General features: G+C 59.0%; 49 protein-coding genes and 3 pseudogenes (1 of these 52 cut by a window edge). 14 read left to right on the forward strand and 38 right to left on the reverse strand.

Going from position 1 to position 48289, the window contains the following annotated elements:
- Positions 1–385, reverse strand: partial view of a winged helix-turn-helix transcriptional regulator gene (locus ACYVGC_RS20955; protein ID WP_460585818.1) — the 5' portion only. It extends 23 nt beyond the left edge of the window; only the first 385 of its 408 coding nucleotides appear in the window; it begins with the start codon at positions 383–385; its stop codon lies beyond the left edge, outside the window.
- A 118-nt stretch (positions 386–503) separates the two neighbouring features.
- Here ACYVGC_RS20955 and ACYVGC_RS20960 point away from each other — a divergent pair, with 118 nt between their 5' ends.
- Positions 504–1376 (forward strand): SDR family oxidoreductase, encoded by an 873-nt coding sequence (locus ACYVGC_RS20960; RefSeq protein WP_460585819.1) that lies wholly within the window; start codon positions 504–506, stop codon positions 1374–1376.
- A 73-nt stretch (positions 1377–1449) separates the two neighbouring features.
- On the opposite strand, the gene ACYVGC_RS20965 is transcribed toward ACYVGC_RS20960, so the two are convergent.
- Complete coding sequence (locus ACYVGC_RS20965; RefSeq protein WP_460585820.1) at positions 1450–1920, reverse strand: type I restriction enzyme HsdR N-terminal domain-containing protein; 471 nt, start codon at positions 1918–1920, stop codon at positions 1450–1452.
- Between the two features lie 233 nt (positions 1921–2153).
- Here ACYVGC_RS20965 and ACYVGC_RS20970 point away from each other — a divergent pair, with 233 nt between their 5' ends.
- Positions 2154–2924: an AMP nucleosidase gene (locus ACYVGC_RS20970; protein ID WP_460585821.1), complete on the forward strand. Its 771-nt coding sequence runs from the start codon at positions 2154–2156 to the stop codon at positions 2922–2924.
- Positions 2925–3256: 332 nt separating this feature from the next.
- Positions 3257–4795, forward strand: a complete 1539-nt coding sequence (locus ACYVGC_RS20975; protein ID WP_460585822.1) for an amidohydrolase — start codon at positions 3257–3259, stop codon at positions 4793–4795.
- A gap of 126 nt (positions 4796–4921) precedes the next feature.
- Here the strand turns inward: ACYVGC_RS20975 and ACYVGC_RS20980 are convergent, their stop codons facing one another.
- Both ACYVGC_RS20980 and ACYVGC_RS20985 read right to left on the reverse strand, forming a co-directional pair.
- Entirely contained in the window at positions 4922–5440 is a 519-nt protein-coding gene (locus ACYVGC_RS20980; protein ID WP_460585823.1) for a DinB family protein, read from the reverse strand.
- A gap of 32 nt (positions 5441–5472) precedes the next feature.
- Positions 5473–6900 (reverse strand): MFS transporter, encoded by a 1428-nt coding sequence (locus tag ACYVGC_RS20985; RefSeq protein WP_460585824.1) that lies wholly within the window; start codon positions 6898–6900, stop codon positions 5473–5475.
- Between the two features lie 410 nt (positions 6901–7310).
- On the opposite strand from ACYVGC_RS20985, the gene ACYVGC_RS20990 reads away from it, so the two are divergent.
- Complete coding sequence (locus ACYVGC_RS20990; RefSeq protein ID WP_460585825.1) at positions 7311–8201, forward strand: NAD(P)/FAD-dependent oxidoreductase; 891 nt, start codon at positions 7311–7313, stop codon at positions 8199–8201.
- On the forward strand, positions 8201–8725 hold the full coding sequence (locus tag ACYVGC_RS20995) for a hypothetical protein (protein WP_460585826.1): 525 nt from the start codon (positions 8201–8203) through the stop codon (positions 8723–8725). Before ACYVGC_RS20990 ends, ACYVGC_RS20995 begins: the two co-directional genes overlap by 1 nt.
- Here ACYVGC_RS20995 and ACYVGC_RS21000 read toward each other — a convergent pair.
- The 15 genes and pseudogenes from ACYVGC_RS21000 to ACYVGC_RS21070 all read right to left on the reverse strand — a co-directional run bounded on the left by ACYVGC_RS21000 (position 8697) and on the right by ACYVGC_RS21070 (position 27469).
- Positions 8697–9518 carry an HNH endonuclease family protein gene (locus ACYVGC_RS21000; protein WP_460585827.1) on the reverse strand — a complete coding sequence of 274 codons (822 nt, stop codon included), beginning with the start codon at positions 9516–9518 and terminating at the stop codon, positions 8697–8699. The two genes, ACYVGC_RS20995 and ACYVGC_RS21000, sit on opposite strands and share 29 nt — an antisense overlap.
- Positions 9515–10267: an AAA family ATPase gene (locus tag ACYVGC_RS21005; protein ID WP_460585866.1), complete on the reverse strand. Its 753-nt coding sequence runs from the start codon at positions 10265–10267 to the stop codon at positions 9515–9517. Before ACYVGC_RS21005 ends, ACYVGC_RS21000 begins: the two co-directional genes overlap by 4 nt.
- Before the next feature lie 219 nt (positions 10268–10486).
- Positions 10487–10873: pseudogene (locus ACYVGC_RS21010) on the reverse strand (AAA family ATPase); the annotation flags it as partial.
- Positions 10874–10983: 110 nt separating this feature from the next.
- Complete coding sequence (locus ACYVGC_RS21015) at positions 10984–11589, reverse strand: nucleotidyltransferase family protein (protein WP_460585828.1); 606 nt, start codon at positions 11587–11589, stop codon at positions 10984–10986.
- Between the two features lie 157 nt (positions 11590–11746).
- Complete coding sequence (locus ACYVGC_RS21020) at positions 11747–14074, reverse strand: xanthine dehydrogenase family protein molybdopterin-binding subunit (RefSeq protein WP_460585829.1); 2328 nt, start codon at positions 14072–14074, stop codon at positions 11747–11749.
- A 10-nt stretch (positions 14075–14084) separates the two neighbouring features.
- Positions 14085–15065, reverse strand: a complete 981-nt coding sequence (locus ACYVGC_RS21025) for an FAD binding domain-containing protein (RefSeq protein ID WP_460585830.1) — start codon at positions 15063–15065, stop codon at positions 14085–14087.
- A 5-nt stretch (positions 15066–15070) separates the two neighbouring features.
- Entirely contained in the window at positions 15071–15721 is a 651-nt protein-coding gene (locus ACYVGC_RS21030; RefSeq protein ID WP_460585831.1) for a (2Fe-2S)-binding protein, read from the reverse strand.
- Positions 15722–15948: 227 nt separating this feature from the next.
- A complete protein-coding gene (locus ACYVGC_RS21035; RefSeq protein ID WP_460585832.1) occupies positions 15949–16365 on the reverse strand; it encodes a DUF983 domain-containing protein in 417 nt (138 codons plus the stop codon).
- 87 nt (positions 16366–16452) lie between these two features.
- Entirely contained in the window at positions 16453–17325 is an 873-nt protein-coding gene (locus ACYVGC_RS21040; RefSeq protein ID WP_460585833.1) for an AraC family transcriptional regulator, read from the reverse strand.
- Between the two features lie 49 nt (positions 17326–17374).
- Positions 17375–18190, reverse strand: a complete 816-nt coding sequence (locus ACYVGC_RS21045; RefSeq protein ID WP_460585834.1) for an HNH endonuclease family protein — start codon at positions 18188–18190, stop codon at positions 17375–17377.
- A 7-nt stretch (positions 18191–18197) separates the two neighbouring features.
- Positions 18198–19589, reverse strand: coding sequence for an AAA family ATPase (locus tag ACYVGC_RS21050; RefSeq protein WP_460585835.1), 1392 nt, complete (start codon positions 19587–19589; stop codon positions 18198–18200).
- Positions 19590–19668: 79 nt separating this feature from the next.
- A complete protein-coding gene (locus ACYVGC_RS21055) occupies positions 19669–22035 on the reverse strand; it encodes a M1 family metallopeptidase (protein WP_460585836.1) in 2367 nt (788 codons plus the stop codon).
- 249 nt (positions 22036–22284) lie between these two features.
- Positions 22285–22890: a HupE/UreJ family protein gene (locus ACYVGC_RS21060; protein WP_460585837.1), complete on the reverse strand. Its 606-nt coding sequence runs from the start codon at positions 22888–22890 to the stop codon at positions 22285–22287.
- Between the two features lie 102 nt (positions 22891–22992).
- A complete protein-coding gene (locus ACYVGC_RS21065; protein ID WP_460585838.1) occupies positions 22993–24300 on the reverse strand; it encodes a flavin monoamine oxidase family protein in 1308 nt (435 codons plus the stop codon).
- Between the two features lie 493 nt (positions 24301–24793).
- Complete coding sequence (locus ACYVGC_RS21070; protein WP_460585839.1) at positions 24794–27469, reverse strand: pectinesterase family protein; 2676 nt, start codon at positions 27467–27469, stop codon at positions 24794–24796.
- A gap of 350 nt (positions 27470–27819) precedes the next feature.
- Here ACYVGC_RS21070 and ACYVGC_RS21075 point away from each other — a divergent pair, with 350 nt between their 5' ends.
- Positions 27820–29580, forward strand: a complete 1761-nt coding sequence (locus ACYVGC_RS21075; protein ID WP_460585840.1) for a T9SS type A sorting domain-containing protein — start codon at positions 27820–27822, stop codon at positions 29578–29580.
- Between the two features lie 142 nt (positions 29581–29722).
- Here the strand turns inward: ACYVGC_RS21075 and ACYVGC_RS21080 are convergent, their stop codons facing one another.
- From ACYVGC_RS21080 to ACYVGC_RS21105, 6 genes and pseudogenes are all read right to left on the reverse strand, one after another.
- Entirely contained in the window at positions 29723–29923 is a 201-nt protein-coding gene (locus ACYVGC_RS21080) for a hypothetical protein (protein WP_460585841.1), read from the reverse strand.
- 327 nt (positions 29924–30250) lie between these two features.
- Positions 30251–30592, reverse strand: a complete 342-nt coding sequence (locus tag ACYVGC_RS21085) for a DUF5615 family PIN-like protein (RefSeq protein WP_460585842.1) — start codon at positions 30590–30592, stop codon at positions 30251–30253.
- A 5-nt stretch (positions 30593–30597) separates the two neighbouring features.
- Positions 30598–30786: a DUF433 domain-containing protein gene (locus ACYVGC_RS21090; protein ID WP_460585843.1), complete on the reverse strand. Its 189-nt coding sequence runs from the start codon at positions 30784–30786 to the stop codon at positions 30598–30600.
- A gap of 351 nt (positions 30787–31137) precedes the next feature.
- Positions 31138–31776 carry a hypothetical protein gene (locus tag ACYVGC_RS21095; protein ID WP_460585844.1) on the reverse strand — a complete coding sequence of 213 codons (639 nt, stop codon included), beginning with the start codon at positions 31774–31776 and terminating at the stop codon, positions 31138–31140.
- Positions 31760–31996 (reverse strand): hypothetical protein, encoded by a 237-nt coding sequence (locus ACYVGC_RS21100; RefSeq protein WP_460585845.1) that lies wholly within the window; start codon positions 31994–31996, stop codon positions 31760–31762. The genes ACYVGC_RS21095 and ACYVGC_RS21100 overlap by 17 nt, the downstream gene beginning before the upstream one ends.
- Positions 31997–32083: 87 nt before the next feature.
- Positions 32084–32347 (reverse strand): annotated as a pseudogene (locus ACYVGC_RS21105) (hypothetical protein); the annotation flags it as partial.
- A 73-nt stretch (positions 32348–32420) separates the two neighbouring features.
- Here ACYVGC_RS21105 and ACYVGC_RS21110 point away from each other — a divergent pair.
- Both ACYVGC_RS21110 and ACYVGC_RS21115 read left to right on the forward strand, forming a co-directional pair.
- Entirely contained in the window at positions 32421–32642 is a 222-nt protein-coding gene (locus tag ACYVGC_RS21110) for a hypothetical protein (RefSeq protein WP_460585846.1), read from the forward strand.
- Complete coding sequence (locus ACYVGC_RS21115; RefSeq protein WP_460585847.1) at positions 32642–33103, forward strand: PIN domain-containing protein; 462 nt, start codon at positions 32642–32644, stop codon at positions 33101–33103. The genes ACYVGC_RS21110 and ACYVGC_RS21115 overlap by 1 nt, the downstream gene beginning before the upstream one ends.
- Positions 33104–33113: 10 nt before the next feature.
- On the opposite strand, the pseudogene ACYVGC_RS21120 reads toward ACYVGC_RS21115, so the two are convergent.
- Positions 33114–33389 (reverse strand): annotated as a pseudogene (locus tag ACYVGC_RS21120) (type VI secretion system ATPase TssH); the annotation flags it as partial.
- Positions 33390–33452: 63 nt separating this feature from the next.
- Between ACYVGC_RS21120 and ACYVGC_RS21125 the strand changes: the two are divergent.
- Both ACYVGC_RS21125 and ACYVGC_RS21130 read left to right on the forward strand, forming a co-directional pair.
- Positions 33453–33677 (forward strand): hypothetical protein, encoded by a 225-nt coding sequence (locus tag ACYVGC_RS21125; protein WP_460585848.1) that lies wholly within the window; start codon positions 33453–33455, stop codon positions 33675–33677.
- A gap of 5 nt (positions 33678–33682) precedes the next feature.
- On the forward strand, positions 33683–34276 hold the full coding sequence (locus tag ACYVGC_RS21130; protein ID WP_460585849.1) for a zeta toxin family protein: 594 nt from the start codon (positions 33683–33685) through the stop codon (positions 34274–34276).
- Between the two features lie 53 nt (positions 34277–34329).
- Here ACYVGC_RS21130 and clpB read toward each other — a convergent pair whose 3' ends face one another.
- The 6 genes from clpB to ACYVGC_RS21160 form a co-directional block, all read right to left on the reverse strand.
- A complete protein-coding gene (gene clpB / locus ACYVGC_RS21135; protein ID WP_460585850.1) occupies positions 34330–36936 on the reverse strand; it encodes an ATP-dependent Clp protease ATP-binding subunit in 2607 nt (868 codons plus the stop codon).
- 136 nt (positions 36937–37072) lie between these two features.
- Complete coding sequence (locus ACYVGC_RS21140) at positions 37073–37648, reverse strand: hypothetical protein (RefSeq protein ID WP_460585851.1); 576 nt, start codon at positions 37646–37648, stop codon at positions 37073–37075.
- Complete coding sequence (locus ACYVGC_RS21145; protein ID WP_460585852.1) at positions 37638–37805, reverse strand: hypothetical protein; 168 nt, start codon at positions 37803–37805, stop codon at positions 37638–37640. Before ACYVGC_RS21145 ends, ACYVGC_RS21140 begins: the two co-directional genes overlap by 11 nt.
- Positions 37806–38110: 305 nt before the next feature.
- On the reverse strand, positions 38111–39409 hold the full coding sequence (locus ACYVGC_RS21150) for a hypothetical protein (RefSeq protein WP_460585853.1): 1299 nt from the start codon (positions 39407–39409) through the stop codon (positions 38111–38113).
- Between the two features lie 541 nt (positions 39410–39950).
- Positions 39951–40073, reverse strand: coding sequence for a type II toxin-antitoxin system YoeB family toxin (locus ACYVGC_RS21155; protein ID WP_460585854.1), 123 nt, complete (start codon positions 40071–40073; stop codon positions 39951–39953).
- Between the two features lie 86 nt (positions 40074–40159).
- Positions 40160–40381: a type II toxin-antitoxin system Phd/YefM family antitoxin gene (locus ACYVGC_RS21160; protein WP_460585855.1), complete on the reverse strand. Its 222-nt coding sequence runs from the start codon at positions 40379–40381 to the stop codon at positions 40160–40162.
- 83 nt (positions 40382–40464) lie between these two features.
- On the opposite strand from ACYVGC_RS21160, the gene ACYVGC_RS21165 reads away from it, so the two are divergent.
- The gene (locus ACYVGC_RS21165) at positions 40465–41400 is read left to right on the forward strand and encodes a helix-turn-helix domain-containing protein (protein ID WP_460585856.1); all 936 of its coding nucleotides are present in this window, start codon (positions 40465–40467) and stop codon (positions 41398–41400) included.
- A gap of 279 nt (positions 41401–41679) precedes the next feature.
- The gene (locus ACYVGC_RS21170; protein WP_460585857.1) at positions 41680–42390 is read left to right on the forward strand and encodes an SDR family oxidoreductase; all 711 of its coding nucleotides are present in this window, start codon (positions 41680–41682) and stop codon (positions 42388–42390) included.
- Positions 42391–42412: 22 nt separating this feature from the next.
- On the opposite strand, the gene ACYVGC_RS21175 is transcribed toward ACYVGC_RS21170, so the two are convergent.
- Positions 42413–42727 carry a hypothetical protein gene (locus tag ACYVGC_RS21175; protein WP_460585858.1) on the reverse strand — a complete coding sequence of 105 codons (315 nt, stop codon included), beginning with the start codon at positions 42725–42727 and terminating at the stop codon, positions 42413–42415.
- A gap of 301 nt (positions 42728–43028) precedes the next feature.
- On the opposite strand from ACYVGC_RS21175, the gene ACYVGC_RS21180 reads away from it, so the two are divergent.
- Positions 43029–43463 (forward strand): nuclear transport factor 2 family protein, encoded by a 435-nt coding sequence (locus ACYVGC_RS21180; protein WP_460585859.1) that lies wholly within the window; start codon positions 43029–43031, stop codon positions 43461–43463.
- 98 nt (positions 43464–43561) lie between these two features.
- On the opposite strand, the gene ACYVGC_RS21185 is transcribed toward ACYVGC_RS21180, so the two are convergent.
- The 4 genes from ACYVGC_RS21185 to ACYVGC_RS21200 all read right to left on the reverse strand — a co-directional run bounded on the left by ACYVGC_RS21185 (position 43562) and on the right by ACYVGC_RS21200 (position 45804).
- A complete protein-coding gene (locus ACYVGC_RS21185; protein WP_460585860.1) occupies positions 43562–43816 on the reverse strand; it encodes a hypothetical protein in 255 nt (84 codons plus the stop codon).
- Positions 43817–43905: 89 nt separating this feature from the next.
- Positions 43906–44835: an NmrA family NAD(P)-binding protein gene (locus ACYVGC_RS21190; protein WP_460585861.1), complete on the reverse strand. Its 930-nt coding sequence runs from the start codon at positions 44833–44835 to the stop codon at positions 43906–43908.
- A 65-nt stretch (positions 44836–44900) separates the two neighbouring features.
- Positions 44901–45407: a hypothetical protein gene (locus ACYVGC_RS21195; RefSeq protein WP_460585862.1), complete on the reverse strand. Its 507-nt coding sequence runs from the start codon at positions 45405–45407 to the stop codon at positions 44901–44903.
- Positions 45408–45537: 130 nt separating this feature from the next.
- Positions 45538–45804 (reverse strand): hypothetical protein, encoded by a 267-nt coding sequence (locus ACYVGC_RS21200; protein WP_460585863.1) that lies wholly within the window; start codon positions 45802–45804, stop codon positions 45538–45540.
- A gap of 182 nt (positions 45805–45986) precedes the next feature.
- Here ACYVGC_RS21200 and ACYVGC_RS21205 point away from each other — a divergent pair, with 182 nt between their 5' ends.
- Positions 45987–46664: a hypothetical protein gene (locus ACYVGC_RS21205; protein WP_460585864.1), complete on the forward strand. Its 678-nt coding sequence runs from the start codon at positions 45987–45989 to the stop codon at positions 46662–46664.
- Positions 46665–46797: 133 nt separating this feature from the next.
- On the opposite strand, the gene ACYVGC_RS21210 is transcribed toward ACYVGC_RS21205, so the two are convergent.
- Positions 46798–48204: an amidohydrolase family protein gene (locus ACYVGC_RS21210; RefSeq protein WP_460585865.1), complete on the reverse strand. Its 1407-nt coding sequence runs from the start codon at positions 48202–48204 to the stop codon at positions 46798–46800.
- Between the last annotated feature and the right edge of the window lie 85 nt (positions 48205–48289).

The following is a 48289-nucleotide window of genomic DNA, read 5'->3' on the forward strand; positions in this document are numbered from 1 at the left end:
TAATCTTTTGACGGTGTTTCAATCCCCAGTCGCGCAGGGCGAAGATGACGGGGTCGAGGGTATCGGCGTAGGGCAGCACCTCGTAGGTGACCAGCACGGGCGGGCCCTCCTGCACGGTGCGCCGGATGAGCTGGTGCATCTCCAGGTCTTTCAGCTCCTTGGCCAGTACCTTGGAGGAAATGCCGGGCACGCTGCGCTCTATTTCGCGAAAGCGTTGATTACCAGTGGCTAGCGCCACCAGTATTAGGAGTTTCCATTTACCGTTTACCACTTCGAGGGCGTCGCGCAGGGAAGGCAGGGTGGTGAGGCAGTGCCCCATGCTGATGGGTGGCATAAGCAGTGTAGTTACGTGGAGGTAAGCGCTTACCTGAAGGTAGCTGCTCACTTTTGGTAAGCAAAGATAACGACCTTTGCATCATCAATCGGCCACCGCCACGCGGGTTCGTACCGGCTGCTTTCTTAACCACGCCAAGGGCTTATATCCTGCCTTTCAACTAATTAGCATGAGTAAAATTCTCGTAACCGGCGCCACGGGCGGCCTGGGCCGCGCCGTAGTCGAAAACCTTCTCAAAACCGTGAGTCCCGACCAGATTTCCGTGCTGGCCCGCGACCCCGCCAAAGCCGCCGACCTGCAAGCGCAGGGCGTAACGGTGCAGCAGGGCGACTACAACGACTACCCCTGCCTGGTGGCCGCCTTCGCGGGTATCGACAAGCTGTTTCTGGTGTCCAGCAACGACATTCCCAACCGCGTGGCGCAGCACACTAACGCCGTCAACGCGGCTAAGGAAGCGGGCGTAAAGCACGTAGTATACACCAGCTTTCAGCGCAAAACGGAGGACGGCTCGTCGGCCGCGGCGGGCATTGCCGAGGCGCATTTGGCCACCGAGAAGCTGCTGCAAGAGTCGGGCCTCACTTACACCATCCTGCGCAATGCGCTGTATTTTGAGGTACTGCCGCTGTTTATGGGCCCCGTACTCGAAACCGGCACCATTTACCTGCCCGCCGGCGCGGGCAAAAGCGCTTACGCCAGCCGCGCCGACCTGGCGGCGGCCGGCGCAGCCGTGCTCACCGGCTCCGGCCACGAAAACCAGTCGTACGAGTTGAGCACTAACCCAGCCTTCTCCTTTGCTGATATCGCCAACATTCTGAGTGACTTATCGGGCAAGAAAATTCAGTACGTGTCGCCTTCGGCCGAAGAGTTTGGCACCCAGCTGGCCGCGGCCGGTGTGCCCGCCGGTGCCATCCAAATGACCGCCGCCTTCTCAGTAGCCATCGGCCAGGGCGAGTTCGATTTTCCCAGCTCCACGCTGGAAAAACTACTCGGCCATAAGCCCAATTCGGTTACCGAGTTTTTGAAAGCGGCTTACAAACTGTAAGTATTCCCCGTTGAATAAGGCAAAAGCCTGCGTGCCAGCAACTAACTGCTGGTACGCAGGCTTTTTTTGGTAATTATCTTTCAGTCAATACCTTAGCAGTAACGTAGTCAGGTATTTCGGCCAGCCGCTCATTGGCGCCGCGCTCAAAATCCACCTGCCAGCAGTAGTGTACTAAGCCATTGGTAATCAATAGTAACGGCGCGCGCATGGTCTGGTTGTAGGTGGCTACCTGGCTGGCCACGGCCGGCGTAATGGCCACCGTGGGGCGCTTACACTCTACCAGCAGCAGGGGGCGGCCATCGGGGCCGAGGGCCACGAGGTCGGTGCGCTTCTGGCGCTGGTTGTAGCGGTGGCCGCGCTCCAGGCTCAGCAGGCCGCGGGGGTAGCCCAGGTGCCGCATTAAATACTGCGCTACGTGCTGCCGCACCCACTCTTCGGGGGTCAGCACCACGTACTTGCGGCGCAGCTCATCCCATATCTCCGGGATATTCGCCAAATTTTGCCTAATTTTGTGGTCGAAAGGCGGCAGGTCTAACGCTTGCATCACCTCCAAAGGTATGGGTTTGGCAGTCGCATTTCGCCTGGGTTTCGTACCCGCCGCGCCGCCGTACCCAGTTGGGTAGGCGGCTTTTTTCGTTTATCCCGGCCGATTGTTTTAGCTGTTATTGCGAGCACAGCGAAGCAACCGCACCGAAACGACACCCGAACGACTCGTTCTGGTGCGCTTGCTTCGCAGGCTCGCAATGACCAACGTATTTTTCACATAATCAACACCTTATGAAGACCAAAGAAGACATTGTAAACAACTGGCTGCCCCGCTATACCGGCGTTCCGCTGGGTGATTTTGGGCAGTACATTCTGCTCACCAATTTCAGCAACTACGTGTACATGTTTGCCGAGCAGTTTGGAGTGGAGGTGCGCGGCACCGACAAGCCCATGCAGTCGGCTACCTCGGGCGGCATCACCATCATCAACTTCGGCATGGGCTCACCGATGGCGGCCACGGTCATGGATTTGCTGTCGGCCATCAAGCCCAAGGCGGCCCTCTTTCTGGGCAAATGCGGTGGCTTGAAAAAGACCAAGCTCGGCGACCTCGTGCTGCCCATCGCGGCCATTCGGGGCGATGGTACTTCCGACGACTACCTGCCAAAAGAGATTCCGGCGCTACCGTCGTTCCGGCTGCAACGGGCTGTTTCTTCGATGATTAAGAAGCACGAGCTCGACTACTACACCGGCACCGTGTACACCACCAACCGCCGCGTGTGGGAGCACGACCAGGATTTTAAGGACTACCTCAAGCGCGTGCGCGCCCTGGCCGTGGACATGGAAACGGCCACCATCTTCGTGGTGGGCTTCATGAACGACATTCCGCACGGTGCGCTGCTGCTGGTGAGCGACAACCCCATGACGCCCGAGGGCGTGAAAACTGCCGAGTCGGACTCCAAGGTGACCGTCGATTTTGTGAAACGCCACCTCGCCATCGGCATCGATTCACTGCTGGAATTGAAGAACTCGGGCGAGTCGGTGAAGCACATGAAATTCGAGTAAACACCACAGATTAAAACGGATTTAACGGATTACGCAGATACGCTTGCTACGCAAGCTGGCTACGTGAGGCGTTTTTGGGGGAACAAGTCGCGACGTTTGTAGGAACGCGCTACGGCGCGTTCCGGGCATTCAAACTAGCCCGTTCTCTGGCGAGAACGGGCTTAGCTTTGCCCTTTCAGTTGGTTCCGGAACTTTGCGTACCCTTTTGTACTATGCGGCTCATTTATAAACTTGGGAGTGCTCTCCTATTCAGCGCTTCGCTGGGCTTGGGTAGCTGTCAGCCTCAGCGTGAGGCAGTTGACTTACTAGTAACCAACGCCACAGTGTACACTGTGGACTCGACTTTCAGCAAGGCAGAGGCATTTGCCGTGCGCGACGGGCACTTTGTGGCCGTGGGCAAGTCGGCCGACTTGCAAGGGCGCTACCAAGCGGCGCAGACGGTGGATGCGCAGGGGCAGTTTATCTATCCCGGATTTTACGATGCGCATTGCCACTTCTACCGCTACGCCTTAGGGCTGCGCTCCGCCGACCTAGTGGGCGCTACGTCGTGGGTTGAGACGGTGGGCCGCCTCACGCGGCACCGCCAGCAGCAGCCGGCGGCCGCCTGGCTCACCGGCCGCGGCTGGGACCAGAACGACTGGCCGGGCAAACGCTACCCTACCAAAGACACGCTCGATGCGCTGTTTCCTAACGTGCCGGTGCTGCTCATCAGGGTGGACGGCCACGCGGCGCTCGTCAACCAGAAGGCGCTCGACCTGGCGGGCGTTACGGCCGCCACGCCCATCAGCGGCGGCGTAATTGGGCGCGATGCACAGGGACATCTTACTGGTTTGCTGGTTGATAATGCGGTGAAGCTGGTAGCGACCAAAATCCCCGAGCCCAGCGCCACCGAGGCCGAGGCGCTGCTGCTGCAAGGCCAGCAAAACTGCCTCGCGGTGGGCCTCACCAGCCTCGCCGATGCCGGCCTCAACCGCGAGGACATTGAGCGCATGGCTGCCATGCAGCAGGCCGGCAAGCTACACCTGCGGCTGTACGCTATGCTCAACCCCACGCCCGAAAACAAGGCGTACTACTTACCTAAGGGCCCGTATTTCAGTGACAACCTGACCATTAGCTCCTTCAAGATATACGCCGATGGGGCGCTGGGCTCGCGGGGCGCGTCGCTGCTAGCCCCCTACTCCGACCGGCCCGCCGAAAAAGGCTTCCTGCTGCAAAACCCGGCCTACTACCGGGCCATTGCCAAGGAGCTGGCGGCCACCAAGTTTCAGATGAATACCCACGCCATTGGCGATTCCAGCAACCGGCTGCTGCTCGACATTTATGGCGCAGCCTTGGCGGGACAGACCGACCGGCGCTGGCGCATTGAGCACGCGCAGGTGGTGAGCCCACGCGATATGGCCAAGTTTGGCCAGTACCATATTGTGCCCTCGGTGCAGCCCACGCACGCCACCTCCGATATGTACTGGGCCGGCGAGCGCCTGGGTGCGCAGCGCCTCCCCACCGCCTACGCCTACCAGGAACTGCTGAAGCAATACGGCCAGGTAGCGCTGGGCTCCGACTTCCCGGTGGAGGACATCAACCCGCTCTACGGCTACCACGCGGCCGTGGCGCGGCAAGATGCCAAGAACTACCCGACCGGCGGCTTCCAGATGAACAACGCCCTCAGCCGCCCCGACGCCCTACGCGGCATGACCACCTGGGCCGCCCACGCCGGCTTCGAGGAAAAGCGCAAAGGCCAGATAAAACCCGGCATGCTCGCCGACTTCGTGGTACTGAAAACCGACTTGCTCACCGCGCCCAAGGAGCAACTGCGCACCGCGCCCGTGCAGCAAACCTGGATTGGGGGCAAGCGCGTGTGGGAGAAGAAGTGAGGTAAGCTTTAGCTTGCCGTCGGTACCCCGTAGCTGAAATCTTTACTGTATAACAAAGCCCCTTCAACTGCGTGCTGAAGGGGCTTTGTTCGTATACAAACGGCAAGCTAAAGCTTACCGCACAGCCTAACGCTGGGGCGCTTCGTCGGCCGAGCCCCCGTAGATGGCGGGCACCGGGATGTCGAGCAGGCGCAGGTAAACGCTCAGCTGGCCCCGGTGGTGGATGAGGTGGTTGAGCACCAGCGTGCGCACCACGGCCGTGCGGGGCATCGAGAGCAGCGTTTTATCGCCGTGCGTGAGGCTCCAGATATCATTGAAGGCGTCGTCGCTCACATCGGCCAGGGCCTTGTGCAGGTTCTCGGCGTTGAGGTCGAAGCGCGCCAGCACGTCGGCCGCGGTGGTGGGGCTCTCGGGCATCTTATTGGTAACCAGGTCGAAGGCGGGGCCTCGCATAGACATTTCCAGGAAGCCGATGAGGTTGGCCATGTGGCCGACCAGCGTGCCCAGGGTCATGCTTTTGGCGTGGGGCTGCCAGCCAAACTGCTCGGTGGGCACGCGCTCCAGCACGCGGCGCGTAATGGCCAGCTCGTGCTTCAGCTCGTGGCCGAGCGCAGTTTGCAAATTGGGTTGGGGAGGATGAATCATGCCGCAAAGGTTGCGCTTTTTGTTCGGTGCTCTTAGCGCGTGGCCAGTGGGGTACTGGCTGCCGACGAGGCGGGGGGAGGCGGCAGGTTGGCCGGGGCGGCGGGGTCGTCGCGCAGCTTCTTGCCGCGCAGCGTGAGCAGAAAGCCCAGGCCCAGGATGAAGAACACGATGAGCGACAAAATGCTGTTGCGCATCGAGCCCGTGATTTGGCCAATGAGCCCGAACGAAAGCGTGCCGATGACGATGCCCAGCTTCTCGACCACGTCGAAAAAGCTGAAAAACGCCGCATTATTGGGCGTGTTTTCGGGGATGATTTTAGAGTACGTACTGCGCGACAGGCTTTGCACCGCGCCCATGGTGAGGCCAATAACGGCGGCCAGCGCGAAGAAGCTCCAACCCGCCTGCACAAAGTAGCCGGCTACGCAAATGAGCATCCAAATGAACACGGCCCAGCTGAGCGCCCGCGTATTGCCGATGCGGTCGGAGAGCTTGGCAAAGAGCCAAGCCCCCAGAATGCCCACAATTTGCAGCAGTAAAATGGTGACAATGAGCGAAGTACTATCCAGCTTCAGCACCTTGTCGCCGAAAATGGTGGCCACGTACATCACCGTTTGCACGCCCATGTTGTAGGTGAAGTAGGCCAGCAAGAAGCGCTTGAGGTTGGGCAATTGCTTGAGTTGGTCCCAGACTTTGCCCAGCTCACGGAAGCCGTTGAGTAGCCAGCCATCCTTGGAAACGGGCGCGTCGGCGGGGCGGCCGGTATCGGGTGGCAGCGTGAAGAATGGAATCTGGGCAAAGCCCACCCACCAGATGCCCGTGAGCAAAAAGCTGAGCCGCGTGGCCATGCCGGTACTCATGCCAAACAGCGCCACCCCCTCGGGCCCACCGGCAATGTGCGGCCCCATAATCATACCCAGGCAAACGACCAGCAGCAGCACCGAGCCGATGTAGCCCATCGAAAAGCCCCGCGCCGAAAGCGAATCAAACTTCTCTTCGGAAGAGATTTCGGGCAGGTAAGAATTGTAAAACACGATGCTGCCGCTAAAGCCTACCGTGGCCGCAATGAAGATGAACGTGCTCATCGTCAGCGTGTCCTTGGTGAAGAAATACAGCCCCGCGCAGCTCGCCGCCCCGAGGTAGCAGAAGATTTGCAGGAACAGCTTCTTGCGCCCCGAGTAGTCGGCCAGCGACGTGAGAAACGGGCTCACCAGCGCAATAATGAGGAATGAAACCGAGATGGCGTACGTCAGCAGCGACGAGCCCGGCACCTGAAAACCCAGGAAATCAACCACGTCGGTGGGGTTGATTTCCTTTGTGATGCTGCCCCAGTAAATGGGAAATATCGAGCTGGTAATAACGAGCGGGTACACCGAGTTGGCCCAGTCGTAGAACGTCCAGCCGGTGGTGATGCGCTTGTTGTCTTTTTCGACGGCCGGCGCGGCAGTAGTGGTAGGCTGCATAAAAGTTGGGAATGGCAAAAGGAGAACGGCCCGCCGAAGGTAGCAGCCGAAAAGCTAGACGGTAAGCAGGTGCGGAAAGTTGGCTTGCCCCCTACCTACGCATTTAGCTTAGGTGAGGAGTTATTGGCAAATAAGCTGACCTAGCCACCCTGCGGCCACGAAAAGCTGGTAGGCTTGGCAAGAGCAGCCCTGTTGAACTTGGCCAAAATCAACCGCCCTGCCTTTGTTCAGAACGGCCGCAATTGAGCAGTTGCGCCAAATAACTTGAGACGAGACATGCGCAAAACGTATGTCCTGCAAGAATTGCATTTCCATTTTTTCTTAAATGCAACATTGTTTCAAATAAGAAAAGGCAAGCTACCTTTGACCTAATATTCCAGCAAGCCAGCTGGCTACAGTTACCAAAACTCATGCTTGATGTACTCATTATTGGCGGCAGCTACGCCGGCCTCAGTGCTGCGCTGGCGCTGGGCCGCGCCCGCCGCCACGTACTGGTGCTCGACGCGGGCCGCCCGCGCAACCGCTTCACGCCCCACGCCCATAACCTGCTGCTGCACGATGGCGACGCCCCCGCCGACCTGGCCGCCCGCGCCCGCCAGCAAGTGGCAGCCTACCCCACCGTGCAACTGCTCACCGCCGAGGCTACCGCCGCCACCCGCTTGCCCACCGGGGAGTTTGAGGTAGTCACCAGCCAAGGCACGTACCAAGCGGGCCGGCTGCTGCTGGCCACCGGCATGCGCGACGAGCTGCCGCCCGTGCCCGGCTTTGCCGAGTGCTGGGGTAAGTCGGTGATTCACTGCCCCTTCTGCCACGGCTACGAGGTGGCCGACCTACCCACCGGCATCTGGAACAACGGCGACGAGGTGGGCCTCCAGGTGCGCATGTTGCTAAACTGGACCCGCGCGCTCACGGTGCTTACCAACGGCCCCGCCACCTTCGGCGACGAGATACGTGAGCTACTGACAACCAATGCAATAGCGCTCGAAGAGACGCCCGTGGCTGCGCTGCTGCACACCGGTGGCCAGCTCACCGCCCTACGCCTGCTCGATGGCCGCGAGCTACCACTGCCGGTACTCTACGCCCGCCCACCCGCGCAGCAAGCCAGCACATTGCCCCAACAGCTTGGCTGTGAGCTCACCAGCCAGGGCTTCCTTCAAATCGACGAAAACCAGCTCACCACCGTGCCCGGCATATGGGCGGCCGGCGACTGTTGCTCGCCCATGCCGCAGCTGGCGCTGGCCATTGCGGCGGGCAACCTGGTGGGCGGAACTTTAAGCCGGGAGATTATTTTCGGCTCTTAATGAGCTGTTTTGGCAACCTGATTTTTGCGGCCCTCGCTGGCCTTATCCTCTCCACCGCGCCGGCCGGCGCCCAAAAAGCGCCCAAGGAGCCCCCTACCCTGCTGGGCCGCTGGCAAACCCGCCAAATCGGCTTCACCGCCACGGCCGCCACGCCCGACTCGGTGCGCGACCAGCTCGACGACCCCGACATGGCCGACCTCAACCAGGCCATTTTCACGGGCGAAGCGCAGCTGCTAGTCGAGTTTCGGGCTGATGGCAGCTACCAATTCACCATCGACCGCGCTGGCCAGCAGCTGCGCCTCGAAACCGGCACCTACTCCTTAGCTGATGGCCACCTGCAAGCCAGCAGCCCCGCCAGCGCCGATGGCTCGTCCTTCTCCGACCAGCAGGTGCGCCGGCTCACCCGGCGCGGCCTGGTATTGGTTTTCCCAGTTGGCCCCGCGCTGCCCGGCGTGACCGAGCAGGTGGAGTACCGCCGGGTGGGGCCGTTTCCGGCTAGCGCCGGGGTAGCAGTGGGAAATTAGCCCGCACCATCCCGGCAAACTCGGCGGTATCCAGGGCGGCGGCGTTGCGAATGGTGCGGGCTTGCAGAATGCGTTTGACCAGCGCCGGAATAGAGCCGCACTTGGCTATTTCGCGGGCCAAATCGGTGGGCGACATCGTGGCTGGGTTCATATCGGCCAGCAAGTCGTGGCTTTCCAGGTGGGCCAGGTGGGTGCGCCGGCGCTCCAGCGTGAACTTCCGGTTGAGGCCGCACAGCTCGATGGTTGCCTGCCCGCGCGGCGTTTTAGCCACCGCTACGGCCTGCTGAAAGCCGACGTGCGCGGCCGGGTCGTCGTGGGCCGGATGCAGCAGCAATGGCTGCTCTTGTCGCAGGTCGTCGTGATGCGAGCGGGCGCGGCCGGCTGCCTGAGTAGCCAGCGGGAAATAGTTGCGCTTGTGCCCGCCGTTGCAGCGCTTGCACGAAAACAGCAGGTTGCGCCACGTGTAGGCCAGCCAGTAGTAGCCTGGCTTTTCCAGCTTGGCCCCGCGCGACTGCCGGAAGCCGTTTTTGGGGCGGTAGTGCTCTACGTCGCCGTAGCCGACGTGCAGCAGGTTAGCTTCGCAGTAGCCGCATTTTTCGTGCTGCACGGCAACCAGCCGGGCCTTCACGGCCGGGGTATTGTAGAGAGTGGCTGGCACATGCAGACGCTCGCTGCCGGGGGCGTGGCACGCGGCTGGGTCGGCATCGTAGTGGCGGCGCAGGCGCTGACGGGCCGCCCGCACTGCGGCTGTATTGAGAGCCGCCGGGGCCGGACCTTGCGTGATTTTTATCATTGGCCGAGGCGCTCGGTTATCTGGCGCAGCAGCTCGGCTTCTTCGGCTTCGGCGTGGGGGCTGGTGCTGCCCATCGGCTGGCCTTCCAGCTCCTGCGTCAGCGCTTCCAGCTCGCGGCGCTCTTTGGCCGTCAGCTTCGCTTTGTTGAGCAGCGCGGCCTGCCGGGCCAGCTTTTCTTCCGTCTTCACCGAGCGGGCAGTTTCGAGGTTGAAAAAGCTGCTGGTTAAAATCTGGTCAACGCGCCAGCCGCGCACGTCCACCGGGTTTTGTGATACGATTGTTTGGTCGCCTTCACGCTTGAGTAGCACCACGTTGGCCTCAACATCACTGGCCGCCTGCACTACCAGCGGGCTATGCGCGGTGGCGATAAACTGGGTATTGACAAAAATCTCGCTCAGCGACTTCAATAGCTTGCGTTGCCAGCTGGGGTGCAGGTGCAGGTCGATTTCATCAATGAGCACGATGGCCGGTTCCTCCAACGGGTTTTTGCTATCGGGATACCGCACGAAAAGCTTATCGGCAAAGTCGGTGAGCCAGACAACCAGCGTTTGGTAGCCCAGGCTCATGTCGCGCAGGCGCACCCAGCCGTAGGGCGTTTTGAAGCGTACGCCCTGCCGGGGGCTGCCGCCGCCCGACTGCACGGGGGCCACTTCTAAATCGGTTACCTCGCCCTCCTCCATTATTTTGAGAAGGGCAGCTTTTATCAGGTTGAAGTTTTGGGTAGTGAGCGGGTCTTTATCCTTCGCCATGCGGTAATCGGCAAAGAGAAACCACTCTTCGGGGTTTAATAGGTCAGCGCGGTCGTTGAAAAGGCTGGCGCAGGTGTCTACTATTACTGGGGATTCACTAAGGGTAGAATTGCCAGTAGTACGACCGGCTCCATAACCGTAGCATATCAAGCCTAAATCTTCTTCTTTGAAGACAGAGCTTCCACCAGGGCCAAATCCCTTTTTTCTGCGCTTATCCGTACCAAAGCTACTGAACGCTTCTTTTAATCGAATAATAACTTCTTTATCGAAAAGTCTTGTCTCATACTGAACATTAGCCTTTATCTGGCCCCTCTCAGTGTTATAACGCCCTGGAATCTTAATTGCCTCTTCTGATGAAAAGAACCAACCTAAATAGTATTGCTTTCCTTCATGTTGAAAGCTCTGCCTGCTTGGTCTTACACCTGCCAATGCCTTCAGTACCGTCGTTTTCCCTACGCCATTATCCCCCAAAATTATCGTCCACTGCGCCGGCCGGCCATCTTTCCGCGCAAACGAAATTGTTTGCTGCTCCCCGAAACTGCGCACGTTTTCCAGGCTCAGGGAGAGGAAATAGGCCGGGGGTGGGGAAGTGGATTTAGCAGCCATTGCGCAAAAACTAAAAAGTCGGAATACCCTCAAAAGTAACAGGCCCGCCGAAGTTCGGCGGGCCTGTTTGGCAACTGGGTAGTTCTGCGCGCGGACTCGCAGCGTCCACGCTACTCCTGCAACGCGGCGTATTGCGCTTCGGTGTCCACATCGGTGGCGCCGCCGGGGAAGTCTACGGTGGGGAGGTGGTTGTATTGCTGGAGCAGCTCGCGGGCGCCGCTGGCCCCGCGCAGCGCCAGTAGCTGCGGAAACACCTCGCGGCTGAATAGCGCTGGCACGCCCTGGGTGCCGGCGTAAGTGGAAGCTACCACAGGCTGGCCGGTGGCCTGAAACTGCACAATCAACTGACCGATAACCTCTTCGCTTAATAGGGGCTGGTCGCAGAGGATGACCACAATGGCATCTACTTTGGGGGCTTCGGCGGCGGTTTCCAGCTCGGCAAGGCCGGCGGCAATGCTGCCGCCCATGCCATCAGCCCAGGCATCGTTGCGGATTACGTGAAAGGGCAGGCCGTCGATTTCGGGCAGTAGCTCATCGTGGAGCGCGCCGGTTACCAGCACCAGCGGGCGGCAGGGGCTGGCGGCGGCTACCTCGGCGGCGCGGCGCAGCAGCGTTTGGCCGTGGTAGGGCAACAGCTGCTTGGGGCGCGCCAGGCGCGAGGACGAGCCGGCGGCCAGCAGCAAGAGGCCCACGGTGGCGGTAGGGTCGTTGTGCATAGGGGGGAAATTAGTTAACGAGTAGAATACAAAAGAACGTCATGCTGAGCTTATCGAAGCATCTCTACCACGCCAGTAGGTTAGTAACCCCAGCGGCGCGGTAGAGATGCTTCGACAAGCTCAGCATGACGTTCTTTTGTGGTTTTTTACTTGCTGCTTAGCTATTTACCCCGCTCATTAGCACCTTATCGGGGGTGAGGGGCAGGTCGCGCAGGCGCTTGCCGGTAGCGTGGAAAACGGCGTTGCCCACGGCGGCGGCCACGCCCACCATCGAGATTTCACCGATGCCCTTCACACCCATCGCGTTGATAAACGGGTCGTGCTCTTCCACAAACTCGACGGTTATGTTCGGGATGTCGGCGTTTACCGGCACATGGTAGCCGGCAAGGTCGGCGTTGGTGTAGCGCGAGAAATTCTGGTCGCGCACCGTCTCCTCCATCAGCGCCGAGCCGATGCCGAAAATGGCACCACCGATGATTTGCGAGCGGGCGGTTTGCGCGTTCAGTATGCGGCCGGCGCCCATCACGCTCACCCATTTCGACACTCGAATGGTACCCAAGTCCATATCAACCCGCACCTCGCAGAAGTGCGCGCCAAACGAGTGCATGGCGTGCTGCGCGGCTTCGTCCTTGTGGGCGGGGTCGGCGTTGGCGGCCGCGCTGGCCGACTCATAGCCCGAACCGTACTTACCCTGCGCCATGCCCTCGATGTCCGTGATGTCGGCGCGCTTCATTAAGTCGCCGAAGGCTTCGCCTTTTTTCGGGTCTTTCTTCAGGAAGAGTCGGCCTTTTTCGACGGCTACGTCCTCCGCCTTGGCTTTGTAGAGGGGCGACTTCTTATCAACAATAGCCATTTTAATCAGCTTCTGCCACACGTCCTGCGCCGCCAGATACACCGACGACGATACGGTGCCGGCTGCCACCGAGCCGCCCGAGTTGGGGGCCGTAGGTAGCTGGGTATCACCTAGTTCGAAGCGCACTTTTTCGAGGGGCAAACCCAGCGAATCAGCGGCCACCTGGGTCATAACGGTGTAAGTACCAGTGCCCAAGTCGGTAGCGCCGCTCTGCACCACGGCGTGGCCGTCGGCGTAGAGGCGGGCGCGGGCGGTGCCCTGCGAGTTGTGCACGGGGTAGCTGGCCGTGGCCATGCCCATGCCCACCAGGAAGCGGCCGTCGCGGGTGGCACCGGGTTTAGGATTGCGCTTGCTCCAGCCGAATAGCTCAGCCCCGCGGGCGTAGCACTGTTTTAGGCTCTTGCTGCTCCAAGGCTTGCCGGTGCTGTAGTCGTGGTCGGCGTGGTTGCGCAGGCGAATTTCGATGGGGTCTACCCCTACTTTATACGCCAGGTCGTCCATCGTGCACTCCAGGGCAAACGAGCCCGGGGCCTCACCTGGGGCGCGCATGAAGGTGGATGTCATCACGTTAGCCCGCGCCAGCTGGTACGACGCATCGAAAGTGGGCGTGGCGTACAGCATGTCGAGAATCTTGGAATTCGACTCGGCGTAGTTGTCCCAGGGTGAGGTGGTCGAGGTTTTGGTGTGCACGATGGACGTGATTTTGCCCTCGGCCGTGGCCCCCAGCTGCACGGTCTGGGACTGGTCCTCGCGGTGGCCCATGCCCGTAAACATCTGCGGGCGGGTCAGCATCAGCTTCACCGGGCGGCCCACCGCCTTAGCGGCCTGCACCGTGAGCACGGTGTGCGGCCACATCGAGCCCTTGCAGCCGAAACCGCCCCCTAAGTACTTGGTAATCACGCGTACCTGCTCGCGCGGCAAGCCCAGCATGGCCGACAGCGTGGACTGCGTGCGCGTAACGCCCTGCGTCGATTCGTAGACCGTGAGGCGGTCGGGCGCATCCCACACGGCGGTGGTTGAGCCCGGCTCCATCGGGTTGTGGTTGTACACCGGGTGGTTGTAGGTGGCCGTCAGCTGAATGGCCGACTTGGCAAACTCCCCCTTGGCGTCGCCGCGCTTGGTGTGGGCGTCAGCCTTGCCGTCCTGAATTTTCTGCGGGTCAAACAGTTCCGCTTTGGGGTCGTGGAAGCTGGCAATGGGGTCGGCCTTCTGGTAGGTCACCTTCACCAGCTTAGCGGCGTGGATGGCGTGGTCGAGCGTATCGGCCACTACCAGCGCTACTGGCTGGGCGGCGTAAAAAATCTCGTCGCCGGTAAGGGGTTGGAAGCCCATCTGCGAGCCAGTGTCCTTTTTGCCCTCGGGCGTATTGGGCGTTTTGGCCAGCTTGGGCATGTTTTGGTGGGTGAGCACGGCAATCACGCCCGGCTCGCGGGTAGCGGCACCGGTATCGATGCTCATAATCTTACCCTTGGCAATGGTGCTGGTGGCCAGCACGCCGTAGGTGAGGCCGGGCAACGGGAATTCGGCCGAATACTTGGCCTTGCCGGTTACCTTTTCGCGGCCTTCCACGCGCACAATGGGCTTGCCAACGAAACCGCCGGGCTGGTCAAAAAATTGGGGTTCAGCAGACATAGTAGTTTCGTTAAGCAGTGACCTCGAGTAGGGCGCGCACGATGGTGCGCTGCGCCAGCTCCAGCTTGAATTTATTGTGCTCGTAGGGCTTGGCATCGCGCACGGCCAGGGCGGCGGCGGCCCGGAAGGTTTCTTCCGTGGCGGGCTTGCCCACCAGGGCTTTCTCCACAGCGGGCACGCGCCACGGCACGGTGCCCACGCCGCCCAGCGCCACCCGCGCCGAGCTAATGGTGCCCCCCTGCACATCGAGGCCCACGGCGGCCGAAACCAGCGCGTAGGCGTACGAAGCGCGGTCGCGCACCTTGAGGTAGTGCGACTTACGGGCGTGGGCCGCGGCCGGCACCGTAATGGCGGTAATCAATTCGCCGACTTCCAGATGGTTTTCAATATTGGGCGTCGAGCCGGGCAGCTTGTAGAAGTCGGCCAGCGGCACGGTGCGCGTGGTGCCCTTGGGGCTTTCCAGCGTCAGCTTGGCTTCGAGGGCCACCAGGGCCACGGCCAGGTCGGAGGCATTGGTGGCAATGCAACTGGTGCTGCCGCCCAAGATTGCCAGCGTGCGGTTATCGCCTTTTTGGGCGGGGCAGCCCGAGCCGGGCTGGCGCTTGTTGCACGGAAACGCGGTGTCGCGGAAGTAGCCGCAGCGGGTGCGCTGCATCAGATTGCCGCCCATGCTGGCCATGTTGCGCAGCTGCGGCGAGGCCGAGGCCAGCAGCGACTGCGAGATAACGGGGTAGTTCTGCACCACCAGCGGGTGCTCACCCACGTCGCTCATGCGCTCCAGCGCGCCGATGCGCAGGCCGGTGGCCGCATTTTCGATGCCCAGCATCGAGAGCTTATTGATGTCGATGAGCAGCGAATGCTCCTCAATGTCCGACTTCATCAGGTCGAGGAGCGTGGTGCCACCGCCGATGAAAGCGGCCTGCTTGTCGGCTGCCTTGGCGGCCGTGGCTTCCTTGGTGGAAGCGGCCTGGGTGTAGGCGAAATTATTCATGGGGGTTAGCCTTTTGCTTGTTGGCCAGCCACTTCGCGCACGGCGGCCAGAATGTTGGGGTAGGCGCCGCAGCGGCAGATGTTGCCGCTCATCCACTCGCGGGCCTGGTCATCGGTGGTGGCGTGGCCTTCTTTTACGCAGGCTACGCCACTCATAATCTGGCCGGGCGTGCAGTAGCCGCACTGAAAGCCGTCGTGCTTCAGGAACGCTTCCTGCATGGGGTGCAGCTCGTCGCCCTTGGCCAGGCCCTCAATGGTTTGGATTTGCTTGCCCTGACTCATCACGGCTAGTGTGAGGCAGGCGTTAACGCGCTTGCCATCAACGAGTACCGTGCAGGCACCGCACTGGCCGTGGTCGCAGCCTTTTTTGGTGCCGGTGAGGTCGAGGTTTTCGCGCAACGCGTCGAGCAGCGTAGTGCGGGGCTCGATGCGCAGGTTTTTGGCCTGACCATTGATATTCAGGCTCATATTGGTCTGGCCCGAGAGAATGGGGCTGGCCGGGGCCATTTTATCGGCCAGGGCTTCGGCCTGGCTGGCAATGGGCGGGGCGAGGGCCACGCCCAGCAAGCCGCCGGTTTGCTTGAGAAAGGAGCGGCGTGAGGGGCCTTGCGGCGCAGGCTGGGCCGCGTCGGGGGTTTGGTCGTCGGTTGATAGCATAGGAAATAGCGCGTGGTGAGGCGACTTATTACTACGAAAAATCATAACTTATCGTTTAGAATGCCTATTGCTTTTCGCGCTGTATTCCATTCCATATAACGCTTTGCTTATCTGGCCTTTGCGTCATCGGTATAACCTGCTGGCAGTTAGCTCGCCCAACTGACCAGACATAAAAAAACCTGCTCTATTTAATGAGCAGGTTTTTACGGTGGTCAGGCTACCCGGCGCTAGTGCGCGTGCTGGGTGCCCCACTTGGGGTTGTAGCGCGCCCCGCCAAACAAGTACAGCATCAGGGCCCGCGAGTAGCGAAACACCAACGGCGTGGATACCAGCGTGATGAAGGTAACGACTACCACGTACACCCACGTATCGGGGTCGTTGAAGAGGTAATACAGCAGAATGCCCACCACCGCAAACGTGCCCACCGCAAAGCCAAAGCTGATGTACATAGCCCCGAAGTAGAAGCCCGGCTCGGGCTCAAACGTTTGCTCGCACACGGGGCACGCGGCCGGCATATCGGTAAACTTAGTGAGGCTGGTGGCCGGGTTGGAAAACAGCTTGCCTCGGTGGCAGCGCGGGCAGCGCAGGGCCAGCAGCGCCAGCGTGGAAGACTCAATGGGAGCGCCCGAATCAGAATCAGACATAAGAAGTGCGTCACTAGTAATGACCAGGCAAAGGTACCGGTCACCCCTTGCCTCCACAGGGCTGCGGGCGGGCAAAAACCGCACAAATCAACGCTGCCGTCGAAAGGCTTCGGGTGTGCTTCCTACGTGTTTTTTGAAGGCCCGGCTGAAATACGACGCATCGTCGTAGCCCAGGGCCGCGGCCACCTCGGCCACCGGACTGGCGGCGTGGCGCAGCAGGCGCTGGGCCTCGGCCATCACGCGGGCCAGAATGAGGTCGCGGGCGGGGTGCCCCACTACCCGCCGGCAAATGGCCGTGAGGTGATTGGGCGTAACGTTCAACTGTTCAGCATAATAGGTCACCGTCTTTTCGTGCCGAAAATGCTGGTTGAGCAGCGCGCTGAACGCCCGCACCTGCTGGCTGGCCAGCGCCGCCTCGGGCGCGGGGGCGGCCGGGTAGTGGCGCGCCGCCAGCTCCAGCACCAGAAACAAGTAGGCGGCCACCACCTCGTCGTCGGGCGCGGCGGGCGGGGCTACCTCCTGCCACAGCTGGTCGAGCAGAGGCACTACGGCATTACCAGAAGCGGGCAGGTAGCACACCGGCGCGTGGCGCGCATCAAAAAACGGGTAGCCCTGCAAACGCCCGGCCGCGTAGCGCCGCTGGTAGAACTCGGCCTCGAAAAATACGATGTAGCCCGCTGCATCGTCGCTCAAGGCCCAGCCGTGCACCTGCCCCGGCGCCAGGAAAAACAGCGCGCCCGGCCGCAAGCTATACACTTGCAAATCAATAGTATGCGTGCCAGTACCCTGGGTAATATAGAGCAGCAGGTAAAAGTCGTGGGCGTGCGGCGCGCTCACCCCCGGAAACTGCGCCGCGTGGGCGGCCAACTGCTGCACGTAGTAGGGCCGGCGCGCGGCGGGGGCCGTAGGCGGCGGCGGAAAGGCGGCCAGCGGCAGCACGGGCAGGGTGGCGGGCTTCATTGGCGGCAATTTTTATCTATCTCATTATCATTCACCTGCAACAAAAAGACTACTTACTTTTCGTTAAATTAGCCCGAACCATTCCTGTATACCTTGCCTCCACCGCAGACATTGCTGCTAGCATTTTGCGCGCATTAGCCACTAAGATTCGAAGCTCAGCTACCGAAAAAGGCAAAGTGGCTAAAATGGTTTTGAGTTCAGTAGCTGTATACTCTGTTGGGTCTAGTCGAGATAATCGCTGATAATGAGCCATATGCTCCCAGTGCTCACGGCGACGCTGAGCCAATTCTGTTCGGTTAAGTCCATAAGCAACAATGCACTGCGTCCCTCGCTCCGTGAGGGGCCGGGCTACCTCTTCCACAAATGTGAGGTGAGCTTGAGGGTCTTCGGTAGCTAGGTCTAATAGTAGTGGCTGCTCGTGCGCAACGGTATCATGGTGGCTGCGGGCACGACTAGCTGGATTGGCCAGCGGAAAGTAGTTGCGCTTGTGCGCCTGATTACAGCGGGCACACGAGAAGTATAGGTTGGCCCAGTCGTAGGCCAGCCAATAGTAGCCCGGCTGCTCCAACGGCCCTTTCACTGTTTGCCGTACGCCACCTTTGGGTCGAAAATGCTCCACATCGCCGAAGCCGGTTTCTAGGAGCGTCGATTCGCAGTAGCAGCACTTGCCGTGCTGGTCAGCCTGTAGCTTGTTCTTCACGGCTGAACTGCCGTAGATGCGGCTATCGACAGCAAATGGCGTAGTACCAGGCGGGTGGCCAGCTGCTACATCAGCATCATAAACCTGCTCTAATATAGCGCGGTGCGCAGCCCCAGCCGTAGCAAGCCGAGCCGGCGGCCTGGCACTTTTCTGAATCTTTATCATTGAGTAGCTACGCCGCTTTGGGTTGCTTACCCAACTTCTGCAATAGGGCCTGAATGGTAGCATCGGCCTGCTGCAACTCTGGCGTATCGCCGAATGGCAAGGGTGGCAGTTCCGCATTGAGTTGCGCGAGAGCTTCCTTGTCGGCCTTGGTCAACTTCTTCTTGGCCAATAGCGTGCGGCGGCGCGCCAGCTTTTCTTCCGTAGCAGGCGAGCGGGCTGGGGTAGAATCAAATAGTTCGCTGCTCAGAATCTGGTCGACCCGCCAGCCGCGCACATCTTCCAGGTCTTGCACCACAATGGTTTGGTCACCCACCCGCTTTAGCAGCACCACGTTGGCTCCGGCGTCGCCGGCCGCCTGCACCACCAGCGGGCTGTGCGCCGTAGCAATAAACTGCGTATTCGGGAAAAGCCGACTCAAATACCCGATTAATTTCCGCTGCCATTCGGGGTGCAAATGCAAGTCTATTTCATCAATCAGCACAATAGCAGGCTCGGCCAGCGGGTTTTTGCTTTCCGGGTAGCGAATAAATAACTTGCTGGCAAAATCGGTAATCCACACCACCATTGTTTGGTAGCCCAAACTCATTTCGCGCAGCCGCACCCAACCATATGGCGTGAGAAATTGTAGCCCTTGCTGCGGATTGCCACCAGGCGCTACGGGGGAAACTTTTATTTCGGTTACCTCGTCGAGAATGTCAATTAGGGCAGCTTTTAGTAGCTCGAAATTCTGACGAATTAATGGGCTATCGTCTGACTTTATGCGGTAATCGGCTTGCAGAAACCATTCTTCGGCATTCAATAGGTCGGCGTGTTCATCAAATAAACTCAAGCAATTATCCTTGGTCGCAGTATCTCCTAAAGTTGATTTACCAGTAGTGCGGCTAGCACCATAGCCGTAGCATATCAACCCTAAAGATTTTTTGTGGTAAACTTCTTGTGTACCAAATTTAAACTTTCCATTCGGCGAAAAACTAAATTTAATAAACATTTTATCGTCTACTTCTTGCTTCTTTTTCGAATAATTTAAATTCAAATAAGCTTCACGTGCAAACTGCCATTTAAAGTTTCCACTTTCAGTATTTTTTCTATGAACGAGCCATTTTTGCATAGTGTCCAGGAAATACCTTGGCGGGTAATCTTCTTTAATCCATTCCTGGGGGAAGTCCGGCAATGCCTGTATTGGATACTCATTAGGAGTATCCACAGGCATAACCGATGCTAGACACCTTAATACAGTAGTTTTACCCACTCCGTTATCTCCTAAAATAACCGTCCACGGCGCAGGCCTCCCGTCCTCCCGCGCAAACGAAATTGTCTGCTTTTCCCCAAAGCTGCGCACGTTTTCCAAACTCAGCGAAAGAAAGTAAGCAGGGGGCGGCGAAGTGGACTTGGCAGACATAAAACAAACTAAAGTGGGCTTAAAAATAACAGGCCCGCCGGTTTCGGCGGGCCTGTGGCATTAAAGGGCAATTGTTAGCCTACTGCGGATTCGGCTTATTCTCGCGGCGCTCCACGGGGCCTTTAGCAGCCTGCTGCATAGGGTTGAGGGGCTGCTGAGCGTTGTTGCCCGCCTGACCGGCCTGGAAGATATCGAAGCGCGACGGCGTGGCCTGGCGCGGGTAGGCGTTATTGCTCAGGTCGGTATCGGCGGTTTGCTGAAAGGGGTCGATGACGAACGACACCACGTTTTTGGGCGACACGATGAGCTTAGTTACCTGCTCGTTGTTCTTGCGCCAGATTTCGGCCGGAATCGTCATTAGCTCCGTGCTGTTGTCGTCGTAGGTCATTTGCAGCACCACGGGCATCACGAGGCCACCCACGTTGCGCAGGCTTAGCTCATACACGTTCAGGTTGCCGCCGAGGCGGGTTTGCTGCTCGGGCGTGAGGCCGGTCAGGTACTGCTGGTAGCGCTGCTGGTCGGCAGGGCTCACCGTGAGGGGGTCGTAGCCGTTGTAGAAGTCCTTAAGCTCAGGCTTGTCATCCACGGCGGTCGTCTTGATGTCGGTGGCGTTGCGCTGCACCGAGATGCTGGCCGCCTGCGCCTTGCGCTCGTTTTGGAGGCGGGCGTTGTTTTCGGTGGGGTTTTTGGAATTGGGGCGGTAGCTCTTCACGCCTTCCAGCGAGATGTCGCAGCGGTCGGTGCCGTAGAACCAGCCGCGCCAGAACCAGTCGAGGTCCACGGCCGAGGCGTCTTCCATGGTCCGGAAAAAGTCGGCCGGCTGCGGGTGCTTGTAGGCCCAGCGCTGGGCGTAGGTTTTAAACGAGTAGTCAAACAGCTCGCGGCCCATCACCGTTTCGCGCAGGATGTTGAGGGCGGTGGCGGGCTTGCCGTAGGCGTTGTTGCCAAACTGCAATACCGACTCCGAGTTGGTCATAATCGGGCTTTGCAGGCTCTTGTCGGTGCGCATGTAGTTCACAATGTCCTTGGGCTCGCCGCGGCGGCTGGGGTAGTTGCGCTCCCACTCCTGCTCGGTCAGGTACTGGCAGAAGGTGTTAAGGCCCTCGTCCATCCAGGTCCACTGGCGCTCGTCGGAGTTCACAATCATCGGGAAGAAGTTGTGGCCCACTTCGTGGATAATCACCGAAATCATCCCGTATTTGCGGTCGGCCGAGTAGGTGCCGTCCTTCTCGGGGCGGCCGCCGTTAAAGCAAATCATGGGGTACTCCATGCCGCCCACCGGCCCGTGCACCGAAATGGCTACCGGATACGCGTAGGGGATGCTGTACTTGGAGTACGTTTTGATGGTGTGCGCCACTACTTCCGTCGAGTACTGGCCCCACAGCGGGTTGCCTTCCTTGGGGTAGTAGCTCATGCAGAGCACCGGCACGCCATTCTGCGAAATGCCCATGGCATCCCAGATAAACTTGCGCGAGCTGGCCCAAGCAAAATCGCGCACGTTTTTGGCGGCGAAGGTCCAGGTTTTGGTGCCGCTGGCCCGCTTGCCTTCGGCCTGGGTAGCCTCGGCCTGGGTCACGATGAGTACTGGCTTCTTGGCGTTTTTAGCTGAGGCCAGCCGCTGGCGCTGGGCGCTGGTGAGCACCTGGTCGGCATTCTGGAGCGTGCCGGTGGCGCCCACAATGTGGTCGGCGGGCGCGGTGATGCTCACCTTGTAATCACCGAAGGGCAGCGTAAACTCGCCGTTACCCAAAAACTGCTTGTTCTGCCAGCCCGTGGCGTCGGAGTACACGGCCATACGCGGGTAAAACTGCGCCATTTCGTAGAGGTAGTTCTTGTCCTCCGGGAAATACTCGTAGCCGCTGCGCTCGTTGATTTTCAGCTGGTTGCTGATGTTGTAGCTCCACTTCACGCCAAACGACACCGCCTGGCCCGGCCGCAGCGGCGTGGGCAAGTCGATGCGCATCATGGTGTGGTTGATGGTGTACTTCAGGGCCTGGCCATTTGCGCTGGTAACGGCCGCAATCTTGTAGCCGCCATCAAACTCGGCCGTGGCGAGCTGGCCGTCCAAGTCCTGGAACGAGAGCCGGCCGTTGGTCACTTGCCCCACGTTGGTGGAGGCCGTGATGGAGTTTTTGGCCAGAATATTCTGGTCGAGCTGCACCCACAGGTAAGCCAGCACATCAGGCGACAAATTGGTATAAGTAATTGTCTCCGAGCCCGTTATGGCTTGCTTCTGGTCATCAAGGCTTACCTTGATGTTATAGTCGGCGCGCTGCTGCCAGTACTTGGAGCCGGGCGCGCCGCTAGCGGTGCGGTACTCGTTGGGGGTGGGCAGCTCGGTACCGAGCTGGGCAAATTTGTCGGTGCCCGAATTGGTCGACTGGGCCTGGGCAACCGCCGGGGCCAGCAGCAGCCCCAGCCCGGCGGCCAGTAGCGAAATGCGCATAGAAAGTGGGTAAAAGAGAGTCAAGTAGGAAAGTCGGCGAAGATAAGCCGGGGGTTGCGGGAAAGTATCAATTATCAGTGAGCAATTATCAACGAACAAGGAGTAAAAAAGAACGTCATGCTCATCTGGCGTCCGCTTGTCGAAGCATCTCGCGTGAATCGTTGAACGATGCGAGCGAGATGCTTCGACAAGCGGACGCCAGATGAGCATGACGTTCTTTTTTATCCATTACTTCTTACTCATTACCAACTACTTACCTGCCATCTGCAAGAGCAGCAGCGTGGCCACGCCCAGCGCCGCGCCGCTCACGGTGAGCAGCCAGTCGCGCCGCGCCACGCCCACTACGCGCAGCAGCACGAAGCCCAGTAGCAGGATGATGCTCACTACCAGCAGCTGGCCCAGCTCTACGCCCAGGTTGAAAGACAGCAACTCGGCTACCGGGCGGCGCTGCGCCCCCAGTAGCGCCCGCAGGTAGTTGGAAAACCCCAGACCGTGAATGAGTCCAAACGCGGCGGCCAGCGCATTGGGCGCGGCCCACAGAACCGACGTTTCGCGGCGCGACTGCCGGGCCAGCGCTGGGCCCGCCTGCTTCATATTGACCAGCGCCGTGAGGATGATGGTAACGGGAATCAGCAGTTCGACCACGGGCGCATTCACGCCTACCACGCCCAGCGTGGCCAGCGCCAGCGTGATGGAATGGCCCACGGTGAAGCTCGTCACCAGCGCCACCACGCGGCGCCAGTCGGCCAGCACGTAGGGCGCGCACAGCGCCAGCAAAAACGTGAGGTGGTCGGTGGCCTGCCAGCTGCAAATGTGCAGAAACCCCAGTTGGAGGTAAGTAGTAAAAACGGACATTGGCGGCAAATTTCACTAAAAATCCCGCAAAAACCTGTTGGCGCACAAAGTCGCCTTTCTCAGCATCGCCGCCAGTGCTTAGCCTAGCAGCGGGCCCGCTCGCTACTTCAGCTGTTGCGCCAGCAGCGCGCGGGCGGCGGCTTGCCCGCTTACCAGCGCCGCTTCTACCGTGCCGGCGGCCAGGCCTTCGTACACGCCCTCACCCGCAAAAAACAGGGTACCGGCCACGGGGGTCACCAATGAGGCGCGGGCGGCGGCCCCGCCCACGGTGGGATACGAATACGCCCCGTGTGCGTAGGGCTCGCTACCCCAGTTGTGCACGTAGTGGCCCACCAGCTGGGCCTGTAACTCATACAATGGGGTGGCTAGCAAGTAGCTGAGTGACTCCAGGGCCTGCTGCAACACGGCTTCGGCCGGGGCGTGGCGCAGGCGGTGGGCGGCGGGCCCGGCCAGCCAGCCGGTGAGCTGCGGCGTGGCGGCGGGCAACTGGCTCCACCAGGTGGGCACGGGGGCGTCGGAGAGCAAAAACTCCAGCTCCGGCAGCCGGCCGTGCCAGAAGGGCGTTTGAAATTCGAGCACAACCTTGATAACTGCCCCAAACCCCAGCTGGGCCGCAGCGGCCCGGTGCGTAGCTAGCTCGGGCTCAAAATGCAGGTAGCCAGGCTCACCGGCTGCCAGCTGCCACACGCCCAGCGGCACCGTGCACAGCACCTGCCGGGCGTGGTACATGGCCCCACTGGCCGCCCGCACTTCCACCGAGCCCGGCTGCCAGGTTATCGCCTCTATGGGCGTGGCTAGGTGCAAAACCGCCCCGGCGGCCTGGGCCTGCCCGGCCAGCCAGTGCAGCAGTGGCCCGTAGCCGCCCACCGGGCGCGGCGAGTCGTCGGCCCCACCGGCGGCCCACTCGTCGCGCAGGGCCCAGGCGCTCACCCGGGTCGCATCGGCGGCGTCGTAGCCCTCGGCAAACTGGATGGCGAACGTGCGCAGGGGCTCGTGCTCTTCGCCTGAGAATTCCTGCGTTAGGAATGCCGCCAGCGGCATGTCAGCGGCCAGTTCGTCCAGCTTTTCAAGCAGTTGCGGCAGCTGCTCGAAGTAGTGGGCGTCGGACTGCACTTGGCCGTGCTGGAACTGGTAAGTGCGGCCGGCCGTGGCTTCCCAGGCAATACCCGCCTGCTGCAACAAGGACTTGGTCAGGGGCACGTCGCCGTGCATAAACTCGGCCCCGGCCTCAATGGGCTGAGTAAAGCCGGCGGGCTGCAAGGTGTGCACGCGCCCCCCTACCCTATCGCGCGCCTCCACCAGCAGCACGCGCCGGCCCGCGGCCGCCAGCTCCCAGGCGGCGAGCAGCCCCGCCGCCCCAGCCCCAATGAGCAGAACGTCTGTGGAATAGATATCGTCGTCGGAAATCATACTAGCTTGTTTGACACGTGCAAAAGGGAATATGCTGGCGTAGCTATTGGCGAAACCCATGGGTCACATCTACCTCACCACTAGCTACTTCCTTGGGTGCCGGGCGAGCCATTCACCGGCTAGTTGGCAACCACCAAACTAGCTGGTGAATAGGACCAGCGCAGGGCCCACTTTTGCGACCAGAATCCTGGTTTCTTCGGCCACCGAAGGGTTCAACAACGCCGGCGGCCCTGTTGTTGGTACCGTGGGGCTGGGGGCATTGGCGTTGGTGTTAGCATGGGGAAGCTTTCCCGCCTCAGCCAGGCTGTGGCAAACAAACTGATAGCTATTCATCAACCAATCAATTACTTATACAGCAACAGGCAGCAACGGCTCAGGAAGAGATACGTTGCGGCGTAACTAGCCTGAGTGCCCGCAGCGCAGCAGCCGCTTGCGCAGCAAAAAGCCCCGCTGGCAGGGTGCCAACGGGGCTTTTTGCTTGAAAACCAAGTACCTACTCGCGCACGAAGCGCCGGCTTTCCAGGGCTCCGCTGGCGGTGCGGGCTTGCAACACATACACGCCCGCCGGCAGGCTGCCCAGGCTCAGGGACTGCGCCTGCCCGAGCGCGCCGGCCGGCAGCTCGCGGCTGAACACGCGCTGCCCCAACGCATTGCTGACGGTAAGCTGCACGGCCTCGCGGTAGCCGCCCAGCTCCAGGGTGAGCTGGCCGTCGGGGGTGGGGTTGGGATAGAGGCGCAACAAGCTGGCGGCCAGGGCTGGGGCGGTGGCCGTCACCACGAGCGGCGCGCCCTTCACCACCACGTTTTTGAGCAGGGCGTAGCGCGGCGTGCCGGTGCTTCCGCAGGCCCAATACAGGCGGATGGTGAGCGTCTGGCCGACCGTGAGGGTGACGCCGGCGCTGCCGTTTAGCAGCAGGCGGTACGTATTGGTGAGGCCGTTGACCTGGTTGGCCAGGGCAATGGGCGCCGCAAAGGAACCGTAGCCGGTGCTCGTGACGCCCGGCCCGGTGCCGCCGCTCACGTCGCTGGAATCGGCTACGAAGCCCGATTTTGAATATACCACCGCCAGCTTGGTGTTGGAATTGGTGTTGTAGAAAGCCGACGAGAGCAGCAGCGAATCGAGGCGCACGCTGCCGGTGGCCGTCACCGTGAACTGCTCGTAGTAGTTGCGTTTCAGCGTGCCGCCTACCACGGTCCAGGTGCCGTCGCCGTTGCTGGTGGCCCCCAGCGCCTGCCCAAACTTAGTCGAATACGCCGGAACAGTATTCAGCGTAGTGCCATTGGAAAGATATAAAGCCTTGAGCGTGGGCGCCGTAGCCGTGAGGCGCGGCGAGCGCAGGGCCGTGCTGTCCTGATTGTTGCGCACCAGCGGCCACCAGATGAGCGGGTCCGACTGCGGGGCGGCCGTGGTGAGGCGGGTACCGGTTACGGCCACGTTCACGGTGGCCGCGCCGGCGCTCACGTGGGTGATGTTGCCGCTGATGGCACCGGCCGTGGCCGTGTTCAGGCGCACGCTCACGGTGGTGCTGGCCAGGGTATTATTGGCGGGTGCCAGAGTCACAGGCGCGGTGCTGCCGCTCCAGGTAGTGCCGCCGTTGGTTGAAATCTCGAAACCCGCCGGGGGCGTAATCACCACGCTAGCAGTCAGGTTTACGCCCGCTACGGTGTACGTCTGCACCGCCGAGGTACCGGTGCTGTACTGCGTAAACGCGGCCAGGCTCGTGCTGGAGGTGGTGATGGTGGGCACGCTCGACACCACAATGCTGGGCGTGGTATGCGTGGTCAGGCCCGTTTTGGAGGCTACCACGCGGTAGTAGTAGCTGGTACCCGCCACCGGCAGGGCATCGGTAGCTGCGAAGTTGTAGAGCGAGTCGGTGGCAGCTGTTTGCGTGCTGATGGTGGTGAAGGTGCTGTTATCACTCGAGCGCTGCAAGTCGTACTTGATGCCGGGCAGCGCCCAGCTGATGTTCCACTGGATGGCCGTTTGGCTGGCGCCCTTGGTGGCTTGCAGGTTAGCCACCGCAATGTCGGGGGCCCGGTAGGTGCCAAACTCAGCGCCCAGCGCGGTAGGGTCCCAGGCGGCGGCCACCGGCGCGCCAGTGCTGCTGGCCGTGCCCGTGCCGGTGCCAAACAGCCGGGCATTTGTATACTCCACGGTGTCGGCGGGGGCTAGCTGCTTCGACCAGCTCACGCGCTGGCTCACGTTCACGAGCTTGCCGCCAAAGTAGCGGGTTTGAAACTCACCGTTGGTAATCTTGGTCACGTCGGTGCCCGCGTCCCACACCACCCAACCGGCGGGCTGAATCTCGTTGGCCCCCACCTTGGTTTTCGAGAAAATCACCTTGTTGTGGGCCAGCGTGCCAGCCGCCTCCGAAAAGCCAGTCGAATTTTGCCAGGGCCGGCCCAAATAATAGAGGGTAGTGCCGTTATTGGACGGAATTTTCGCGTTCCGAAACAGGTAGCCGTAGCTCTGCAGGGGCGGCGTGTTGGCGGCCGTGATGTAGGAGGTAGCCGCGTTCACCACCCGCGTTTTGGCGTAAATGATGCAGTTGTCGAAAATGGCGATGGCGTTGCCGAAAATAAAGTCCACGTTGCCGTCGATGTAGCAGTCGCGGAAGTAGTGGCGCGACACTGCGCCGCCGCTCTCGTAAGTCAGCAGCGTGTCCTGGTTACCCAGAAAACGGCAGTTTTTGAACGCCGCCCGGTCGGCGTAGAGGCTCACGGCCACGGCCTGCGAGCCATCGCCGTAGGAATTGACAAACGTCATGTTCAGGGCCGAGAAGTCGGTGGCATTCACCACCATGCTGCCCGAGCCGCCAGTGCCCAGCGTGCCGCCCATGCCGTTGGGCGTGGTGTTATCATCGTGCCAGGTGAGGATGGTGTTGGCCACGCTTTGCCCCACAAATTGCAGGAAGGACTTATTGCTGGGCACCGTCACCTTTTCGCTGTAAATCCCATCCTTGATGTAGATGGTGTACACGGCCGTGCGGCTGGCCGGCGCGGCCGTCACGGCCGCTTGAATGGTGGTGTAGTTGCCGGTGCCATCCTTGGCCACGGTCACGTCGTAGGCGTAGAGGCGGGCGCTGCTCGCCAGCAGCAGCAACAGGAGGAGGCACGCGCGCAGGCGAGCCACCAGGCTTAGCGCCGGGGGGGTAATTCTTGTGGACATACCAAAGAGTAGAAGAGTGGGAACGGGCTCAATATCAGCTTATTTCTTCTTCATTTGCCACCACCGGGCCCACCTTTATTTGCGCAATCGATGCCGGCAACGTTGCCAGCTCCACCATTGGGGAAGGGCGGGCTAGCCCGATTTTGAGCTTCGACATTAGCATGGCGGGCGCGCGGCAAAGGAACTAGCCGCGCCAGTGCCGGACTGAGAACGTTGCCGACATCGATTGCATAAATAAAGACGGCGGCCCGCCCCCAGACCCGCGCGGGGCAACGGTAATATTAGTGGCTGGAACGCTCCGCCTGGCGGGCGCTGGCACCTGCCTCCTTCTCCCACCCATCCCCCTCCTCATGACTCTTTTCTACGCCCGCTCGGCGACTTTTTGCTTGACTTTGCTGGGTCTGGCTGCCGGCCCCGCCCTCGCCCAGACTACGCTACCCGGCTTTCCGGGGGCCGAGGGCGCCGGCAAATACACCACCGGCGGGCGCGGCAGCGCGGCCGCCCCCACCACGGTGCTCGAAGTTACCAACCTCAACGACGCGGGCGCGGGCAGCCTGCGCCAGGCCCTGAGCGGCACCTACGGCAGCCGTACGGTGGTGTTTCGGGTGTGCGGTGTCATTCACCTCGTCACGCAGCTGTCCATTCCGGCCAATACCACCCTGGCGGGCCAAACGGCCCCCGGCGACGGAATTTGCCTGGCCGACAAGCAAACCACGGTGAAGGGTAACAACGTGATTGTGCGCTTTATGCGCTTCCGGCTGGGCGACCAGTACCAGAACCTGGGCATGGCAAATGGCAGCGGCGACGAGGACAACTTCGACTCGATTGGCGGCTACACCGGGCTGATAGTGGACCACTGCACCTTCAACTGGGGCGAAGATGAGTCGCTGACCTGCTACAAGGGCGACAACACCACCTTGCAGTGGAACCTCATCAGCGAGGGCCTCAACTATTCGTACCACTTCGAAACCGGTGACACCGACTTTGAGCGCCACGGCTACGGCGGCATCTGGGGCGGGCGGCACGCCTCGTTTCACCACAACCTGCTGGCGCACTTGCAGGGCCGCAACCCGCGCTTCGACGGCTCGCGCAACCTCACGCCCGCCAACACAGCAGGCTTGGAGAATGTGGAGTTTGCGAACAATGTTATTTATGACTGGGGCTCCTACACCGTGAACGGGGGCGAGGGCGGCAACTACAACATTCTCAATAACTACTACAAATACGGCCCTAATACTAGTGCCAATACCAGCGTGGGCGTGGCCGTGAAGTCGCAGATTCTCAATCCCTACAAAACCACCACCCTGCCCTTCGGCCAGTACTACGTGACGGGCAATTACGTCGATAACTCGGCCTTCATTACCAGCCACAACTGGCGCGGCGTGAGCATGAACGGTGGCACCCAGGCCGATACCACCCTGGCCAAGGCGACGACTGCCTTCGCCATCGGTACCGATGCGTTACCGGTGCAAACTGCCGCCGCAGCCTACGCTAGCGTGCTGGCCGGCGTGGGGTGCGTGCTGCCCACCCGCGACCCCATCGACCAGCGCATTGTGCAGGAAGTACAAAACGGCACCGGCAGCATCATCGACGTGCAGGGCGGCTACCCACACGGCACGCCCTACAGCACATCGCAGGTGGCATGGCAGGTCCTCACCTGCAACACCGCCGCCCCCCCCGATACCGACCACGACGGCATGCCCGATGCCTACGAAACCACCAGGGGCCTCAGCCCCACCGACCCCGCCGACCGCGCCACCCTGGCCGCCAATGGCTACTCCAACCTCGAAAACTACCTCAATAGCCTGGTAGCCAGCACGGTGCTCACCACCACCAAAGCCGTGGCGCAGTCGGCCTTGCTGCAGGTTTTCCCTAACCCCGCCCAGGCCGGGCTGGCCCTCACCGTGGCCCACCCGCTGCAAGCGGGGCTAGCCGGTAAGCTCACTATTTACAGCTTCGAGGGCCGCCTGGTGGCCACCGTGGCCGCCGCCCCTGGCACTACTACTACCGCCTTGAACGTCAGCCAACTGGCCGCCGGCAACTACCTATTGGTATACGAAGCCGCGCCAGGCGCCCAGCGCCTATCCACCAAGTTTGTGAAGGCGGAGTAGCCGGCATTTCAACGGCCGCTTCATGCAAAGAGCCCCTCGCTTCATTGGAAGCGAGGGGCTTTTTGCTGCTTATCGGGGCGGCTTAGCGGTGGCCGTAGCCATAGCCGTAAGAAGGGCCGCGGTCGTGGCGGTGCTGGGCTTCCTAACGGGCGCGCTCCCGGGCCAGCTGCATGTCACGCTCGTGCTGCGCACGCTCGTAGCGCATTTTCTGTTCGTAGCGGGCACGTTCGCGGGGCGACATCCGGTGCTGGTCGCGGTCATGGTCAAAAGGGGCGGCGGCTGAGGCGGCGGTGGTAACGAAGAGGGCCGCGGCGGCAACGAACGAAAAGAGGGAAGCTTTCATGAGAGTGGCTGGTTAGAAAAGATTAGAAAAGGAAGGAGAAAAGAGCAACGCGTCTGACCTCTCCAAGACAAGCGCTGTGCCAAGCCCGCCGGCAGCACTTGCAGCCAGATAACACTAAATTATTGATTGGTAAATAGTTAATTGTCAAATCACTTTGTAATGACTCGACCAACGCGGCAAGTGTACCGCTCAACCTCCCTGCTCCTACTCGTGCCAAAACGCAAAAAAGCCCCACCAGCCAGTGGTTAGCGGAGCTTTTTTGCGTTTTAGCACGCCGTCCCATTGGGCTCAGTTATTTCTGCACCTGTCCACTCTGTACTGAGCACTCTACGGCAGCCGCAATTGCCGCATTCCAAACTCGGTTTGCTCCCCCAAAAAAGCTTCCAGCTTAGGCAGCCGGGCCAACAGGAAATCTGCCAACTCTTTCACCGGCACCTGCGCATTCTGCACTGCCACTACGCGGGGCGGAAAACCCTCGGCTAACACCAGCCGCACAAAATCATCGTCCTTGGTCAGCACATCGTACCCGTGTTGCTGCGCATAGCGCCAAATACTGGTATCGGGGCTTTCGGCCAGCCCAATATCCCGCACGTGCAACACCACGGCGCAATGCGGCCGCAGGTAAGCGGTCAAACACCAAGCGGTATTCTCATCCAGCAGCAGGCGCATCACCTCTAAGCCGCAGATTGCAATACAATGCTTTCCCGGTAAGCCGCATACAGCAAGCAGGCCCGCACTTGCGCTGCCCCAACGGTAGGAAAATCCTCCTCAATGTCAGCCGCGCTCATGCCATTGGCCAGCATTTCCAACACCTCGGCCACCGTGGTGCGGGTGCCCTTCACCACTGGCTTGCCAAAGCGCACCTGCGACCTGCGGGTTCAACTCAATGTAAGCGGTGATAGCGGCCGTATCCATAATTGCGAAGATACAGCCGCTTTACCCAGCAGAAACAGGCTAGTGTAGTAGGCTACTTCTTAGGTGGCTTGGGCGCAGCGGGCTTCTTGGCCGCGCCGCCTTTAGCGGGGACCGCTTTCTTCTTGGGGCTGGGGGCGGTAGCGGGCATGATGATATAGTTTGAGGTTGGGTAAAGATAACGCCCATCACGAACGCGAAGTTGCCCCGCCCCTAGCGGCTACGGGCGGCGGCGGCGGCTTACCCTAGCGCCCCCAGCCGCCCATATCTACTATGAACGATTAGTACAAATGAGCTTGATTCTAAAAACCAAGTAAGTCACCATTTCCACTCCCTAATCCTCTCATTATATTATCTTCATCGTTATCACCACCAAAACCTAATCTAGTATCATCGCGGAAATCATTACGCTCGTATCCGTAGTAAACTGACTGAAATAAATGCTTGTTTTCGCTGTAAAATTTCACCCACTTATCACTATTTAATTTTTTAATATTTTCACTAAAAATTTCCTTTCTTTTACTTGAATTAACAAAAGGCTCAAAAGTGCTTTTGTCTATTTTTTTGAGCCGCACACCGAGAAAGGTATTTACATCTAATTCTTCCAAAGCCCTAACACAAGAAGTAGACAGCGAGAAAAAATCAACATTTTGAATCAACCAAGAAATATAGCCAGGCTTTCCGTACTTCAGTAAAAAGGCTTCATAAGAGAAATTTTTAGTTGAATCCTCAAAATTTACTTTTACCTCAATTCGCAGCATTCCTTCTCGCTCTAAGCTTTCAAAATATTCATGACTGTATGAAATAACTTCTTGCTCTTCATTATCTTGGCAAATTCCCTCATACCTTTCCGTAAGTAACTTATTAAGCTCCCTGTGACAATCGAAAGCATCTAAATGTACGCCTTGAAAATATTTACATTTACTATAGGTATCGTTCAATTTTTATTTTTAATCTGGCATTATCAAAGCTAACCTCAAAAAACTTTTTATACGGATACCCTAGAGGCTTAAAAAGTAACAGTACCTCTTGTAATTCCTGCTGATACCAAGTAACAGGAAAATCTTCTGAACCTGCATAAATATCAGCGATATGCATTGGCGAGTATTTGCCAAACCCAATTGCCTGGTTTATGTCAAAGAAGCGCTTTTGAGTGCTCATGTTCAATACAAATAATTTTGTAAGCCACTAAATCAAAAAGCCCCATCAGCCAATGCTGACGGGGCCTCCCCACAAACATACAATATCTTACACCGTCGGCAGCTCCACGTTCTCAAACCACACGGCCCCATCTTCCAGTACCGCTTCCACCACGGCATCCTCGCTCACTTTGCCGGAGAGAATCTCCTTGCTCAGCTCGTTCAGAATCACGCGCTGCAACACGCGCTTGAGCGGGCGGGCGCCAAACCGTGGGTCGAAGCCCTGCTCGCCGAGGTAGTCGAGCACCTCGTCGGTGGCTTCGAGGGCAATGCCGGCCTCGTGCAGGCGCTGCTGGATTTGCTTGAGCTGAATGACCGTGTTACAAGCGGGCACCCTTTTTTGAGGACGTGGCGTTATCTTGTTGTACCATCAGTTTCTTACTGCCATGACTTCCACTACTGCAACTCAACCTACCAAACTCAATAGCTTACAAATTAGCCTGCTCCGCTTATTTGACCGGGGCATGAGTGATGAAGAAGTGCTGGAATTACGGCGGGTGCTGGTGGCGCATATGTCGCAGAAAATGCTCGACGAAGTAGCGCGCATTGATGCCGAGCGCGGCTACACCGCCGAGGATTATGAGCGAATGCTCAACGAGCCTTCCTGATGCGTCGTGCAGTCATTGACACCAATTGCCTGCTCGCATCGCTCAATCGCAATAGCCCCTTTCACCGCCTATATGCGCTGTTTGCCAGTGAGGCATTTGAGTGGGTGCTTAGCAACGAAATTGTGACGGAGTATGAGGAACTCCTGACCAAGCATTATTCCGCAGCTACCGCCAAGCGAGTGCTGGAGATTTTGTTAGCTGCGCCCAATACATCTTTTCAGGAAGCCTACTACAAGTGGCAACTTATTGCCGACGACCCCGACGACGATAAATTTGTGGACGTAGCCATTACCGCCAATGTTGACTATCTGGTCACAAACGACCGGCACTTTCAACCCTTGCTACAAGTACCTTTTCCTAAGGTGCCGCTTATCAACTTGCAAAGATTTCTGGCGACGTTTACACCACCGCATAGTAAAAAAGCCCCGCCGACTTCACGCCAGCGGGGCTTTCTCGTATAAAAATCAATCATTAAACCGTCGGCAGCTCCACGTTCTTGAACCGCACCGCGCCATTCTCCAACACGGCTTCTACCACGGCATCCTCGCTCACTTTGCCGGAGAGAATCTCCTTGCTCAGCTCGTTGAGGATGACGCGCTGCAACACGCGCTTGAGGGGCCGGGCACCAAACTGCGGGTCGAAGCCCTGCTCGCCGAGGTAGTCGAGCACCTCGTCGGTGGCTTCGAGGGCGATGCCGGCCTCGTGCAGAAGCTGCTGAATCTGCTTGAACTGGGTATCCACGATGCGGCAGCCTGCACCATTTTGGAGACCTTTACTGCTAACTTGCTGCCAACCTCTACCACATCACCAATGGCTTCCGACTCGTCCCCGCCCGCTGCACTAGTTGCTGAGCAACTTGACAACCTCGCTAACATGGCCGAGCGGGTAGCGTCGCCCGAGTTCAAGCAAGGGTTTCAGGAGTTTATTCGGGCCCGCGCTAAAAAAGCGAATTCCTTCCTGACTTACCGTGATGCTAAGGGCCGTTTGGTGCAGGAATGGCCGAACACGGGCAAAGTAGAAATTCTGGCTGAGTAGAAACCGTGAATGAACGCTATTCGCCTACCATTTATGTACTAGCGGGGCCCAATGGGGCGGGTAAAACCTCTCTCTACCAGTACGAAGCAGCGGCAGTGCCCCGGTTGAATGGCGACAGCCTCTATCAGCAAGGGTTTACTGTTCCTGAAGTAGAAGCCTCCTTGCGGCAGCAACTAGAGGAATGGACTACGCAGCGTATTTCTTTCGTTATCGAGACGAATGCGGCAAGCGAGCGCGACTACAAGCTGTTCAAGTCATTGAAGAATACCGGCTACCACCTGGAGCTTCGCTACGTGAGCTTGGAGTCGGTAGCGGTTTGCCGAAAGCGCGTAGCCCAGCGCGTGTTGGAAGGCGGCCACGACGTGCCCGCAGCCCTGATTCAGCAGCGCTACACCAACGGATTGTCGTTGCTTAAGCAGCACTACCGCATTTTCGACCGCATTCAACTTTATGACAATACCGGCACTGAGGCGCGGCAAGTAGCAGAAGTCCGGCCCGATTACCCATTGCAACCAACTATCTGGCCAGCTGACTGGGCCGCCCCAGTGTTAGCTCATATCACGAAGCTGGAAACCGTCTATAAAAAGCTCGCTAAATAGAAAAGTCCCGCTGACTTCAAGTCAACGGGACTTTTCTATTTAGAATCAACTCCTTAAACAGCCGGTATTTCCACGTTTTCAAACTTCACCGCGCCGTTTTCCAACACCGCTTCTACCACGGCATCCTTGCTCACTTTGCCGGAGAGAATCTCCTTGCTCAGCTCGTTGAGAATGACGCGCTGCAACACGCGCTTGAGGGGCCGGGCGCCAAACTGCGGGTCGAAGCCCTGCTCGCCGAGGTAGTCGAGCACCTCATCGGTGGCTTCGAGGGCGATGCCAGCCTCGTGCAGGCGCTGCTGAATCTGCTTGAACTGGATATCCACAATGCGGCGGATTTCCTTGCGCTTGAGGGGCTGGAACATCACGATTTCGTCGATGCGGTTCAGGAACTCGGGGCGCATGTGCTGGCGCAGGCGCTCCACCACTTCGTCACGGGTGCGGTCCACCACTTCCTCGTGGTTGTACTCATTCAGGTCTTTGAAATTCTTCTGAATGATATCGGCCCCCGTGTTCGAGGTCATGATGATGATGGTGTTCTTGAAGTTCGCCACCCGGCCTTTGTTGTCGGTAAGGCGTCCATCATCAAGCACTTGCAGCAGGATGTTGAATACGTCAGGGTGCGCCTTTTCGATTTCGTCGAGCAGCACCACCGAGTAGGGCTTGCGGCGCACGGCCTCCGTGAGCTGGCCGCCTTCGTCGTAGCCCACGTAGCCGGGAGGCGCCCCGATGAGGCGCGAGGTGGCGTGGCGCTCCTGGTACTCGCTCATGTCGATGCGCACCATGGCGTTCTCGTCGTTGAACAAGTACTCGGCCAAGGCCTTGGCCAGCTCGGTTTTACCTACCCCGGTGGTACCCAGGAAGATAAACGAGCCGATGGGCCGCTTGGGGTCTTGCAGGCCGGCGCGCGAGCGGCGCACGGCATCCGAAATGGCAGCTATGGCTTCGCTCTGGCCGGCCACGCGCTTGCCTAGCTCGGCTTCGAGGTTGAGCAGCTTGTCGCGGTCCGATTGCAGCATTTTATTCACCGGAATGCCGGTCCACTTGGCCACTACTTCGGCGATGTCCTCACTGGTCACGACTTCCTGGAGCATCCCGCCGTCTTTGTTGGCGGCGGCTTCATCCTGCAAGGTTTTGAGCTTCTGCTCGGCCTCCTGGATTTTGCCGTAGCGCAATTCGGCCACGCGGCCGTAGTCGCCCTGGCGCTCTGCCTGCTCAGCTTCGGTCTTGAAGCGCTCGATGTTCTCCTTCTCGGTCTGGATGCCGGTGAGCACCGATTTCTCGCCTTCCCACTTGGCTTTCAGCGAGTCGCGCTGCTCGCTCAGCTCCGAGAGGTCCTTGCTCAACACCGATTCGCGGTCGTGGTTGTCTTCGCGGCGCATGGCCTCGCGCTCGATTTCGAGCTGCATGATGCGGCGCTGCACCTCATCCAGCTCCTCGGGCATGGAGTTCATCTCGATGCGCAGCTTGGCGGCCGCCTCGTCCATGAGGTCGATGGCCTTGTCGGGCAGAAAGCGGTCGGTGATGTAGCGGCTACTCAGCTCCACGGCCGCAATCACGGCGTCGTCGGTGATGCGCACACCGTGGTGCAGCTCGTACTTTTCCTTGATGCCGCGCAGGATGCTGATGGCGTCGGGCACGGTCGGCTCATCCACCATCACGGCCTGGAAGCGACGCTCCAGGGCCTTGTCTTTCTCAATGTATTTCTGGTATTCCTTGAGCGTGGTGGCCCCGATGGCGTGCAGCTCGCCGCGGGCCAGGGCGGGCTTGAGCAGGTTGGCCGCGTCCATGGCGCCCTCGCCCCCGCCGCCGGCCCCAATCAGGGTGTGGATTTCGTCGATGAAGAGCAAAATCTGCCCCTCCGAGTCAGTCACTTCCTTGATAACGGCCTTGAGGCGCTCCTCAAACTCGCCCTTGTACTTGGCCCCGGCCACGAGCAGGCCCAGGTCGAGGCTCATCAACACCTTGTCTTTCAGGTTTTCGGGCACGTCGCCGGCCACAATGCGCTGGGCCAGGCCTTCGGCGATGGCAGTTTTGCCCACGCCCGGCTCGCCGAGCAGCACGGGGTTGTTCTTGGTGCGGCGGCTCAGAATCTGGAGCACGCGGCGAATCTCCTCGTCGCGCCCGATTACGGGGTCCATCTTGCCTTGGCGCACGCGCTCGTTCAGGTTCACGGCGTAGCGGTTGAGGCTCTGGTACTGCTCCTCGGCGGTTTGGCTGGTCACCTTGCGCCCACCGCGCAGCTCCTGGATGGCGGCCTTCAAGTCCTTTTCCGTGAAGCCGTTGTCTTTGAGCAGGCCGGCCGCGCTGTCTTTGCCGCCCAGGATGCCCAGCAGCAGGTGCTCGACGGACACGAACTCGTCGCCCATGTCCCGCATCTGGGTGTTGGCGCGGGTCACGGCGTTGGCCGCGTCGTTGGCGAGGTAGGGCGAGCCGCCGCTCACCTTGGGATAGGCGAATACGATGGCATCGAGGCGCTGGCCGAGATTGGCCATGTTAGCGCCCACTTTCTTGCCCAGGAAAGCCAGGGTATTCTCGTCGTTCTGGAGCAGGGCCTTCAGCAAGTGGCCCGTTTCGATGGCCTGCTGCTGGTTGGCCCCGGCAAGTTCGGTGGCCTTCTGCACGGCCTCCTGTGCCTTGATAGTGAAGTTTTTAAAGTCCATGATTCGCTAGGTTTCTCGTGGGGTGCTTCGGGTTAGGAAGGTTGTACGAGGATACTAGCAAACGTGGGGCTAGGGTGGTTTTTCGGACTTTTTGGCTAGAAAATGCTCTTTTCCTCTTTCTCAGTCCGACAAAATTTCAGTCTCCATCACCACTACGCAGGTCCGATGGTTTGCCCGCTTCCATTGCTTCGGGCACGATGTATAATTCCCGAAACATCTGCTCCACCTTATCTTTTAATCCCGGCTCTGGGTTATCTCGGCTTTCCAGAAAATACGCACTGATGGCGGGTAGCGGGTGGTGAATAAACCGCACCGGCCCTACAAAAGCCGTTACCATTTTGAGGTACACCCGAAACCGCTTGGTAACGGCCCGCTCCTCCCCTAGCAGCGCCTCCCCTACAAAGCCAGCCGAGGCGGACGGGTCGCGGCGGCAGATATCCAGGAAAATCTGCGTGCAGGTAGTGAGAATGCGAAAAGCGTCCCCGTCATTCACCAACAGCTTAAACCGATTGGGCGAGGCCTTGAGCGCCAGCAGATAGTACTTGAGCACGTACACATAATGCTGATACTGCTCGGCTTCCACCACGTAGCGTCGGTTTTTACGCGTGCGAAACGTGTAGTAATGCGTACAAACCAAAGGGCCGTCCTTGAGAGACGGCCCTTTGCGGTAAGTAAATGGATAGCCCTCGCCTAACTCGCGCTCAAATAGCATACTTATAAGCGTTGCGGCGCAGGCGAATCAACTCCTCTTCCGAAAGCGTGTCAAACTTGAATTGCTTGGCATACTCGCGGGCCTGGGCCAGCCGCTCTTCTTTGGTGAGGGTGGCAGCCGGGGCGGGCTGTGGCTCCTTCTTATCGGTGGTGCCCATAGGTTCCTAAGTTTCCGGGTAGCAGGTTCTCCGTACTACCGCGAATATACTAAAGAAGGTTCAGCAGGTGGCCCGTTTCGATGGCCTGTTGCTGGTTGGCCCCGGCAATTTCGGTGGCCTTCTGCACGGCCTCCTATGCCTTGATGGTGAATTTTTTAAAGTCTATGATTCGCTAGGTTTCTCGTGGGGTGCTTCGGGTTAGGAAGGTTGTACGATTGTACTAGCAAACGTGGGGCTAGGGTGGGGAATCGGACTTTTGGCTGGAAAATACTCTTTTACTCTACTATCGATGACAAATTGACTTATCAAAAAGGCAAGTCATTATCATCGTCATCGCTATGTAATCGACGCCATTCTTCGTCTCGTTTTTTAACCTCTTCTTTATTAAAGGTAGTTCGAGGCTCGTTAACTCTTTCAGTAGGAGGCAGATAATCTTCTTCCTTAATCTTAGCTATAAGTTCGCTCGGCAAGTAAGAGTTTCTATAACGAGCAAATGCCATTCTATGGCTTTCATCTTTGCTCCAGCAAGGAACTCTAGTAATTATATCTAAGTCCCAAGCTGCTTTTTTAACCTTACCAGCTACTATTTGAATAGCTGGGTTTTTTGAAAACAGTGATGATAGTGAGAACCCAAGCTTTTTAGCCGACCTTATTGAATCTACTTCACGAGATGGAGTAAATTGGCACAAAGTATCAACAAGAAAGGATATACATAGCTCTGGCTGCCTAATAATTTGTTCTTCGGCAAACCTTATAACAATCCAGCCATGAGCCAAGAAATACCTATCTCTGAACTCGTCATTTGAATTTAGATAATGGATGGGAGCACCATCTTTACCTACGTATGGCTCATCTATCTCAACTACAACGCACTGATTAAGCTGCTTTATAAAGACGATAAAGTCAGGCAGAAAAGGTTGTTTAAAATTATCATGAGGGAGCGTATTATTTCTTAAAATATCAACCTTAATTCCTTCAAAGAACTTTAATAACTCTAAATAAAAAAATTTTTCTGAAACACCTTTATTATATGTGCTTTTGCAGTAAACCGGACCAGATGAATTATCTAGTGCGCTTTTAACCATAAGGCGTCTTAACTTTACCGTCTCTTTTTTATATTCCTCACTCAGCACTAGCTTTTCTATTGTTGAATCATAATTTTTTCTGTCAACCTTATATTCACTTATCTTTTTCTCATAATCACGCAAATCAACTTCATACTGACTCTTATCACTATTATACTTTTCAACAGCTAATCTATAGCCACCCTGACGTGAACGATTTATAGCTACAGCATTTTTCGAATCACCTGCATAGTTTTTGAACCACACAAAAAGTCCTATCACTAAGCTTATTATTCCGAAGCCAGTAGCAAGATTTCCGCTACTTCTGCTACCTATATAGATGAAGAAAGCCCCAAAAAGCAGTATGGGCAATCCTACACATCCAGAACCAGCAGCAGACACTTCATCATCTGCTTGTTGCTTTGGTGTTTCTGGAGCAGCAGGCTTTACGGGTTCTATAGGAACAGGTGGCATGGCTGGCAACACCTTGTCAATTTGAAGAAATCGTTGAGGGATTTTGACAATTGGGTAGCTGGCCATCTTTAGTGAATTGCTATTATACGTAGCAGCAAGCTACAGCATAACAGCTACTTTGCCCGTTGCCCATCCTCATACTCCTGCACCCAATCTTCCAGCACGATACCAACCATATCGGAAAAGTGGCGGGGGTTGTGCGTAACCAGCGTGAAGCCGTGCGCCACCGCCACGCTGCCAATCAGCCTATCGAACTCGCCTTGTAGGCGACCTATTCGTTTCAGGCTGGGCGTAGGTTTCCAGCGCGGCCGAGATGCCTAGCTGGCGGGTGGCCAGAAACAACCGCAGGAATTTATCTAGGTCTTGGTGGTTGCTGATTTGGCGGTGATGTTGCTTCTGACGGCTCACTTGTTACAATGTAAACTTCTATGCCCTCAGATGCAGCTTGTAGCCAGCGAATTACATCGGCCGCCCGGTCGTCAGGAAATTCTAGTCTAACGGCCACTGTCATAGCGCCAAGATACAGCTACAGCCAGCCATCGACCAGCGCTAAGCGGCAGCTACTTCTCGTAATGGAAGCGAAAGGCCGCAATGAATAGCGTTTCCCCTACCACCTGATATACCAGGCGATGCTCTTGTTGATGCGCCGCGACCAGTAGCCGCGTAGGTTGCCTTTCAGCGCTTCGGGCTTGCCAGTGCCGGTGAAGGGTGTGCGCTGGCACTCCTTCAACAGCGTGTTGATTTTGCGCAGAATGGCGCGGTCCGTTTCCTGCCAGTATAGATATTACTCCCAGGCAGCTTAGTCCCAAAGGAGCTTCATGCCTCAATCAGGTCATGAACCTGGCCTTCACCGCGCCCCAGCCGCTCGATGGAATCCAGTAGTTCTCTGGCGTTGGCTGGGTTACTCAGCAAGTAGTCAGTTTCATCTTTGGGCTTAGCCTTGCGGCCTACGGGCGTAAGTTTAACGGAGGTAACGCGCCGCAGAAATTCCAGCACGAACTCGGCATCCTGGTCGGGGATTTCAAGGGTGTATTTCATACTTCCAAAACTACGGGCCGTTGGCTTAGTTCCTTTCCAAAACAGCGCAAGTAACGTTTATCATTTCCTGCTTGCCAAATAGTATGAAACCGAACACCCTCGCCGCCTTTTACGAGGCGTGTACCCCTAGCCCGGCGTCGGCCGGGGGCGTGCTGCCGCCGCCGGTTATGGGGCAGGGCGTGGGGCATTTCAACGTGTTTCCGCTGGCGGATATCCCGCAGGGGCCACCGATGGCGTTTACGCGGCGGGAGTACCACAAAATCACGCTCTGCCGGGGGCGCAGCCAGGTGGAGTATGCCGACCAGGCCCCGCACGTTGGCGCCAATACCTTGTTTCTGGTGACGCCGCGGGTGCCTTACCGGTGGCTGCCGCTCACCGAGGCGCCCGGGGGCTACTGCTGCCTCTTCGACGATGCCTTTCTGCTGCCCGCCCGCACCGGGGTGGTGTTGGCGGAGCTGCCGATTTTTCGGCCCGGGGCCTACCCCGTGTGGGAAGTAGCCGAGGCCGACTGCGCGGCGCTCGAAGTTATTTTTCAGAAGATGGCACACGAACTGCATTCGGGCTACGCCTACAAGCACGACCTGCTGCGCACCTATCTCTGGGAGTTGATTCACCTGGTGCAGAAGCTGCAACCGGCCCCCGCCCCGCTGGCCACGCATAGCGCCGCCGCGCGGGTGGCTGCGCAGTTTGCGGCGCTGCTGGAACGGCAGTTTCCGCGCCCCAGCCCGCAGCCGCCGTTGCGCCTGCGCACCGCCACCGACTACGCGCAGCAACTGGCCGTGCACGTCAACCACCTCAACCGCGTGCTGAAGGAGACGACGGGCCACACCACCACCGCCCTCATCAGCAGCCGCTTGACGCAGGAAGCCAAGCTTCTGCTGAAGCAAACTGATTGGAGTATTTCGGAAATTGCCGATAGCCTGGGCTTTGCCGATGTAGCGCACTTCTGCACGTTTTTCAAGCGCCACGCCGGGCAAACACCGGGGGACTTCCGGCGTTTGGGTGGGTTTGCCCTCTAATTGGGCTTTACCCAAAAAACGTTTGTCATTGCGAGCGCAACGCAGTGGAGCGCGGCAATCGCACTAGCACGATGCCCGAACGATTTCGTTCTGGTGCGATTGCCGCGCTCCACTGCGTTGCGCTCGCAATGACAGATGGTTTGGGTCAGTCTTGGTAGCGTGTTTGAAATCTAAAACAGATGGGTTGACTGGCGAAGTTTATCCCTCGGCTGCCTCCCAGACCTTTGTGGTGTACTTACTCACCTCCTTACCCTAGGAGGCCCAAACCCCACGGGCAACATGGCAAACAAGAAGATTGCGCTGGTCACCGGCGGCAACAAAGGCATCGGCTTTGAAATTGTGCGGGGGCTGCTGCAAGCGGGCTGCCGGGTATACCTGGGGGCGCGCGAGGCGGCCAAAGGCCAGCAAGCCGTAGCGGAGTTGACCGCCGCCGGCGACGTCCGATTTCTCGAAGTGGACCTGGCCAACCAGGCGACGCTCGACGCGGCGGCAGCGCACATACAGCGCGAGGAAGGCCGCCTCGACATCCTGGTGAACAATGCAGGCATCAACGCGGCCGGCGACGGCGCGCCCAGCACGGTCGAGGTGGGCAGTGTAGCGCAAGCGTTCCAAACCAATTTCCTGGGTACGCTGGCCGTTACCCAGGTGTTTTTACCGCTGGTGAAGCAGGCCGCGGCGGGGCGTATTGTCAACGTATCGAGTCCGCTGGGCTCGCTCACGCTTAGCAGTCAGAACGACTGGGGCCTGCTGGGGTACTCCGCCTCAAAGGCCGCGCTGAACATGCTCACCGCGCAGCTGGCTCACGAGCTGCGCGATACGGCCATCAAGGTAAATTCGGCCGCGCCCGGCTACACGGCCACCGACCTGAACGGCTTTGCCGGCACCGACACGCCCGCACAGGGCGCGGCGGAGGCCATCCGGCTGGCGCTGTTGCCAGCCGATGGCCCCACCGGCACCATGTCCTCCTCTACTGGCGTTTTGCCCTGGTAGGGGCTTGGGCAGACAGGGGCAGTTACTTCTTCCCCGACTGCTTCTCCGCAGCGGGGGTATAGTGCATCTTATCCATTTTTCGGTTTTGCCGACGGTCCTGGCGGCTTAGGCCGGGCACCTTCTCATCGTGGCGCGCGGCGCGGGGGCTACCGGCGTCGCGGGTGGCGGGCGTGCTGAGGGGTGCGCTACCCGGTACGGTGGCGGGCGTTATGGGCACGCCAGTAGTGGGCGATACCGTCCCAGTGGGCGCTACCGCACCCGAGGGCAACACGGTTTGGGCCAGGGCCGCGCTGGTGCTGCAAGCAAAAATGACAGCCAGAAACAGGAAGGATTTCATAAGATAAACGGGTAAATGATGGGGCTTCGGGCCTTGCGCCATCGCTTTAGTGCGGGTAGCCAGCGGCCGGTTAGTGCGTTTGGTTGAAGACGTATTTGCGCACCAGCTAACTAGGTGTGGGCTGGTAGCCTGGGCTTTTAGGGGCAATGCTTGCGGCTTCCCCAGTGCGTACGGTAAGCAAGGGCACAGTAGCTACTTTTCCCGCTGCTGCGGTCACGCCTTGTCCTGGGTGGGCGCGCTATCTTGCCGGCTGGCTGCTACTTAGGTCACTTATACTGACCGCTTTCCCTATCCCACCCCGATGAAAATCCTATTTATAGTGCTCGGCGGCTTCGTGCTGGGCGGTTGCAGCCAGCCGCTGGATGATACCGCCGCCATCAAGCAGCTGCTGGAAAAAGAATCGGCTACCTGGCGGGCGGGCGATGCGCCGGGCCACGCCGCGTGCTGGCACATTCAGCCGTATAGCCGCATGCTGGTGTCAACGGCCGATGGCAAAGTCCTGGATATTCCGCCGGCCCTGATGGTGGCGCCCTCCCCCGGCACGGGCCAGGGTGGGGTATCAGTCAATACCAACTACAAGCTGCACGTGGCGGGCAACACCGCCTGGGTGAGCCACGACGAGGAATCGACTGCAAAAAGTGGGCAAAAAACGTATTCCTACGAGATTCGACTGCTGGAGAAGTTCGACAACCAGTGGAAGCTGGTGGGGCAGTCCATCCACCTTTACAAGCGCTGAGCCAGCCTTTGCGGGCGCCTGCCTTCGAGACCAATAGCCCAAATCAGACGCACCTGATTCACATATTATTGATTGCGAATTACTTACGCATTTAAGCTTTACCTAGGTTTCATGGTACCCTCGGGGTTGGCGGGCACTCTGGCTAGCTTGCGCAGCCTTTTTTTCTCGCGGTGCGTTGTGCCGGGTACTTTTTCGGTGTGGCGGTGGGCGCGAGGGCTACCGGCGTCGGACGCCTCGGGCGGGGTGACGGGCAGCGAGCCCGGCACATTGCCACGGGTGGCAGTTTGGGTCTGGGCCTGGGCGGCGCTAGCGGTGAGCACAAAAACCAAGGCTAGGAGCGGAAAATATTTCATAGAAAAGCAATGAGATAAGCAAGGCGGGGTACTCAATGGAAGCCCCTACCCGGTTGATTGATAACTATACTGGCACCGACTTGGCAAGCTTACTTTCTAGTAATCAGCACCTCCCGCACCTGCGTCCACCGGATTTCCGGGTACCGGTCGTTATCCAGCGGCGCGAGTTTGGGTAGGCCAGTAGACATGTTGTGCAGGTACTGCATGCCCTGCCAGGGCGGAAACACCTCGTTGGGGGCCGGCACGAGGCGGCGCGTCACCTTTATCATGAGTTTGAGCAGCCAGAGGCCCCCGACCCGCAGGCGGCGAAAGCGCTGTCCAGTGGCGGCGCTCGCCGTGGCTTGCAAGTCGCGCATGGTGGCTACCTCACCGGCCACGCGCAGGTAGCGGGGCGTGGTGGGGTCGAGGGCAGCGGCGGCCGTAAACGCCGCCGTATCGGCAATGGTGGTGAAATCGAGTGGCTGGTCGGCGCTGCCCCAGTAAAGCATTCGCTTGATTTTGAACAAGATAACCGGAGCCTGTCCGGTCAGCAAGTCCATAAACATGCCGTTGAGGATGGAGGTGGCCCGAATGGGTGCCTGGTCGAGGCGGCGGCCGAACTCGCGGCGCAGGTCAAGGTTGCGGTTGGAACCCTCGGGCAGCTTGGTGAAGTCGATGGAGTAGTCGGACGGGATAAAGCGGGGCACACCGGCCGCCACGGCCGCTTCGAGCAGGCGCGCTTGGGTGTCCACTATCACATCGCGCAGGCCCGAGAGGGCCGATACCACGCAGGCCGCCCCCGCGCAAGCTTGCGCGAGCGCCGCTACGCTGTCAAAATCGACTTCTACCACCGTGGCCCCCTGCGCCCGCAGCGTGGCCACGGCCGGCTTGGTGTTGCCGGGGCGCACCAAGGCGTGCACCGTGGCCCCACGGGCCAGCAACTCCTGGGCAATGCGCAGGCCCAGGTCGCCGGTGGCCCCGGCCAGCACGATGGGCGCAGATTTAATGGTGGGGCGGGAAGGATTAGGGGAATCTGACAAAACTAAATTTTTCAATGCTGCGTGGGAGAGCTTTTTGCCATAGACCAGCAAAAACGTTTTGCGCTCTATCTGTTGACTATCATTTCTTTATTTTCAATACTGCCCGAGTCGCGGTAGATGATGCGCAACTGCTGGTCATCAACAGGGACAACCCACCACACGCTCACCGACGGAAAATCGAGGCTATGCTGCTGCAACACCAGTAAGTCGAACATAATCACTTCGTTGCGATGCACGATAATCAGCCAATTACCATCGTAAACATTCCCAATAAAGCTAGCGGCCCCTTGTCCTTTGCAGGAAATATGCATTCGCTTGAAATCCTGCGCGGCATCAATTACAACCCCGCCGCTCTCCGTTGGAATAAAGAAAAAGCGCCCGTCCGGCGACTCCGTTTCATTATGGCTACCGATGGTAACAGTAGGCCAACTACCAAGATATTTTTCGGTAACTAGCTGGCCATTAATCCTTAGCTCAACCTCCCACAGCATGCGGCCATTGTTTGGCTCAATAATGCCAAGGTATGTAAGCTCCAGGTCGTGGAATTTGGATTTGAATGTGAAAGCAGACATAAGCAAGGCCGAGTATTGCCAGTGGGCAACGGGTACAAATAAGCCCCTGCCGGGTGGTGGCAGGGGCTTAATTCGTTAGTTATTTGCAAGCACCGTGCTGGCTCACTGACCTTTAGGTGCTTGGCTGTTACTACATCTTGGTTTTTACTTTGGTGCCGTTGTCGGTGGTTTTCATCTTTTTGCCCTTGCGCATCGCCTTCTTGTCACTACGGTCGGTGCTCGACATGTTGTCCATGCGGCCATTGTTGGTGGTCTGGTCGGCGGTGCTGCCGGCGCTGGGCATGTTGGATGGGTTGCCGGTTTGGGCACCAGGCGTGGTGCCGGGGGCTACGGTTTGGGCAAAGGCGGCGCTGGTGGTAAGGGCCAGGGCGGCGGCGAGAATCAGGGTGGCTTTCATGGAATGGGAAAAGGAAGAGGATGGGCTGGCGGCCGTTCAGCCACCATTTCTGCTTATACGCGGTACGGGCTCAAGCGTTTACCCTATTCCTACCCGGGCCGGGCGGGCAGCCAGGCCCGGGATTTCGGTTGTGCGCCGGCATTATGCGTAAAAGCGGCTACTACCACCCATTTTGATATACAATGGCAACTTTCACCGTCGAACGGCTTTCTTTTCAGCACCTTTCCGAATTACCCAACGCCTGGCAGAACGCCGATTACCTGGCCCTGCTTCAGCAGCTTGACTACGACAACCCCGAGGCCCTGGCCCCGGCCGAGCTAAAGGAGATGTGCCAGATGGCCATCACCGACCTGGAGCCCGCTGCTGCCGCCGAAGCCGTGCTCACCTACCTGTTTGCCGACGAGCTAAAGGACGGCCAGATTGAGCAGCTGGCCCACCAGATGGAAACCGAGAAACTGTGGGAAGAAAACCCCAAGCTGGAGCTGCACGAGGGCTTTTTCAACGCTACGCAGCTGCTCTACGATGCCTACAATGGCAAGTTTCCGCACCCGCAGGCCGTGGAGTTTAAGGTGAAAATAACGGCGGCCGACCCCGCCGACCTGGCAACCCTGGATACGGAGCCCGCGCTGCCGCTGCTGCGCCTACTGGCCCCCGGCCTGTCGGACAGTGCGTTGCTGCACCGCCTGTTTGGCGACCAGCTGGCGGGCGGCGAGTTTCCCGAAGCCCCGTCCATTCTGTGGCAAATCACGCCCAGCGACAAAACCGCCGGTAGCGTGGTGTTTGACGTAATCAGCTCTGATTATTGGATGGAAGACTTTAAGTACGCCGATACGTACGAGGCGTCGCTGCCGGCTGAATAGCTTCTTGATATAGAATAAAAAGAACGTCATGCTGAGCTTGCCGAAGCATCTCTACCGCATCGTTGCGGCGTGGTAGAGATGCTTCGACAAGCTCAGCATGACGTTCTATTTTATGTTATTAATAATCAGTTAGTTAATTTAAACCTACTTTGCCTTTCATTGATTCAAACAGCTTGGGCGAATCAAAGCCTACGCCGTGCTTGAACACGATTTCCATTTGGCGGAGCTGGCGAATATCCTTTTCAGGGTCGCCGGCCACCAGCACAAGGTCGGCTTGCTTGCCGGCTTCGATGGTGCCGATGTCGCGGTCGCGCCCCAGGTACTTGGCCCCGTTGAGGGTGCAGATTTTGATGGCTTCGAGCGGGGTGAAGCCGCCATCCACCAGCAACTCAATTTCGCGGCGGTTGGCGTAGCCGGCAATGGTGCGGCCCGCGCCGGTAGGGTCGGTGCCAGCTACTAGTAGTCCACCCGCGTCGTAGAACTGCTTTTCCCAGCCCTGCTCCTTCTTGAAGAGCGCCACGCTGGCCGAGTCTTTGCCTTGGCTGGCCTGCCAAGTGGCCGTTTCGCGCTCTTGCAGCTGCGGCATGAGCGCGGCCAAGCCGCCGCCCAACACCACCTCGCGGCCCGTGTAGGGCTCAAACACGGGCAGCGTGGAGGTGAGGGCTATATTCTTGCTAATCAGAAACTTAATTAGCTCGGTTACGGCAGGGCTGTTGGCAGGCAGGCGCAGTAGGGCCTGCCGGGCGGCGGGGTAGTCGCAGGCATCGGCCACTTTGCCGGGCACGAAGTCGGAGCTGGCCATGAAGCCGTGCTCCAGGTTGTCGATGCCGATTTCGGCGGCCTCGCGGTAGGTGAGCGCGCAGAGGTGGCCGGTTACCTTGAGGTGGCGGGCGTGGGCCTCGTGCACCACGGCGGCCAGGTCGGCGCGGGTGGCGTGCATGTACATCTTGAACGACGTGCAGCCCTTATCGGCCCAAAACTTGGTGCTAGCGGCGGCATCCTCGGGGCCTTTTATGGTGTTGAGGGCCGGAATATCCATCCCCGGCTCCTCCATGTAGGGCGCGGTCACGTCCATGTCGGGGCCGATAAACTTACCCTCGCCAATGAGGCGCTGAATGGCCAGGTCGGTCTGTGGCTCGATGCTGCCAGCCGTGCGAATGGTAGTGGCCCCGCCCGCCAGGTAGAGGCGCGGAAACGAGTACGGCATCTGGGCGATGTTGAAAAAGCCGCCCGCCGGCATGGTGTAATACAGGTGCTCGTGCAGCATTACTAGCCCCGGAATCAGCGTTTTACCCGCGCAATTGATAACCTCGGCCCCGGCCGGCACCTTCACTTTTTTGAGAGAGCCAACCTGCTCGATGCGGCCGTTGCGCAGCAGCACCGTTTGGTGCAGCAGCACCGGGCGGCCGGTGCCATCTATCACCTTGGCGTCGGTGAGGGCCACTACGGGCGCGTTCACCTTAATGAATGCCTGCACCGCTGGAGTAAAAGTGGGCGGCACTTGCGCCAAGGCCGGGCCAGCGGCTACAAAACCCAACAAAGCACTTCCTAAGAGGGTGTTAGGGAATTAAGCAGGCGCTAAGCGGTTGAGGCACATGGTCATGTTGGCAATGAGCAGCCAGGCT

Source organism: Hymenobacter arcticus (assembly GCF_054779975.1).

What these genes read in the sequence shown, in the direction of transcription:
- ACYVGC_RS20960 (WP_460585819.1), top strand. Translation starts at nt 504, where the DNA reads ATGAGTAAAATTCTCGTAACCGGCGCCACGGGCGGCCTGGGCCGCGCC.
- ACYVGC_RS20965 (WP_460585820.1), bottom strand. Translation starts at nt 1,920, where the DNA reads ATGCAAGCGTTAGACCTGCCGCCTTTCGACCACAAAATTAGGCAAAAT.
- ACYVGC_RS20970 (WP_460585821.1), top strand. Translation starts at nt 2,154, where the DNA reads ATGAAGACCAAAGAAGACATTGTAAACAACTGGCTGCCCCGCTATACC.
- ACYVGC_RS20980 (WP_460585823.1), bottom strand. Translation starts at nt 5,440, where the DNA reads ATGATTCATCCTCCCCAACCCAATTTGCAAACTGCGCTCGGCCACGAG.
- ACYVGC_RS20985 (WP_460585824.1), bottom strand. Translation starts at nt 6,900, where the DNA reads ATGCAGCCTACCACTACTGCCGCGCCGGCCGTCGAAAAAGACAACAAG.
- ACYVGC_RS20990 (WP_460585825.1), top strand. Translation starts at nt 7,311, where the DNA reads ATGCTTGATGTACTCATTATTGGCGGCAGCTACGCCGGCCTCAGTGCT.
- ACYVGC_RS20995 (WP_460585826.1), top strand. Translation starts at nt 8,201, where the DNA reads ATGAGCTGTTTTGGCAACCTGATTTTTGCGGCCCTCGCTGGCCTTATC.
- ACYVGC_RS21000 (WP_460585827.1), bottom strand. Translation starts at nt 9,518, where the DNA reads ATGATAAAAATCACGCAAGGTCCGGCCCCGGCGGCTCTCAATACAGCC.
- ACYVGC_RS21005 (WP_460585866.1), bottom strand. Translation starts at nt 10,267, where the DNA reads ATGGCGAAGGATAAAGACCCGCTCACTACCCAAAACTTCAACCTGATA.
- ACYVGC_RS21015 (WP_460585828.1), bottom strand. Translation starts at nt 11,589, where the DNA reads ATGCACAACGACCCTACCGCCACCGTGGGCCTCTTGCTGCTGGCCGCC.
- ACYVGC_RS21020 (WP_460585829.1), bottom strand. Translation starts at nt 14,074, where the DNA reads ATGTCTGCTGAACCCCAATTTTTTGACCAGCCCGGCGGTTTCGTTGGC.
- ACYVGC_RS21025 (WP_460585830.1), bottom strand. Translation starts at nt 15,065, where the DNA reads ATGAATAATTTCGCCTACACCCAGGCCGCTTCCACCAAGGAAGCCACG.
- ACYVGC_RS21030 (WP_460585831.1), bottom strand. Translation starts at nt 15,721, where the DNA reads ATGCTATCAACCGACGACCAAACCCCCGACGCGGCCCAGCCTGCGCCG.
- ACYVGC_RS21035 (WP_460585832.1), bottom strand. Translation starts at nt 16,365, where the DNA reads ATGTCTGATTCTGATTCGGGCGCTCCCATTGAGTCTTCCACGCTGGCG.
- ACYVGC_RS21040 (WP_460585833.1), bottom strand. Translation starts at nt 17,325, where the DNA reads ATGAAGCCCGCCACCCTGCCCGTGCTGCCGCTGGCCGCCTTTCCGCCG.
- ACYVGC_RS21045 (WP_460585834.1), bottom strand. Translation starts at nt 18,190, where the DNA reads ATGATAAAGATTCAGAAAAGTGCCAGGCCGCCGGCTCGGCTTGCTACG.
- ACYVGC_RS21050 (WP_460585835.1), bottom strand. Translation starts at nt 19,589, where the DNA reads ATGTCTGCCAAGTCCACTTCGCCGCCCCCTGCTTACTTTCTTTCGCTG.
- ACYVGC_RS21055 (WP_460585836.1), bottom strand. Translation starts at nt 22,035, where the DNA reads ATGCGCATTTCGCTACTGGCCGCCGGGCTGGGGCTGCTGCTGGCCCCG.
- ACYVGC_RS21060 (WP_460585837.1), bottom strand. Translation starts at nt 22,890, where the DNA reads ATGTCCGTTTTTACTACTTACCTCCAACTGGGGTTTCTGCACATTTGC.
- ACYVGC_RS21065 (WP_460585838.1), bottom strand. Translation starts at nt 24,300, where the DNA reads ATGATTTCCGACGACGATATCTATTCCACAGACGTTCTGCTCATTGGG.
- ACYVGC_RS21070 (WP_460585839.1), bottom strand. Translation starts at nt 27,469, where the DNA reads ATGTCCACAAGAATTACCCCCCCGGCGCTAAGCCTGGTGGCTCGCCTG.
- ACYVGC_RS21075 (WP_460585840.1), top strand. Translation starts at nt 27,820, where the DNA reads ATGACTCTTTTCTACGCCCGCTCGGCGACTTTTTGCTTGACTTTGCTG.
- ACYVGC_RS21080 (WP_460585841.1), bottom strand. Translation starts at nt 29,923, where the DNA reads ATGAAAGCTTCCCTCTTTTCGTTCGTTGCCGCCGCGGCCCTCTTCGTT.
- ACYVGC_RS21085 (WP_460585842.1), bottom strand. Translation starts at nt 30,592, where the DNA reads ATGCGCCTGCTGCTGGATGAGAATACCGCTTGGTGTTTGACCGCTTAC.
- ACYVGC_RS21100 (WP_460585845.1), bottom strand. Translation starts at nt 31,996, where the DNA reads ATGAGCACTCAAAAGCGCTTCTTTGACATAAACCAGGCAATTGGGTTT.
- ACYVGC_RS21110 (WP_460585846.1), top strand. Translation starts at nt 32,421, where the DNA reads ATGACTTCCACTACTGCAACTCAACCTACCAAACTCAATAGCTTACAA.
- ACYVGC_RS21115 (WP_460585847.1), top strand. Translation starts at nt 32,642, where the DNA reads ATGCGTCGTGCAGTCATTGACACCAATTGCCTGCTCGCATCGCTCAAT.
- ACYVGC_RS21125 (WP_460585848.1), top strand. Translation starts at nt 33,453, where the DNA reads ATGGCTTCCGACTCGTCCCCGCCCGCTGCACTAGTTGCTGAGCAACTT.
- clpB (WP_460585850.1), bottom strand. Translation starts at nt 36,936, where the DNA reads ATGGACTTTAAAAACTTCACTATCAAGGCACAGGAGGCCGTGCAGAAG.
- ACYVGC_RS21140 (WP_460585851.1), bottom strand. Translation starts at nt 37,648, where the DNA reads ATGCTATTTGAGCGCGAGTTAGGCGAGGGCTATCCATTTACTTACCGC.
- ACYVGC_RS21145 (WP_460585852.1), bottom strand. Translation starts at nt 37,805, where the DNA reads ATGGGCACCACCGATAAGAAGGAGCCACAGCCCGCCCCGGCTGCCACC.
- ACYVGC_RS21150 (WP_460585853.1), bottom strand. Translation starts at nt 39,409, where the DNA reads ATGGCCAGCTACCCAATTGTCAAAATCCCTCAACGATTTCTTCAAATT.
- ACYVGC_RS21160 (WP_460585855.1), bottom strand. Translation starts at nt 40,381, where the DNA reads ATGAAATACACCCTTGAAATCCCCGACCAGGATGCCGAGTTCGTGCTG.
- ACYVGC_RS21165 (WP_460585856.1), top strand. Translation starts at nt 40,465, where the DNA reads ATGAAACCGAACACCCTCGCCGCCTTTTACGAGGCGTGTACCCCTAGC.
- ACYVGC_RS21170 (WP_460585857.1), top strand. Translation starts at nt 41,680, where the DNA reads ATGGCAAACAAGAAGATTGCGCTGGTCACCGGCGGCAACAAAGGCATC.
- ACYVGC_RS21175 (WP_460585858.1), bottom strand. Translation starts at nt 42,727, where the DNA reads ATGAAATCCTTCCTGTTTCTGGCTGTCATTTTTGCTTGCAGCACCAGC.
- ACYVGC_RS21180 (WP_460585859.1), top strand. Translation starts at nt 43,029, where the DNA reads ATGAAAATCCTATTTATAGTGCTCGGCGGCTTCGTGCTGGGCGGTTGC.
- ACYVGC_RS21185 (WP_460585860.1), bottom strand. Translation starts at nt 43,816, where the DNA reads ATGAAATATTTTCCGCTCCTAGCCTTGGTTTTTGTGCTCACCGCTAGC.
- ACYVGC_RS21195 (WP_460585862.1), bottom strand. Translation starts at nt 45,407, where the DNA reads ATGTCTGCTTTCACATTCAAATCCAAATTCCACGACCTGGAGCTTACA.
- ACYVGC_RS21200 (WP_460585863.1), bottom strand. Translation starts at nt 45,804, where the DNA reads ATGAAAGCCACCCTGATTCTCGCCGCCGCCCTGGCCCTTACCACCAGC.
- ACYVGC_RS21205 (WP_460585864.1), top strand. Translation starts at nt 45,987, where the DNA reads ATGGCAACTTTCACCGTCGAACGGCTTTCTTTTCAGCACCTTTCCGAA.